46 protein-coding genes, 1 tRNA gene and 1 riboswitch (1 of these 48 only partly in view) are annotated in these 55974 nt (G+C 46.8%); of the genes, 4 read left to right on the top strand and 43 right to left on the bottom strand.

The window, feature by feature from the left end; all coding sequences use genetic code 11:
- Positions 1-282, bottom strand: partial view of a TerD family protein gene (locus ACE3MZ_RS23595; protein ID WP_411344511.1) — the beginning only. The gene continues 966 nt to the left of window position 1, outside the view; the window shows 282 of its 1248 coding nt (coding positions 1-282); the start codon lies at positions 280-282; the stop codon falls past the left edge of the window.
- Between the two features lie 257 nt (positions 283-539).
- The gene (locus ACE3MZ_RS23600; RefSeq protein ID WP_411344512.1) at positions 540-1373 is read right to left on the bottom strand and encodes a serine/threonine protein kinase; all 834 of its coding nucleotides are present in this window, start codon (positions 1371-1373) and stop codon (positions 540-542) included.
- 331 nt (positions 1374-1704) lie between these two features.
- Between ACE3MZ_RS23600 and ACE3MZ_RS23605 the strand changes: the two genes are divergently transcribed.
- Positions 1705-2679 (top strand): YndJ family transporter, encoded by a 975-nt coding sequence (locus ACE3MZ_RS23605; protein ID WP_411344513.1) that lies wholly within the window; start codon positions 1705-1707, stop codon positions 2677-2679.
- Between the two features lie 145 nt (positions 2680-2824).
- On the opposite strand, the gene ACE3MZ_RS23610 is transcribed toward ACE3MZ_RS23605, so the two are convergent.
- The 15 genes from ACE3MZ_RS23610 to ACE3MZ_RS23680 all read right to left on the bottom strand — a co-directional run bounded on the left by ACE3MZ_RS23610 (position 2825) and on the right by ACE3MZ_RS23680 (position 24864).
- Positions 2825-4324: an aldehyde dehydrogenase family protein gene (locus ACE3MZ_RS23610; protein ID WP_411344514.1), complete on the bottom strand. Its 1500-nt coding sequence runs from the start codon at positions 4322-4324 to the stop codon at positions 2825-2827.
- A 27-nt stretch (positions 4325-4351) separates the two neighbouring features.
- The gene (locus tag ACE3MZ_RS23615; protein ID WP_411344515.1) at positions 4352-5437 is read right to left on the bottom strand and encodes a 5-methyltetrahydropteroyltriglutamate--homocysteine S-methyltransferase; all 1086 of its coding nucleotides are present in this window, start codon (positions 5435-5437) and stop codon (positions 4352-4354) included.
- Positions 5438-5867: 430 nt separating this feature from the next.
- Positions 5868-7427 (bottom strand): SAM-dependent methyltransferase, encoded by a 1560-nt coding sequence (locus ACE3MZ_RS23620; RefSeq protein ID WP_411344516.1) that lies wholly within the window; start codon positions 7425-7427, stop codon positions 5868-5870.
- Positions 7428-7905: 478 nt separating this feature from the next.
- Positions 7906-8259 carry a DUF3291 domain-containing protein gene (locus ACE3MZ_RS23625; protein ID WP_411344517.1) on the bottom strand — a complete coding sequence of 118 codons (354 nt, stop codon included), beginning with the start codon at positions 8257-8259 and terminating at the stop codon, positions 7906-7908.
- A gap of 580 nt (positions 8260-8839) precedes the next feature.
- Positions 8840-9319: a 23S rRNA (pseudouridine(1915)-N(3))-methyltransferase RlmH gene (gene rlmH / locus ACE3MZ_RS23630; protein WP_411344518.1), complete on the bottom strand. Its 480-nt coding sequence runs from the start codon at positions 9317-9319 to the stop codon at positions 8840-8842.
- 1039 nt (positions 9320-10358) lie between these two features.
- Positions 10359-12524, bottom strand: coding sequence for an acyltransferase family protein (locus ACE3MZ_RS23635; RefSeq protein WP_411344519.1), 2166 nt, complete (start codon positions 12522-12524; stop codon positions 10359-10361).
- A gap of 519 nt (positions 12525-13043) precedes the next feature.
- Positions 13044-13211 (bottom strand): CxxH/CxxC protein, encoded by a 168-nt coding sequence (locus ACE3MZ_RS23640; protein WP_411346899.1) that lies wholly within the window; start codon positions 13209-13211, stop codon positions 13044-13046.
- Between the two features lie 185 nt (positions 13212-13396).
- On the bottom strand, positions 13397-14671 hold the full coding sequence (locus ACE3MZ_RS23645) for a S1C family serine protease (protein ID WP_411344520.1): 1275 nt from the start codon (positions 14669-14671) through the stop codon (positions 13397-13399).
- A gap of 66 nt (positions 14672-14737) precedes the next feature.
- On the bottom strand, positions 14738-15595 hold the full coding sequence (locus tag ACE3MZ_RS23650; protein ID WP_411344521.1) for an MBL fold metallo-hydrolase: 858 nt from the start codon (positions 15593-15595) through the stop codon (positions 14738-14740).
- Positions 15596-15600: 5 nt separating this feature from the next.
- Positions 15601-16347 (bottom strand): two-component system regulatory protein YycI, encoded by a 747-nt coding sequence (yycI, locus tag ACE3MZ_RS23655; protein ID WP_411344522.1) that lies wholly within the window; start codon positions 16345-16347, stop codon positions 15601-15603.
- Positions 16348-16574: 227 nt separating this feature from the next.
- Complete coding sequence (locus tag ACE3MZ_RS23660; protein WP_411344523.1) at positions 16575-17912, bottom strand: YycH family regulatory protein; 1338 nt, start codon at positions 17910-17912, stop codon at positions 16575-16577.
- Entirely contained in the window at positions 17909-19759 is a 1851-nt protein-coding gene (gene walK / locus ACE3MZ_RS23665) for a cell wall metabolism sensor histidine kinase WalK (protein WP_411344524.1), read from the bottom strand. The genes ACE3MZ_RS23660 and walK overlap by 4 nt, the downstream gene beginning before the upstream one ends.
- Before the next feature lies 1 nt (position 19760).
- Positions 19761-20495, bottom strand: a complete 735-nt coding sequence (yycF, locus tag ACE3MZ_RS23670; RefSeq protein WP_411344525.1) for a response regulator YycF — start codon at positions 20493-20495, stop codon at positions 19761-19763.
- An 805-nt stretch (positions 20496-21300) separates the two neighbouring features.
- Positions 21301-22875, bottom strand: a complete 1575-nt coding sequence (locus ACE3MZ_RS23675; protein WP_411344526.1) for a peptidoglycan DD-metalloendopeptidase family protein — start codon at positions 22873-22875, stop codon at positions 21301-21303.
- Positions 22876-23577: 702 nt separating this feature from the next.
- Positions 23578-24864 carry an adenylosuccinate synthase gene (locus tag ACE3MZ_RS23680; protein ID WP_411344527.1) on the bottom strand — a complete coding sequence of 429 codons (1287 nt, stop codon included), beginning with the start codon at positions 24862-24864 and terminating at the stop codon, positions 23578-23580.
- 596 nt (positions 24865-25460) lie between these two features.
- Here ACE3MZ_RS23680 and ACE3MZ_RS23685 point away from each other — a divergent pair.
- Positions 25461-26438 carry a phosphotransferase family protein gene (locus ACE3MZ_RS23685; protein WP_411344528.1) on the top strand — a complete coding sequence of 326 codons (978 nt, stop codon included), beginning with the start codon at positions 25461-25463 and terminating at the stop codon, positions 26436-26438.
- A gap of 145 nt (positions 26439-26583) precedes the next feature.
- Here ACE3MZ_RS23685 and dnaB read toward each other — a convergent pair whose 3' ends face one another.
- The 10 genes from dnaB to rpsF all read right to left on the bottom strand — a co-directional run bounded on the left by dnaB (position 26584) and on the right by rpsF (position 36721).
- On the bottom strand, positions 26584-27942 hold the full coding sequence (gene dnaB, locus ACE3MZ_RS23690; protein ID WP_411344529.1) for a replicative DNA helicase: 1359 nt from the start codon (positions 27940-27942) through the stop codon (positions 26584-26586).
- Between the two features lie 2 nt (positions 27943-27944).
- Positions 27945-28388 (bottom strand): 50S ribosomal protein L9, encoded by a 444-nt coding sequence (gene rplI, locus ACE3MZ_RS23695; RefSeq protein ID WP_411344530.1) that lies wholly within the window; start codon positions 28386-28388, stop codon positions 27945-27947.
- On the bottom strand, positions 28385-30394 hold the full coding sequence (locus tag ACE3MZ_RS23700) for a DHH family phosphoesterase (RefSeq protein ID WP_411346900.1): 2010 nt from the start codon (positions 30392-30394) through the stop codon (positions 28385-28387). The genes rplI and ACE3MZ_RS23700 overlap by 4 nt, the downstream gene beginning before the upstream one ends.
- Before the next feature lie 12 nt (positions 30395-30406).
- A complete protein-coding gene (locus ACE3MZ_RS23705) occupies positions 30407-31342 on the bottom strand; it encodes a DUF2232 domain-containing protein (RefSeq protein WP_411344531.1) in 936 nt (311 codons plus the stop codon).
- 102 nt (positions 31343-31444) lie between these two features.
- Positions 31445-31891 carry a CBS domain-containing protein gene (locus ACE3MZ_RS23710; RefSeq protein WP_411344532.1) on the bottom strand — a complete coding sequence of 149 codons (447 nt, stop codon included), beginning with the start codon at positions 31889-31891 and terminating at the stop codon, positions 31445-31447.
- A 146-nt stretch (positions 31892-32037) separates the two neighbouring features.
- Positions 32038-33072 carry an LCP family protein gene (locus ACE3MZ_RS23715; protein ID WP_411344533.1) on the bottom strand — a complete coding sequence of 345 codons (1035 nt, stop codon included), beginning with the start codon at positions 33070-33072 and terminating at the stop codon, positions 32038-32040.
- Positions 33073-33337: 265 nt separating this feature from the next.
- Positions 33338-34960, bottom strand: coding sequence for a copper amine oxidase N-terminal domain-containing protein (locus ACE3MZ_RS23720; protein ID WP_411346901.1), 1623 nt, complete (start codon positions 34958-34960; stop codon positions 33338-33340).
- Between the two features lie 644 nt (positions 34961-35604).
- Positions 35605-35880, bottom strand: a complete 276-nt coding sequence (gene rpsR, locus ACE3MZ_RS23725) for a 30S ribosomal protein S18 (RefSeq protein ID WP_188778322.1) — start codon at positions 35878-35880, stop codon at positions 35605-35607.
- A gap of 21 nt (positions 35881-35901) precedes the next feature.
- Positions 35902-36390 (bottom strand): single-stranded DNA-binding protein, encoded by a 489-nt coding sequence (gene ssb, locus ACE3MZ_RS23730; RefSeq protein WP_367064095.1) that lies wholly within the window; start codon positions 36388-36390, stop codon positions 35902-35904.
- Positions 36391-36433: 43 nt separating this feature from the next.
- Positions 36434-36721 carry a 30S ribosomal protein S6 gene (gene rpsF / locus ACE3MZ_RS23735; RefSeq protein ID WP_367064096.1) on the bottom strand — a complete coding sequence of 96 codons (288 nt, stop codon included), beginning with the start codon at positions 36719-36721 and terminating at the stop codon, positions 36434-36436.
- Positions 36722-37001: 280 nt separating this feature from the next.
- Positions 37002-37104: riboswitch (purine riboswitch) on the top strand.
- Between the two features lie 253 nt (positions 37105-37357).
- On the opposite strand from rpsF, the gene ACE3MZ_RS23740 reads away from it, so the two are divergent.
- Complete coding sequence (locus ACE3MZ_RS23740; protein WP_411344534.1) at positions 37358-38410, top strand: Rieske 2Fe-2S domain-containing protein; 1053 nt, start codon at positions 37358-37360, stop codon at positions 38408-38410.
- Positions 38411-38608: 198 nt separating this feature from the next.
- Here the strand turns inward: ACE3MZ_RS23740 and ACE3MZ_RS23745 are convergent.
- Positions 38609-38700 (bottom strand) — tRNA-Ser (locus ACE3MZ_RS23745).
- Between the two features lie 195 nt (positions 38701-38895).
- Here ACE3MZ_RS23745 and ACE3MZ_RS23750 point away from each other — a divergent pair.
- Positions 38896-39717, top strand: coding sequence for a purine-nucleoside phosphorylase (locus ACE3MZ_RS23750; protein WP_411344535.1), 822 nt, complete (start codon positions 38896-38898; stop codon positions 39715-39717).
- 534 nt (positions 39718-40251) lie between these two features.
- On the opposite strand, the gene ACE3MZ_RS23755 is transcribed toward ACE3MZ_RS23750, so the two are convergent.
- The 15 genes from ACE3MZ_RS23755 to rpmH form a co-directional block, all read right to left on the bottom strand.
- On the bottom strand, positions 40252-40479 hold the full coding sequence (locus ACE3MZ_RS23755; protein ID WP_411344536.1) for a DUF951 domain-containing protein: 228 nt from the start codon (positions 40477-40479) through the stop codon (positions 40252-40254).
- Positions 40480-40676: 197 nt separating this feature from the next.
- Positions 40677-41714 carry a mechanosensitive ion channel family protein gene (locus tag ACE3MZ_RS23760; protein ID WP_411344537.1) on the bottom strand — a complete coding sequence of 346 codons (1038 nt, stop codon included), beginning with the start codon at positions 41712-41714 and terminating at the stop codon, positions 40677-40679.
- A 40-nt stretch (positions 41715-41754) separates the two neighbouring features.
- A complete protein-coding gene (locus tag ACE3MZ_RS23765) occupies positions 41755-42003 on the bottom strand; it encodes a DUF3343 domain-containing protein (RefSeq protein ID WP_411344538.1) in 249 nt (82 codons plus the stop codon).
- Between the two features lie 247 nt (positions 42004-42250).
- Positions 42251-42757, bottom strand: a complete 507-nt coding sequence (locus ACE3MZ_RS23770; protein ID WP_411344539.1) for a DUF4446 family protein — start codon at positions 42755-42757, stop codon at positions 42251-42253.
- Between the two features lie 314 nt (positions 42758-43071).
- Positions 43072-44238 carry an aminotransferase class V-fold PLP-dependent enzyme gene (locus tag ACE3MZ_RS23775; protein WP_411346902.1) on the bottom strand — a complete coding sequence of 389 codons (1167 nt, stop codon included), beginning with the start codon at positions 44236-44238 and terminating at the stop codon, positions 43072-43074.
- A 104-nt stretch (positions 44239-44342) separates the two neighbouring features.
- Positions 44343-45191, bottom strand: a complete 849-nt coding sequence (locus ACE3MZ_RS23780) for a ParB/RepB/Spo0J family partition protein (RefSeq protein WP_411344540.1) — start codon at positions 45189-45191, stop codon at positions 44343-44345.
- A complete protein-coding gene (locus ACE3MZ_RS23785) occupies positions 45184-45945 on the bottom strand; it encodes a ParA family protein (protein WP_411344541.1) in 762 nt (253 codons plus the stop codon). The genes ACE3MZ_RS23780 and ACE3MZ_RS23785 overlap by 8 nt, the downstream gene beginning before the upstream one ends.
- Before the next feature lie 82 nt (positions 45946-46027).
- A complete protein-coding gene (gene noc, locus ACE3MZ_RS23790; protein WP_411344542.1) occupies positions 46028-46846 on the bottom strand; it encodes a nucleoid occlusion protein in 819 nt (272 codons plus the stop codon).
- An 872-nt stretch (positions 46847-47718) separates the two neighbouring features.
- Positions 47719-48441 (bottom strand): 16S rRNA (guanine(527)-N(7))-methyltransferase RsmG, encoded by a 723-nt coding sequence (gene rsmG, locus ACE3MZ_RS23795; protein WP_411344543.1) that lies wholly within the window; start codon positions 48439-48441, stop codon positions 47719-47721.
- A 2-nt stretch (positions 48442-48443) separates the two neighbouring features.
- Positions 48444-50330, bottom strand: coding sequence for a tRNA uridine-5-carboxymethylaminomethyl(34) synthesis enzyme MnmG (mnmG, locus tag ACE3MZ_RS23800; protein ID WP_411344544.1), 1887 nt, complete (start codon positions 50328-50330; stop codon positions 48444-48446).
- 360 nt (positions 50331-50690) lie between these two features.
- Positions 50691-52067 carry a tRNA uridine-5-carboxymethylaminomethyl(34) synthesis GTPase MnmE gene (gene mnmE, locus ACE3MZ_RS23805; RefSeq protein ID WP_411344545.1) on the bottom strand — a complete coding sequence of 459 codons (1377 nt, stop codon included), beginning with the start codon at positions 52065-52067 and terminating at the stop codon, positions 50691-50693.
- A gap of 250 nt (positions 52068-52317) precedes the next feature.
- On the bottom strand, positions 52318-53106 hold the full coding sequence (jag, locus tag ACE3MZ_RS23810; protein WP_411344546.1) for an RNA-binding cell elongation regulator Jag/EloR: 789 nt from the start codon (positions 53104-53106) through the stop codon (positions 52318-52320).
- Between the two features lie 73 nt (positions 53107-53179).
- Complete coding sequence (locus ACE3MZ_RS23815; protein WP_411344547.1) at positions 53180-54040, bottom strand: YidC/Oxa1 family membrane protein insertase; 861 nt, start codon at positions 54038-54040, stop codon at positions 53180-53182.
- A 76-nt stretch (positions 54041-54116) separates the two neighbouring features.
- Complete coding sequence (gene rnpA / locus ACE3MZ_RS23820; RefSeq protein WP_411344548.1) at positions 54117-54467, bottom strand: ribonuclease P protein component; 351 nt, start codon at positions 54465-54467, stop codon at positions 54117-54119.
- Between the two features lie 364 nt (positions 54468-54831).
- Positions 54832-54966 (bottom strand): 50S ribosomal protein L34, encoded by a 135-nt coding sequence (gene rpmH, locus ACE3MZ_RS23825; protein WP_017815451.1) that lies wholly within the window; start codon positions 54964-54966, stop codon positions 54832-54834.
- Between the last annotated feature and the right edge of the window lie 1008 nt (positions 54967-55974).

Consider the following 55974-nt stretch of genomic DNA (forward strand, 5'->3'; position numbering starts at 1 on the left):
TATTTTGATGATGCCTGATGGGACTTTATCCATGTCAAAATCGAGTGTATGAACTTTGGTATTGCCTACTTGCTTAGATGGTAACAGAGTGGCTACGCCTGTAGCGCTGGTCGGTTGATTGTAAAAGATGATGCCGCTATCTCCCTGTACCTTGTCGGCATCGGTGAGCAGGAAGGCGGTAAGTGAGATGTCGATAGTAGGCGAGATGTCGTGGCTGATGGTGATGTTGCCTTTTGCAGAACTCAAGGTTGTATTGGCACCCATTTGAAGAAATTGATTCATTTGAGGATCACTCCCGTTGGTTAGTGGGTTGGACTGAAGTCGATTGTTGCGTTCTCGGTATGTAACCTATGTGCTGATTCACTTATATTACCACAGGAAGGAAATAGTTAGGATATACATAAATATACAAGGGGAAGGTTGTTCTTGTAGTAATTGGGTTCTGCGTGATCTTCTTTAAAATACATTACAATCCATCTATTACTGTTGATTTCTCTGATCCAATCAAGAGTAACGGTTCTTCTGTGAACCTGATCGAATCAAGATGTAGCTGTCGTGATCGCTTTATTCCATGCATCAAAGTATTCGCCAATTGATAGATACCGATCCTCTTTCCTTACACTAACCGCTTTCAAAGCGATCTGGAATAGCTGTTCATTCGCTTGCCACGTATCCAAACGCCTCTCTGTTCCACCACCAAATAGCTGAAAGGCTGTGGCGCCCATCAGGAATACATTGGATCGCCCATCAATCTCTGCTCCCAGTTGAAATTCCTCAGGAGACATATAGCGACTGGATCCCCACATCCGTCCAACCGTGTTGATCACTGGGGATTGGGCATAAAATTCGATATCACAAATTCTCGTTTCTCCTGAAGCAAAGTCATACATAATACAACCATCGTAGAAATCGATAGCAATATATCCTTTTTTGTTAACATGTGTATGGAATAGCAAGATCTCATTGTATATATCGAATTTCTGTTCCAACGGCAATGCCAAAAATTCCTCAAAATGATCATATTGTCTACCCATGCACTCTCCATCAAACCACTCAAACACCGTCACATAGCCATCTCTGACCTCCTTATGTTCGATCATGTTAATCAGAGTCGGGTGACTCAGATCTTGATAAACTAACGCAGTGGATTGCAGTCGAGTAATCGCGATGTCTGTACTGATACTGCTCAACACAGTTGCTGCACCTGCTACTTTGATAAACAGCTTCCCGTGATCATTTACGACACCAAAACAGATATATCCTGAATCTTGCCGATCAAATACGGTAAACACCTTGCCATACTGAGATAAAAAGCGAAAATCAAATTCCTCTTTCAATTCAAATGTAATTCCATCGATCATTGTCGTTGTCATATTGTGCGACCTCCCTATCTCTTCTAGTCTCGCATTCTGAAAATGGATAAAATCAATGGTGATGACTTCACCAGAACGTCTCATCTTCACCTTTTCCTGAGAAGCTTACTTCATCCAATAAAATACGATACTAATGTTTATTTAAAATATGCCTACTCTATGTATTCATTTAATATCATTATATCTTCAAACATACTGTACGGCTCAATACAGCAGATAAATCAGCAAACAACTATGTTAGACTACTAAAAGAGCATTCTCAATCTAGTATACAGCTCAATAAACAGATATAAGCAGATATAACACTAAATATAGTTAGAAAGGAGCCGCCATGTCTCGTTTCCAATCACAACAGATGACATCTTTATTCGCACCTATAATCCCAGGCACCATCTTAATCATCCTCGTATTCTCTCTTGATTACTTTGCATTGGAACTCGTCGAAAAGTTTCTGCTATATGCGGCTTTTGTGATTGTTCCTCTAGTCATTTTAGTATTGAAATACGAAGAGAAGACTGCCATTCAACAAACGATTTATACTGCGATAAAGTGGTTTCAACTCCCCGCAGCGCTTCTCGCTCTAGCATCTGTCATGAGCAGTAACGTCTGGGGATTCGCAGATACAACGATACCGAGCTTGCTCTCTCTAGGCTGGCTATTGCTCACATGGCTACTTTGTATGTATGGCGTCTCTACTATAGCGATATATAAAGGTAAAATAGCAGAAATTGCGATTGGTGCAGGGCTGATCTACTTTTTCATCGGAGGATTTTGGTTCACTTTATACCAGTATCAATTCACTCTCTTCCAAGCAAATCCTGACACATATGCACTCAATTCCGTCCATTTTCACTTCTCCTCTGCAATCGTTCCGATTTTTATTGGGATGCTGGGGCGGATTATGGTGAAGAAGAGCTGGTATCCATGGGTCGTTGCCATCGATATTATCGGACCGATTCTGATCGCGATTGGGATGATGTTCTCTAAGCCTATTGAGTACATCGGTGTCACGTTGTTCGCTTGTAATATTGTGGTGTACACGACATATTTGCTTATGTATTTGAAACGAAATCGAAATACGTTGTACAAACAGGCACGTTTCTTTTTGATTCTTTCTTGTCTGGCATTCTACACTATTATCTTGATTTCGCTATTCTATCCGCTGCTAAAAAACAAGTTTGACCTCACAATTCTTGATTTCATCCCCATGTATGGAGCACTGCATGCATTTGGCTTTGTGTTGTGCGGATTGATTGGTTGGGTTCTCATGGTACGTTCTGTGAAGAACAATCGTACACTTCTATAAGCACTGACTCATCTAGCAGAAAAGCGCCCTGTCTGCCGATTCTCAAGAATCAGGAAACAAGGCGCTGTATTCAAGCCTACACTTATATCAATCAAAAGCAGTATTTCCTTACAAAAGCATTCCTTCCAAAGACCTTCTATACCGTTTACTCAGGAATATACGGAAGATCCAGCATCTTCGGCACATTGATCACATGCTGCTCCGTATACGTGCGAATGCCTTCTACACCATACTCACGACCAATCCCAGATTGCTTGAAGCCGCCAAACGGGAAGCGAACGTCCAGCCCTTGAACCGCAGCCGTATTGATCATCGTCGTTCCAGCCTCAAGCTGACGCGCAACGGATATCGCATCCTCTTCTTTGCCCCACACCGAGCTGGTCAATCCGTAGATACTTTCATTGTGGAGACGAATCACCTGCTCTACATCATCGAATTGCAGAATCGGAACCGTCGGACCGAATTGCTCCTCCACTACGATTGGATCATGCACATCACAATCCAGAACCAGCGTCGGTTGCAGATAGTACCCCTCGTCAAACCGCTTCTGATCCAAAATACGACCAAGCGGGATCACCTTCGCTCCGCGCTGCTTCGCATCTTCTACCAGACTCAGCACGTACTCTCTCTGCTTCAGATTATTGACCGGACCGACTGTTGTATCTGGATCAAACGGATCACCGATGCGAATCCAACGGTTCGCCGCCTCGATATATTTTTCTACAAACTGGTCGTAGATCGAACGGTGTACATACACTCGTTTGGCGATCATGCAGATCTGACCGGTCGTCAGGAAATTCGAAATCACAATCCGGCGCATCGCACGCTCGTCCTCAACGTCAAAGCTACCCAGGAAAATCGCTGCATCATTGCCACCCAGCTCAAGCGTCATATCTTTGATCGTGTCCGAAGCTGCTTTGATAATATGCTTGGCTGTCTCGGTTCCGCCTGTAAAAGCGATCTTCGCCACATGCGGATTCGTAGTCAATTCCACGCCCACATCCGCTGCTCCATGAACGACATTAATGACGCCCGCCGGAAACTCGCTTGCAATAATATCAGCCACCTTCGCTGCTGCCAGCGGCGCATATGGACTTGGTTTCAGTACAATTGTATTACCCGCCAGCAAGGCAGGAGCGATCTTGATCGTAGACAAAGCAATCGGATAATTCCACGGACTGATCGCTGCCACTACGCCGATCGGGTCATACGACAGAATCGTTTTGCCGTGATCATGCTCTTGCACCTGTTCTTGCAGAGCCGCTTCCGCTTCATTACAAACAAACTCCATCCACATCAACGAAACATAGATTTCGCCGTGCGCATCATATAGCGGCTTGCCGTGCTCTCTGGACAGCAAATGCACGATTTCATTCTCAGCTGCTCGGATCTTGTCAATCGCTTGGCGCATGCTCGTCACGCGCTCTTGAATATCGGTTTTTTTCCAAGTTTGAAAAGCTGCTGCTGCCGCTTCGATGGCCTGAGCGGCTTGTTCCTTCGTCGTAACAGGGAAATAGCCCACGATCTCGGTCGGATTCGCTGGATTCTCTTTGGCTAATTGGGAAACAGACGTTACGTTCTGTCCATTGATCAACGCTTCAACGGTAATGGCGTTTACAGCATCCTGATCTGCTTGTATTGTCATTGTATAACCCCTTACGTTTGAAATGGATTACGCCCACACTTCGTCTGCAATTTCCTTCACGTAACGCAGCTTCCGCCATTGTTGGTCTTCTGTTAAAATATTGCCCTCTTCCGTAGATGAGAATCCACATTGCGGGCTCAAGCAAAGCTGCTCCAGAGGCACATACGTAGCTGCTTCGGCAATTCGGGCTTTGATTTGTTCTTTATTTTCCAATTCGCCAGTTTTGGATGTGAGCAGACCGAGTACGATCTTCAGATCTTTGCGATTCACATGTTTTAACGAATCAAAGCTGCCGGAGCGCTCGTCGTCAAACTCCAAAAACAATCCGTCTACATCCAAGCCGCCGAAGATCACTTCAGACGCATAATCATAGCCGCCTGTCGAGAAATAATTCGATTTGTAGTTACCGCGGCAAATGTGCATTGTCACTACCAAATCCGCCGGTTTATGAGCCAACGATTCGTTAATCATACGCTGCATCGTTTTCAACTCTTCTGCGGGTTCCAACCCTTTGGCACGTATCTTATCATGACCTGCGTCCGAGAAGAGGTCTGCCCAAGCAGTATCGTCCAGTTGCAGGTAGCGACAGCCCGCGTCATAGAAGGTTTGAATCGCTTTTTGATACGCTGCGATGGTGTCTTGCAGGAACGCCTCGCGATCTGTATACACATTAGCACCATTTTCCAAGCGATATAGAAGCATATTCGGACTCGGAATCGTCTGCTTCGCTACAGCGTCACCTGCATGCTGTTTGACGAATTTGAAATCCTCTACGAACGGGTGCGTCGAGAAATCCACTTTGCCGACTACGCGAATGCCGCCTTTGCGTGTTTGCATATTATGAAATTGCGGTCCTTCAATTTGCTCATACAGCTCTACGCCGTCCAGACCGCCCAAGAAATCAAAATGCCACCAGCTTCTGCGTAACTCACCATCTGTCACGCCGATCACACCGTTTTCCTTCTGCTTTTCGATGATGCGGATAATCTCTTGATCTTCCACAGCTCTTAATTCTTCATGAGTGATGCTACCTGTTTTATATTGTTGACGCGCCTGACTCAAGTTGCCAGGACGTAAAAAGCTACCTACATGGTCGTGTCGAAAGGGAATCATATCACTTGCTCCTTCTGCCTTTTTCTTCTAATGAGTATAACATGAGCGAAGTGGAGTCCTGTCATACAAAAAAGGCATGTCTAGTCATATGCTGGGGCTATAGCCAGCAGGGTAGAAGTGGCGATCGTTCATACACGCCGAAAAAAGCATCGCTTTCCTTATATTGTATAGGGAAGCTGTACATCATTATTTTCGAAGCACAGTCCCTTTATATATAGTTACCAAAGCGATTCTCACCGATCGTTCTTCTTTTTCTTCAGATAGCTTTCTTCCTGTTCTTCAGATAGCTGGTTATGCTCTTTGGTCGATAGGATGCTACATCTCTTTCGTGTTTTCTTGTTAGATACGACTTAGCATAAAGTGCAATGTAACTTCCAAAGAAAATAACAAAAAGAAAAAGGCACCTGCGTGGGTGCCTTTTATTCCATGCTTATGAATTGCTCTCAAATTGGCTCATCAACGCCAATGCTTCTTCATGATCCGGCTCAACCTCTAATAATTTCCTTACATACATCCACGCATCATCTTCGATCTCCAATTCAAAACAGCACAGCGCCAGACAATAATACACCGTCGATATGATCTCGTCCTGATCTTCCTGTACCGAGATTTCCAAGAAACGTTTGGATTGTTCATACATCCCCATTTCAAACAAAATCAGTCCAACATCCAGCGCCAGATCGTAACGCTGCTCCATAATGTAGTACGACGACCACATCTTCTGAATCCCCATCCACAGATCCTCATATTCATCGTCCGCTGCGTCCGGCAACAGATGCGAGATTTGCTTCAAACTCTGGATGAAAAACTCCGCATCATATCCGCCCAATCGCCAAAAGCTCAACAACTCCTGCATCCCCATACTCTTGATATGGCGATCGACCCAGACCTTAATATTGAAAAAGTCATCTGGACCAAACCGTTCAATACAGCGACGGTACGACAATCTTGAATGCACATAGTCCATTGGTGCGTCCACATGGAAGATGCAGCCGACATTGATATTTTTATAATGATGCGGTGGAAATAATGCCAATGCACCCTTTTGCTCAAAGAAATATTGAATCGCATGATAATTCGCCGTCAACGAAAAGCTACCACCATGCAAGATCAACTCCGGCGGTTCCGCGAACCTCCATTGCTCCAGTAGATGATCTCCTTTGTCAGCCGAGATCAAGACAAATCCTGACTGCGATAAACGATTCAATCGCTCCAAACACGTCAATCCAGCAGCAGGGAACAAAATATGCGAGTCCTCCAGCTGCTCCCGGTAGAGCGCAATCACATCGCGATAAGGATATGTGGGTTGCTCGTATTCAGACGCGCGTCGATGCTCGTAACGTAGCTGTATGTTCTTCAACGAGCCTGACGGTTTTGCCGACTCCGAATGTTGCAGACCTTGCACATGCACATCGGTTTCATAAATGTTGCCACCGCCTACATACAGTAGCTCTTGCGGAATGCTGTCAAAGAAATAGTTTGCGATAATAACTAGCGGTTGCTGCAATTCCTTTTCACGAATCGTAGTGCCAGATACAACAAGATGCAGCTCCGTATCCTGAACCGCATCGTATTGCGCAAAGTCCAACAATCCTTCGGCAATAAAAGCTTGCAAAGCGGGATGTTGCTGCCATGCCAATACATTGTTCATTGCCAAGTCCGTCATCACATAGCGGAAGGAAGGCAATGCAATGCTTGCATATTCACGAAGCTGGCATAACTCGTGCAATACGTGATAAGCAAATCGCCCTGCTCCTGCTCCTAGCTCTACGATAATGATAGGCTCAGATTCTCCCTTGTTCGCTCGATCTTGAAGAAACCCAAATAATACTTCCGCATAGGTGGCAGCGATCATCGGGTTGCTCGTAATGTATTGAGGAACCTGATTGTTTTTCCAAGCCTTCGTTCCTTGTTCTTCATAATATTGACGCTGAATATCCCAGATCGGCGCCTCACTGAATCGGTAACGCTGTTCTATGTTGCTTGTCATGTAGAAGACCCTGCTTTCTAAAGTTCATTCGATTTCATGTTACACGTGTAGAGGAATCATTACTGTTCAAACAGTAATTGCTTATATATGATGCCACATAGCGAAGACTGGCGACCCAGCTACACGATCGTCATTTCTCTATCATCTTCTATTAGTATAAAGCACCTTATCTAATGATACGATGGATGAATGGAATATAGTGTACGCAAATGATATGACATACTATCGTCTAATTAGACGATAGTGGCATTATAAAGGAGTTATCGCTATATGATACATTCATTTCTAATATTGGGTCAGTCCACGAGGGGAGGTCGTGGATGCTTGCATGAAGTCGATCTTACGTATAATGAAAAATAAACATGCTGTGTAATGGACAGTGGCGTAGCCGGCAATCAAAAATGCGAGAATGAACACAAGTGCCCGAATCCTTTTACTTGCCATATGAATCCTCCTCCGTTGGCTGTAGGGAAACCATTCACCACTTGTGCTGGTCTAGTGTTCCGCTGTACTTTTGCTGTAAACGGATCTTGGCTTCCTCCCAGCTTGGAATCGTATCCCCATCCCAATGGACAGCATGAAATTCATCTCCTATTCGACGTGCGACCTTCATTGTCTTGGCATGATTGCCGTGATTGCGGTATTCCAGCATGCGATCCTTGTTCTCCCATACCGACATCGTCCAGCCCACTCTCCAACCGTCATGTGCGAGATCGGAATGTAGCAATCCGGCAGCCGTATTCAGTTGCTTGGTTGACCGAACCATATGGTAAATAAAAAGCGGCAGCACCCATATGCTCTTCACTCGCATCCGTGTCACTGAAATCAACAATACAATCGCCCCTTCCCCGAAGCCTTCATGTTCGGTTTGCAACGTAATCGGACGTGATCGGCATCCAGCAGTTAGCGAATGCCCGCTCCTCCTATGTAGCCTGTCGCTCCTGTAACTAACCTATACACGCATTCTCAAAAAGCCTCTTTCCTATCGGTAGGATGTGTACTCTAAGTATAGAGGATGGAACGCCGTCGTGTTTGCCTTTTCCGTCGGAGTCTTTGCCCAATTCAGCAGATTGCGTCGCTTCATAAAGAAATATCCGCGAAGCTCTATGCCCGCGGAAATGGAAGATACATTTGAATTTGTGTTTATCTTATATTAGTATTTGCGGTTCACTTCGACTGCCTATGGTTCTGAAGTAACCCTGTGATATATCTAGTTGAGGACACCCCAAAAATTGACTGTAGTCTGGATTCGCAGCTATATTGGGAATCGCTCCCATAGCCCACAAACTGGCTCGCCGAGCATGTCTTACATTCGCAATCTGTGTGTGAATCCTCAAGGTTCGCCTTCCTTAAGATGCGGTTCACAGTAAGCATAAACTAGCATACCGTCGGGCGTCTATTCGACTATGTGCTTACTTATGATACGGTTCCCCTCGATTAATCTTCACCGCCCGATACACCTGCTCCACCAGCACCAATCGCATCAACTGATGCGGCAACGTCATCCGACCAAAACAAAGCCGCTGCTGCGCTCGCTTCAATACCTCATCCCCGATTCCATGACTCCCACCGATCACAAACACCAAATGGCTACTCCCATACGTCCCCAGCCGATCAATCTCCGCCGCCATCTCCTCCGAACTCCACAGCTTCCCGTCCAGCGTCAATGCCACCACATGCGCATCCGGCTTGATCTGCGCCAGAATCCGCTCTCCTTCTTTGTCCTTCACAATCTTCACCTCAGCATCACTGAGCGTATCCGGTGCCTTCTCATCATTCACTTCCGTCATCTGAAACTTAATATACGGCGTCAACCGCTTACTATACTCCGCAATCCCCTGCACCAAATACTTCTCTTTCAACTTCCCTACGCCAATAATCTGAATATGCATACCCTACCCCTTTTCAAAGTCCAATCATTCTGCAACTCTCACGACCAACAATCACTACCCCACTATATCGCGATTCCCACAACCCTGTCTGCATTTTTCGTGTATGTAACTGAACTCAATCTCTCAACCATATACGCCACAACTCATATGTAACCCCAACAAACGTTCAACATATCCCAACCCAACACATGAGAATTCTTCAACGAACTGTACTTCAATCAGCTACCAACTTTCAAATCTTTATAATGCTCACTTCACTCCACATTTTCTTTAAGCAAATTTTTTTTGAATAAATCAATACATCTCTATACTTAACTATGTATAAACAACAAATAGATAATAAGAATAAAAACACAAATGACTAAGGTTCGGAGAACAAAAAAACTACAAATATAGAAAACCAACAATATTTGACCAACATTCCACTCTATACACTAATCTTCCTTATAATCTATATACCGCACAAACTATATACCTACTACACATAATTATCTTATAAAGATACTCATCTCAGTATGAAAAACTCCAATCAAATTCTCATCAACAAAAATCATCTAGGCACTATACACCAATATATTACTCAATATAAAATATCTGCCCACGTGCTCCACCACATGCCCCAATACGCTGGAACAGCGTACTCTCCCCACCCTCCTCCCCGTGGTTTGGTGAGTCTTCCACCGCCGTATAATCCCCATTCATTAATTATGGATGCAACACGCACGGAACGGAGGAAAGGAAATAAGGGAAAAGCGCGACTTTGGAGGGGCGGGAATCTACAATTTATTCCTAGTCCGTAGATTCCCGCGGCTCCACCGGAGTGCGTTCCCTTATTCCTTTCCGCAGTGCTGTCCGCACCCCCACCGAACTCTCTCAAGGAGCCTCACCAAACCACCCCCCACAAAATTGAAAACTCCCTCCACACCAACCATCCGGTCAGCACAAAGGGAGCACTTGCCACGCTATATCGCATTCACTACTATTATCGTCATTCCAACTTCAATATTTAATACATTATTGGAATATTGTGTAAAATAAATTATTTCCCTTTCACTGCCTGTGCCACAATCGTCGCAAATACTTTTGCACCCGCTGGATTCACATGCACACCATCCGTAGCAAAGAAGCTGTTCTGCCCCTTACTAGCCGAGTACCAGTCAACAACCGTAATACGCGGATCTTCCGCCGCTACCGCGTTGATCGTATCATTCACGATACTTTCCCATGACCGCGGTACACGCGTATTCACCATCACGATCTTCTTCGCACTTCCCAGCTCGCTCAGCAGATCTTCCAGCTGCTCACGGGTAAAGGAACCGTTCGTACCGAGTTCCAAAATCACGGTGGAACCGAGGTGACCGCCGCTACGCAGTTGCTGTACCACTCCCGGGGCTTCGGTCATCTGACGACCGACGCGACCGTCGATGGTGATGCCGGGCATCGTTTGGGTCATATAGTGCGCCACGTCCAGCATGACAGAGTCGCCGATGGCGGTGACGTTGTTGCCGGAGGTGATTTTATCCAGCGTTTTCTTGGTTGCAGCGGCTGGTAGAGACGTGTTGGAAGAATCTTGTTTCTCGCTGTCGCCACTGCTGCTGTCTGTAGAGTCGCTGGATGAACCGTTTGATTGGGAATCCTGATCATTGGTTCTGCCGGATGACGGTTTGTCGGTTCCGGTGGACGATGAATCTGTATTGTGATCCGCAGAAGAATCACTATTTTCTGTAGAATCTGCATTAGCGTCTGTGCTTGCATCGGTAGATGCAGGATCGGTTGCATCCTTGTCCTTGTTATCCGACGACGTGCCGCTTTGGTCGGACTCGCTGGATGGTTTGTCGTCCGATTTGCTATTGTCATTTTCCGTACTGCCACTTGCTGCATCCGTATCTTTGTCCTTGGACGAGTGGGATACGTTCGTTGGTGTCGTCTGGCTTGATCCAGTAATGAAGACGCTCTGCGGTTGCTGTGCTTCTGCGGTTTCTTCTGCCGTCGTAGTCGACGATAACAGATGGCCGAGTACAGCAGCAGATAGGATGAAGATACCTGCCGCAGAGCCACCGATGATCCAGCCGCGCGAATTGCGCCAGTTGGAACTGCCGATACGTCCGAAGGAATAACGGAATCCTTTACGGCGAATCGGTTCTTCCACATACCGATAGGACAGCTCAGCAAGCGCGATGCTAACAGCGACTTGGATAATTGCTTTGATCACCGATGGTTCGCCAGTGTCGACTTGTGGTGTACTGAGAGTGATCACCGGAAAGTGCCACAGATACAGTCCATATGAACGCTGTCCGAGCCAGCGCAATGGTTTGCAGCCGACGAGTACGGCAAGGCGACTTGCCGGATGTGCCAGTACGGCGATTAGAATAGCGGTGATGATAGAGATGAGTACAAGTCCGCCTCGATACAGGAACGGCTCGTATTCATTTGTATGCCAGATCGACCACAGCAGGACAATCAGAGCAGCCAAGCCGACGGCATCCAGCAATCCTTGTGCAGGTGCAGATACATTCGCTTTGAGCTTGATGCTTGGCCACACGACTGCTAGCGATGCGCCGATCAGCAGTGCGAAGATGCGCGTATCTGTACCGTAATATACACGGCTTGGATCGGTTCCGGGTACATACAGCACTGCCATTAGCAGCGCCGAGATGAACGCCAGACTCATGATCCAGCCAGACAGATTGGCACGCTTCGGCAGAAATTTCAGTCCCAGCATTAGCACAAACGGCCATAGCAGATAGAACTGCTCCTCCACCGCCAGCGACCAGAGGTGACCGAGCGGCGAAGCCGGACCGAAGCTTTCGAAATACGATACTTTATGAAAAATAAACCACCAGTTGCTCACATACAACAGAGCTGCCGGAATATCTCCGTGCAAGGACGCCAATCTGGCATGATCCCCGATCAGACACCACAGTCCAACGACCAGGATCATGACGTACATGGCGGGCAGCAGACGCCGCGCCCGTCGTTTCCAAAAATCGACCAGATCAATGCGGCGATTGCGCTCCCACTGACTGACGAGAATGTCCGTGATCAGATAACCGGACAGTACAAAAAAGATCCCTACACCGAGCAACCCGCCCGGTGCCCAGTCCGTATTCAGGTGATACAAAATAACCGCCAACACCGCGAATGCGCGCAGACCATCCAGTCCAGGCATATAGCGGTGTTGCTGGAGCGGCTTAGACGACATCATATGTCCACCGCCCTCTATGTATGTTAAAGCCTTCTTGCAAGGCATCTATTTGTTCCAACCGTCGATTCGCATTCTGCATGTCTGTACGTAACGTCCGTATCTTGATGTCGTTCATATTCAATTATCCTTTCCAGAGGTCATTATTCATCCCGTGCTGCTTGTTTCCTTGCTCGCAGGAACCGACATGACCCATTATATCCAAGTATGCTGCTGTAATCGTCTCAAACCAGTTAAAATTAATTTACAGCAAAGTCGTAAATTGTCCGCACATTCCAAATAAGCGCAAAACTGGATGTATCTGGCGCTAGACACAGGAAAACAAGGACCCTATCCAACCGGTCCCTGCTCCTTCTGTTCATGATCTGTACGCGCTACTGTAAGAATGTCTGGCTAGTTATCATAGTATATCGCATTCATATTCATCGGCTATTGTATACCTACTCAAACAGGCAGTAGCCGGTATCCTTTTATAGCTCCGTGGTCAGGCAGATTCATGAGCAATCCGGACCGGCAGGGTAGTCAGACAACGAGAAATTCGCCGTGCTGCTCACAATAGATACATTTCGCAGGTGGATCCCAATCGGAAAATTCCGTTTCCTTCAGATCCACTACATCCGGTGCATCTTCGTATTCATCTACAAAATCTTCAAGCGCTTTTTCCACATGTTCTTTGCATACTACATACATTAGCATTCCAACTGTCCCTCTTTCCGTGCACGTTACAATTCCGTTACCGTCACTTCAACATTTGATATATACGTTCATCGTTTCCTCTATTACCGTGCTGTTCACCATTACACGGTTTGTGTATGATTCAATCGCCGGAGCAAAGATTTCATTCGACGATGTTCTGTTCATGATTGAGTATTTCTTTAATCGCGATCCGGAGTTTCCTGAAGCTTGGCTGTCACGGAATCCTTTTTCCCATCGCGGTAATACGTTATTTTGATATCGTCACCGATTTTCTTTTGATTGTATAAATATTTACGCAGATCGAGGGTGGATGTAATCTTCTGCTTGTCCAGCTGTACGATCACATCGTCCACTTTGAGACCGGCTTCCTGAGCGGGGCCGCTCACTTCCATCGCGATTGCGCCTTGAGTGACGTCGTCCGGCAGCTTAGGCTTCGGCGTGTCATTTTCCTCTTCTTCATCATACGAGCGGTAGGCATACTGACTATCCAGATCCATGCTGTACACGCCGAGGTATGGACGATTGATCTTGCCGTCAGCCATTAGCTGCTTGGCGTAGTCCATCACTTCGTTGATCGGAATCGCAAAACCCAGTCCTTCTACACCCGTATCGGAGATCTTCATCGTATTGATGCCGATCAATTCGCCGCGCAGATTCACAAGTGCGCCGCCGCTATTGCCTTCATTGATCGCTGCATCCGTCTGAATCACGTTCTGCTCCCAGTCGTAATTCCCATCCTGATTCAGCGATACTGGGATTAGCCGATTATCGTAGCTCACAATCCCTGATGTCATCGTACCATTAAACCCTAGTGGATTGCCAATCGCCATCACCGTTTCGCCCAATTGCAGCTGATCCGAGTCGCCAATCGCGGCGATCGTGTCGATATCCTTGCTATCGACGGACAGAACAGCGATGTCACTAATAAAGTCCGCCCCGACGACATTTGCCTTCAACATCGTGCCGTCAGTCAATACGGCATCGACTTCATCTGCACCGGAGATAACATGATTGTTGGTGACGATGTATGCCTTGCCGCCATCTTTGCGGAAAATGACACCCGAACCGAGCGCGGACTCATCCAGCGCGGTCATATCCTGCTCTTCCAGACCTTCCTGATAGTTCACAATGCTGACGACCGCAGGACGTACTTTGTCAGCAACCTGAATGAGCTGCTCGTATGGACTGCCTGCCGTCTGCTGCACGGGTATGGCTGTACTTGCTGTCGCCGCACCGGAATAGTTGCTGTGATACCACAACAAGCCACCCATAACCGCAAGTACGGTAACTGCGCTTGTGACTGCACTGACTAGTACCACCTTCAGCATGGACGCTTGTGTACGTTTCCGTCCCGCCGGTGAGCGAAGCGATGGGTATGATTTACGCGAAGAGGAGACGCCGCGTTTGGAGCTACGGACTTTGGTTGAATAGAAATCATCATCAAATAACGCCATGCTCATCGCTCCTCTATTGTGCCTGATCTACTGTTGCAGCGTTCCTGCTGTCGCTTCCGGCTTCCGTCATGGTCTGGATGGGATTACCTGCACTGAATCTTCCGCCTGGCGAATGTCGCTCAGCGCATCCCACGGAGTCGGACGGTTATAATACGTTTCGCATAATTGAAATTCATGGTCTTTGTAAAAGCAGCCCCGGCTTTCCATCGCATCGCGTACGGTCAGCTTGGCAAGCTCCATCATATTGTGATCCAGACTAAGATGCGCGAGGTACGTACGCTTCATTTTCTGGCATAGCAGTTCACTTAATGCCGTTCCGGCTGCATCGTTGGATAAATGACCAACATCGCTGAGAATGCGGCGCTTCGTATTCCACGGGTAACGTCCCATACGCAGCATCTCGATATCGTGATTCGCTTCCAGCACTAGCACATCCGAGTTGGATATACTTTGCATCACCTTGTCGCTCACATAACCGAGATCGGTTGCGAGACTGAGCTTCTGCTCACCATCTTTGAACACATATCCGACTGGCTCTGCCGCATCATGCGAGATGCCGAACGATTCGATTCGTAGCGAGCCAAAGCTTAGAAAATCACCAGTCTGCATCACTTGCTTTTGCTCCGGGGTGATTTTGCCAACTGCCTTCTCAATCGCCATCCATGTTTTCTCATTGGCGTAGATGGGCAGTCCATATTTGCGCGCTACGGCGCCGAGTCCGCGTACATGATCGGAATGCTCATGCGTGACCAGAATGCCTTGCAGCTGGTCACCGCTGAATTCGCGCTCCTTCATCAGCTCGTCGATCCGCTTGGCACTCAGACCCGCATCGATCAGCAGGGCTGCATCTTTATTTCGAACGATGGTCGCATTGCCTGTCGAACCACTCGATAATACTGTAAATTGTATGCCTGTGCCTATCATATATCCTACTCCTCATTTTGTGACGACGGGGTAACGATCACTTCCCCGCTGATTCCCTGTACATAATAGAATGCGCCACTTTCCAGCGCAATCCGCCATACCGGCAGGGCGACCATACTATTATCACCGGTGCTCTGTCCGTAATAGCCCAGAGTAATATCCTTAACAACTGCCCCTTCCGGCAGATCATGTTCAATAACAGTTCCCAATGCGGTTGATGCCGACAGAATCTCCTGTCTCGGCTCATCCGCTTCATCCTGCTGCAACGTGAGTTGTGGAGCAAGGTAAGAATGAATCTTCTGATTACTATAATACAGCTCCAGATTCATATTAAACAGGGGTAAATCATTATTTATGAGCGGATGCATAGCAAAAACGCCTTCTTCTGCAATAAGCGCATCATACTGATATGTGGAAAATTGAGGGATTTCCGTCGATAGCTGCTCTTTTAATTCCTCTTCATTAAAAATCAATTGGCTATCCGCCGCCCGTTTGAGTGGAATCGGCTCACTGTTCATCGGTGTCGTATCGCGATACGGAATCGGACCTAGAATCGGCGTATCGCGCGGAATCTGCGCATTCACTTGAATATGCTTATCCTCCAACGCACGCTGAGCGTTCTCGCTGAGTGAGGCAATATCCAGATTGGACTGTGCCTGATCGCGAATATCCATCCAGAGCTGGTATCCCAATATGATGTTCAGCAGTAAAAAGGCACCGATCAGTACTGTTTTGGCACGTCCCCAGTCCATCTGTTCCTCCTGTCTGCCCGCCTGCACGTAGTATAGTGTGTAAGCGGGCAATTTCTCGCAGATTATAATACAACTTCATCTAGCATTGTATGTGAGACAACAATTGTACCTATACGTGTACATATGCAATCCATTGTATATTTTTGAATTTCTACTATCTATTGAATGAACGAATACGGAATGAACAAAACTAACAAGTAACTGCAATCCCATAATCATAATCACATTCACTTGCTATTCAGCAATTGGGTACTGCCATCTTGCAATTTCACCATCCATACCGGTGTTAATACGACCACGCCATTGCCCAGTGTCGGACGATATGCCGGCGATAGATCGACGACCTGCTTTCCTACTGGAATCTGGCTTTTTAGCAATTTCTCTAGCGCTTGTCCGCCAGGCAAAGTTTGCATAGATGCAGCGGTGGATTGCCCCGCAGTAGAATCGGTTTTAGTCGATAACGCTGTATCGCTACCGGATGAAGGGGTGGTCAAATACAGCATCGAGCGCTCATACGAGGATACCGTATTATGCTCCACTACCAGGCGCATATAACCAAATTTCACCTTATCCGTCTCCATGACCGGATACGAACGATAATACTGGCGGAAAATAAATCCTGCTTTGCTATCGCTACCGTTATTGATATTCAGCATATACGTACCCGGCCAACCGCCATGCTGATTGACAAAATCAACCGCAGACAGCACATTGTCCGAATTGTTGTTGCTGCCAGTAGTAGGTGCAGTCGGATCGGTATAGGTCATCCATTTTTGCAATGTATCTACTTGTAAACTGCGCTTGCTATCGGTATAGATTTCGATGCCGTTCTGTTCATTAATGTTGCGAATCGCACCCGGATCGAAAAACAGATTGCGCTGCATCTGCTCCGTTGTCAGACTGTCCAGCTTTAGCGTCACTGCCGGAATGCTCAGACTGCTCTGCGGGATGTAATAGCCACCAGTCGTATACTCATAGCCCATACTATTCTCGCCAAGCAGCACATTACGCGTAATCTGCTCGCTTTTCAGATCGAGATCGTTGGCTTCATACACTACATCACCACTCGCACTAAAAAAGAATGCCTTGGTCTGACGATCTTCCGATGAGTTATAGATCCAGATCCGGTTCACCGAATCGCCTTCAAACAGCGAATCTGGATTCAGCTTCATGCTGCGTTCCAGCAAACTGACCGGAATGCCACTGCCAAAGGTCAACTCGATCCCATCATCGCTACGCACCGTGTTCCAATCGATGCTCTGTACAGACAGACGGCGGAACTGCCCAAAGCTATTTTCACGTAGTCCATTATAAATCGTAGTATACGCATCTGACGACGGATAGAAGATCGTATGCCGGTCGCCAGTCATATGAATGATCATTTTATCAGGAAATAGCATATTTTCGATGCTGGAGTGTGGACCGATATCTTCCGCCTGCACATAGCCGGATTCGGAATTAACGACCGAATCCGCACCCGGCATTCGGTAAATGAGGAAGTAACTCTGCACCAGACTGATGATAATCAGAATAGCTAGCAAGGCGGACTTGATATTCTCCCTCATTCTTCCACTTCTCCTTCCTCATGCAGTGGTAGCAATACCGTTACTGTTGTGCCTTGTCCCAGCTCGGAATCAAGGGCAATGGAGCCGTTATGTGCACGCACTATTTCCTGGGCAATAGACAGACCAAGCCCGGTTCCACCCATATTGCGTGAACGCGCCTTATCTACCCGGTAAAAGCGTTCAAAGATCCGCGCCAGATCCTGCTGCGGAATCCCGATCCCAGTATCCTGAATAAAGATTGCTAACATGTCATCCTTGGTGCTGTACGCACCGAGCGTCACACTGCCGCCATCCATCGTATATTTGAGCGCATTGGACACGAGATTGTCCAGCACCTGATCGATCTGATCGCGGTCAATCCACACGCTGCCCACATTCGGCTGAATATCGATATCACAGCCGATCTGCTTTTGCTTCATTTGGACAAAGAAGCGGTCAGACGTATCTTCCAGCAGCTCCAATACACTTGTACGCTTTTTGCGCAAGGTCGCTTCGCTGGAATCAAGACGCGATAGATGCAGCAAATCGCTGACCAGTCGAATCATACGCTGGGTTTCATTTTGAATGACACCGATAAAACGCTCTGCCAGTGCGCGTTCATCCAGCGCACCGTCTTCCAACGCTTCGGTGTAGCTCTTAATCGTAGTCAGCGGTGTGCGCAGTTCATGCGAGACGTTGGCAACAAACTCGCGCCGCGCGCCTTCCAGCTTCTCCTGCTCGGTCACATCCTGCAAGACGGCGATCACACCAGCAACGCTATCTTTGCGACGATGCACGGTGCTAAATGTAACGCGTACGATGGAACTGCTGCTCTCGTCCGGCTCGCTCAGCGTCAGCATCATCTGACGCAGCGTACCTGCCTGCAATTTGCCACGCTCGGTTTCGGATAGAGGGAGCAGGTCAATGAATGCTTTGCCCGTCATATCCTGTTCGCTGGCAGATAACATCGCAGCAGCAACCCGGTTCACGAGAATGACACAGCCATGCTCGTCGGTAGCGATCACGCCGTCACTCATATTTTTCAAAATAGACGCCAGACGTTCTTTTTCCTCTTCATTCTGTGATAGCGCATCACGCAAACGTCCAGTCATATAATTGAACGCTTCGCTCAATTGACCGATCTCATCATTGCTGTACACGGTCATATGATGGTCAAATTCGCCTTCTGCCACCTGCTTCGCACGCCTCGTCATCTCCTTAATCGGCTGCGTAATCGTATGCGCTAGAATGACACCTAGAATCGCCGTCATCACCAGCGCGATCAAGATGCCGTACAGGAAAATGCCGTTGATCCGCTTCATCGTATCGTACAAATCCGCCATTGACGCGACGATATACACCGCCCCGACCGTACGATTGTCGCTAATGATTGGCTCGGCGACCACTCGCTTGCGCTCGCCCGTATCGTCGATAATGTATTCTTCATTGTTGTTAATGCCTTGGAGCGCGCGGCTAACGACAGTCTGTGTGTTGCGACGAGCTTCTACGCCAGACGTATTGTCCAGCGATGACGTGAGAATACGTCCACTCGCATCCAGCACCTGAATCTCCTGAATCTCGGTGCCGCTCATATTGTACAAATTGTCGACGATCTGCTTGAGATCATCGACCGAATTGGAAAAGGTATCGCCACTGCCAGACCATTTGTTCTCGATCAATACGGACAGCAGTTGTGCCCGCTGCTGCAAATCCTGTGTAAAATTGCTTGTCAGCGAGTTCTTCATCGCACTGACAAAATACACCCCGATCAATTGCATCGAGATTAGGATCAGCAGTACATAGATAATAATCAGCCGCGCCTGAATCGTGCGGCTGAAGCCCGGCAGCAGCCGCAGTCTGCGCTTCACGTTACATGCCTCCCGCTTTGGGACTGCGCATCATATAGCCAAGTCCGCGCCGCGTCAAAATATACTCCGGCTTGCTCGGATCGTCCTCGATCTTCTCACGCAGGCGTCGAATCGTCACATCGACCGTACGCACATCCCCAAAATATTCAAATCCCCATACTGCCTGTAGCAGATGCTCGCGGGTCATCACGCGACCTGCATTTTTTGCCATATAATACACTAGCTCATATTCACGATGGGTCAGGTCGAGCGGTTCCCCGTCCTTGTACACCATATACATATCCGTATCGATAAACAGGCCGAACAGACTCAGCCCATTTTTGTTCTCTTCTTCTTCCGGTACGCTGACCGCTGTGGCGGCAGGCGCTTTTTTCTGCTGACGCCGCATATGGGCTTTGACCCGGGCGAGCAGCTCACGCGTGCTGAACGGCTTGGTCACGTAATCGTCCGCGCCCAGCTCTAGACCAAGCACTTTGTCGATCTCGGCGTCCTTGGCAGTCAACATGATAATCGGCATATCCAGCCGCGTACGCACTTCGCGGCACACATCCATTCCGTCCTTGCCGGGTAGCATCAGATCGAGTAGGATCAGATCCGGCTCTTCTGCAAAGGCTTGCTCCACTCCACTGATGCCGTCAAAGGCGCATATGACTTCGTAGCCTTCTTTTTCGAGATTGAATTTTAGAATATCTGCAATCGGTTGTTCATCGTCAACGACCAGAATTTTTCCCTGCATGGCTGGATTCACCTCATAATGACTTTGATTTATTTAGTTTAACATATTCGTGGGGGAGGTTCTTGTGTTGTGCGGGATTTAACTTCGTTCTTTGGACTTAAAAGATGATGTGGTGGTGGACAGCACTCCGCTCTGGGAAAGGATGGGGAACGTCCTCAGGTGGAGCCGCGGGAATCTTTTGGATGAGGAGTAAATGAAGATTCCCGCCCCTCGGAAGTAGTAAGATATTTTGCATTCGCAAAAATCACTTTTGACTGAACATCGTGTTTGAAAATCGCAAACACGATAAGTCGTACTTATCCCCATTCCTTTCCCTCCGCTCAGTGGTATTTATATCATTTGGATGAAGGGCTTTTAGATCACTTTCTTGAAACCGCATCTCAAAACTATAATTTCTTTTATAAAATAAGCTGTAGCTCATGTGTTCATCTCTATTGTTTATTGTATTACTTCTCCTAAGACATATGAGCGAATCGAAGATCGACTTCTATCCTTGCGAACAACGTGAACTCTAACACGAAATTTGATCACATGATTCGCAGGTAGTTGACCTTATGCCTTCGATTCTTTGTCGCTATGCTCCGCATTCTTTTTACGTCCTACCTGTCACCTGTCACCTGTCACCTGTCACCTGTCACCTGTCACCTGTCACCTGTCACAGTGGATTGTACTTGGAGATGAGGGAATGGAGTCAATAGGATTTTTTTGTAAATACCATGCAAAAAGCAGCGTTACCAATGTGTATGGCAACGCTGCTTGGGTAAGGAAGCAGCACTATTTTGCGGTAAGCAATGTAGGTCTGCTATTAACGCAGGTAGGATAGTGGGTTTTGCAGGGCGCCGCCGCTGTGGATTTCGAAGTGGAGATGGGTGCCTGTAGATCGGCCGGTGTTGCCCATGACGCCGATGTGTTGGCCTTGTTCCACGACGGTTCCGGTGCTGACGTCGATTTGGCTTAGGTGACCGTACAAGGTTTCGTAGCCGTTACGGTGGTCGATGACGATGACGTTGCCGTATCCGGTCATTGTGCCTGCGTAGGTGACGACGCCGTCATCGGCGGACATCACGGACGAGCTGCCAACGAGGTCGATACCTTTGTGGACACGTCCCCAGCGTTGACCGTATGGACTCGTTACCGTTGCACCGCTAACAGGCCAGATAAAGTTACCGCTACCTTCGCCGACAACGACTTTGGTGCCTTTGACGATGATTTTGGGTGAAGATTCTTTGACGACTTCCTGACTTACCCATTCTTCGCGCAGCACCTGACCGTTGGCTTTGCTGACGCGGTAGTTGATGCGTTTCAGACCTTTGCTACCGGAGGAAATGACTTTGGATTCGCCAGCGCGCATATTGTCGCTTTTGCGAATTTCGACAGCTGGTTCGGTAACGACCTGCTCCGAATAATCCTCTACCGTTGTGACGGTGATCGGTGGCTGCGGTACAGTAAGTGTCAGTTCATCGCCGATTTGCAGCGATGTTTCCTTCACGTCCGGGTTGTTGCTGAAAATCTCTTTTTGCGTAATATCATACGAAGACGCGATTGAGCTAATCGTATCGCCTTCCTGTACAGTATAGGTAAGCGGCGCTTCTACGCCAGTCAGCATCACTTTGGCGAGTTCCTTGCTGCTCAGAAGCTTTTGCGGATTCGCTTTGATTTCGTTCGATGTGACTTTCTCGTTGATTTTGACAGATTCCAGCTTGTTGACCTTTTTGCTGTACGCATAGCTTTTGGTGAGTTTTTGTACAGAGCTTTTGCTCAGGTTCGTAGCAGCAGCTTCGGCTTTTTGTGTATAGGTTTTCTCAACGAGCTTGAGTGCAGCATCAATCGCTGCCTGATCTTTGACGACGCCCACATGCTTATCGCCTACGACGACTTCCACGCCTTTGGCATAAGCGGTTAGCATACTGTTCAATTGCTTGAGTGTGCCAGTGGAATCCACCTGTGCTTTGTACGCCTTTTGCTCCGTGGTGGTGATGCCGTTCGTGTTCAGTACCATGGTCGCATCCGGGTATTTTTTCTGATACGCGGCACGCTTTTCGTTAAACAACGTATCCAGATCGGCTTTATTCAAAATACTGCCAATCTCCTGCCCTTTAACCGATACGACATAATACGGAATGGTATTCGCAGTGACGTAATGCGTACCCGCCAAAACAAGTCCACCGGCAACAACAACGCCACCGATTGCCACCAATAAACGGCGGCGCATCTTGTTTTTCCCCTGACGGATCGAATCTACGGTCAATGTATACCAATGTTGTGACTGAGTGTCTTGCTCCCCGACGGATGGCTGATCTGGATGATGCTGTTCAGCCTGGGACGCTTGCTGCGATGCAGCTTGCTGTTCCGCTTCCCGTTTACCTTTCAAACCTTTCATGACCGTCTCCTTTTACTGTTCATTGCTGAATGTCATTATTCGTTATTCGCAGATATTGATGTATACATGATGCGTACGTAATCTATCGCTTGATTGCCCACCGAATAAGCACCCATGTTGTGACGGATGCTTTTACGGAAGGCAAGAAGCTGCAAGGTCAAATGCTATCTAAGTTATTAAAAATTGTCATATAAAAGTATCAAAAAATTAACCTTTGTAACTCCCCGTTTACTTTACCATAATCTCCACAAAACTTTCAACTTTACAATTCATATAACAGCACGATCTCAGACACCATAAGGCAAGTCAAAATGAAGGGAATGAGGGAAGATGCTGTTTTCAAAGAAATGCTGATATGATAACGACTATGCGTTCTTTGCAGCAATATAATGAATACCGATGATGATCCAGCCTTATGTACAGTCAATCTGACTGAACAGTAACAGGAAAATACTGTAACAGATTAAGAACTTCACCTTTTTGATTGTATCTTTGCAGTGTATATTACGCTGTGTTCCAATGCATATGATATCCGCTTGATTTCGCTCTATTCCGCTTCGTGTAGTTGATGGTGATAGGCGTCTAGGTGATAAGCGCGCATAGAATGTTAATGTGCGCGCTAACAAATGCCTCTGTATCGAACAAACAAAAAACCGGACTGCACAGAATGCAGCCCGGTGGATTGGCTATACAATGTAGATATTAGGAATAGATCGGAGCCACTTGATTCGTTTGCTCGCGATTGCGACCAACGGAGAAGATCGCGATTGGGATACCGGTCAGCTCGGATACACGATTCACATAGTTACGTGTCGTTTCCGGTAATTCTTCCAGCGTTTTCACGCCAGTAATATCTTCGCTCCAGCCCGGCATTTCTTCATATACCGCTTCACATTCCGCCAGATTTTTCAGGCTGGCTGGATAGTGAGTGATGAATTCGCCACGGTATTTGTAACCGGTGCAGATCTTCACTGTGTCCAGACCGGTCAGTACGTCCAGCGAGTTCAGGGACAGACCAGTAATGCCGCTCACGCGACGAGCGTGACGAACAACAACGGTATCGAACCAGCCTACACGACGAGGACGACCAGTAACCGTACCGTATTCATGACCTTTTTCACGAATTTCGTGACCGATTTCGTCATGCAGCTCAGTTGGGAATGGGCCATCGCCAACACGAGTAGTGTACGCTTTGGCAACGCCAATAACCTGCTGAATACGTGCTGGACCGACGCCAGAACCGATGCAGACACCGCCTGCGGACGGGTTAGACGAGGTTACGAACGGATACGTACCTTGGTCAATATCCAGCATGACGCCTTGCGCGCCTTCGAACAGCACTTTTTTGCCTTCGTCGATCGCGTCGTTCAGTACAACAGATGTGTCTTTTACATACTGACGCAGCTTCTCGGCATACCCGAGATAATCGGACAGGATTTGCTCCACATCGACCGGTTGACCACCGTACACTTGCGTGATCACCTGATTTTTCTCATTGACGAGATGGCGCAGCTTTTGCTCGAATTCTTCTGCATCCATCAGATCGGCGATACGGATACCGACACGGGATGCTTTGTCCATGTAACAAGGGCCGATCCCTTTACCAGTTGTACCGATTTTGTTCGGGCCTTTGCGTTCTTCTTCCAACAGATCCAGCACCATATGATATGGCAAAATGACATGCGCGCGATCACTGATGGTCAGGTTTTTGGTAGAAAAGCCGTTTTCGTGCACATAGTTAATTTCGTCGATCAGCGCAGCCGGGTTAATAACCATACCGTTACCGATGACACATGCTTTGTCTTCATAGAAAATGCCGGATGGCACCATCGTTAATTTATATTTTTTCTCATTGATTAAAATCGTATGTCCCGCGTTGTTACCACCTTGATAACGGGCTACAACATCCGCGCTCTCCGAAAGATAGTCGGTAATTTTACCTTTGCCTTCGTCTCCCCATTGTGTTCCCACAACGACTACAGTTGACATGATTCATTCCTCCGTAGGTGTATGTACACCGTATATTTGCGCTGTCTGTTCCGTATGATCGCCAGATGTGTACATCTTGTTGGAAAAGATGACGTTGGGAACGTATTCCCTATCCAGCGTGGTAACAGCACAGCATAAAACCTCCTTGCGAGGAACGGCCGGGCAAATGCAGGCATACAAACCGTTTCGCGGGCGGAAGTTCATCCCCGTGCGGTAAGGGGGTGAAGCAGTTCCTGAACTGACAGGATACTTACATCCAATAACACTATTGCGCTTTACCGCAGCATTTACAGTGTAACAGGACACTTTTTCAAAGTCAAATGAAACGCGAACAATGACAGGACACAAAATTACCATCGTTCGGGATTTATGTAATCATTTCGCCAAACGCTGCCTTTACCCATGATAAAACCGTATTTTTCGCAAAATATAGTGTCGTATCTATAAAAGTAACCTTTGCGATCTTGATCGTTTGTATCTATCTCAGCCTATTAACTATAACTGTTCCTGTTCTGATGGGAGTACATTCACTATATAATGAAGATCGTGATACTCTACATATTTCATTTCGATACATATTCAGGAGGATGACTTGCATGAAAGAGAACTGGGAACACAGTAGCACCTTCACGCCACCTTCGCCTTCTACACTGCACGACATGATCCATACCGCTTTTCCCAGCAAAACCATCGCTAGCTTGCAACGAACCAGTACCGGGTTGAGCAATGGCAGCTACAAGTTCACATTGGAGCAGGATGATTCGCCTTACATGTTGCGCGTCTGCTCTGGCAGTTCGGATGTTGCCTATAAAGAGGTCGCTATAACGCAGCTTGTTGCTGCTACAGTGCCGATTGCGCAGTATGTGCATTCCGAGATCATCCCGACTGCTGAAGGCGCATCCTGGTCGATTCTGGAATGGAAGGACGGCATATTGCTCGCTGATATTTTGAAAACAGGTGATACCAGACGCATCGCAGCGGCTGCGACAGCGGTCGGTAACGTGCTTGCACATATTCACAACTATACCTTTGCACAAGCCGGATTCTTCGGACCTACTCTTACTATTGTCGAGCCACTCTCCCCTGGTATGGACGAATGGTGCGCTTTTATCAATGATAGTCTGGAACATCACGGAAGCGGACGCTGGTTACATGAACAAGAGATTCAGGCAGTTCGGCGATTTCTGCAATCCAGCCGAATGTGTATCCACGAATTTCACGAGATGCCGCTACTCGTTCATTCCGATTTTAACGGTTTGAATATTCTGATTCAGGAATCATCTGATAGCACCACCGTCCCCGCCGTATTGGATTGGGAATTTGCTTTTGCTGGAACGCGGTATGCGGATATTGGAAATATGCTGCGGTATGAATCGGCAGGATCACTGTATGAGCAGCATGTTCTGGAAGGGTATCGCGCCGCTGGTGGTGAATTGCATCCACAATGGCGACTTCTGTCGCGAATGGAAGATTTGCTTGCACTGTGCGATATGCTCAACAGCTCTACCAGTGAAATGCCCAATCGCATTGCCGATCTGCGCCGACTGATTGTGCAAACGGTCACTGCCGATTAACAATCCATAACAAAAAGAGCCGCTTCTCCTTCCGGTAAGTTCCCCGGTGGAAAGCGGCTCTTCCTTATTAAAGGATACAGCGATCCCGAACAACAGATGATTATACATCCTATTTCCTATTCGGCACTAGCATCCTAATCTTCATCTATCCTGCGAACATATCCGATTGAACACGCTCGTAATTGACGAATTTATTGAAGTTTTTCAAAAAAACCAGTTCGACCGTACCGACTGGACCGTTACGCTGCTTGGCGATAATGATCTCGATGATGTTCTTTTTCTCAGTTTCCTGATTGTAGTAGTCGTCGCGATACAAGAACGATACGATATCGGCATCCTGCTCAATCGAGCCGGATTCCCGCAAGTCAGACATCATCGGACGCTTGTCCTGACGCTGCTCGACACCACGGCTGAGCTGAGACAGTGCGATAACCGGCACATGCAGCTCACGCGCAATCTGCTTCAACGTACGTGAGATCTCGGATACTTCCTGCTGACGGTTCTCGCCCGCTTTGCCGCGACCAGAGATTAGCTGCAAGTAGTCGATCACGATCATGCCTAGCCCTTTTTCCTTTTGTAGACGACGGCATTTGGCACGAATCTCGGATACCATAATCCCCGGCGTATCATCGATATAGATTTCCGATTCTGACAATGATGCGATACCCATCGTCAGCTTCATCCAGTCTTCTTCTTTGAAATCGCCGGTACGCATGACGCTCGCGTCCAGATTCGCTTCGGCACAGATCATACGCTGTACAAGCTGCGCTGCCGACATCTCCAGACTGAAAATAGCAACCGTTTCCTTGGCACGCACTGCGACGTTTTGCGCGATATTCAGGGCAAACGCCGTTTTACCAACCGACGGACGCGCCGCCACGATGATCAGGTCACTACGCTGGAACCCGGCGGTCATTTTATCTAGATCGATAAAACCTGTCGGAATCCCGGTCGTATTGCCGCTGTTCTCGCTCAGTGTCTCTACTTTCTCGAACACTTCCATCAGCACATCACGAATCGCGATAAAGCCGCTACCTGTACGGCGGTTGGAGATTTCCAGAATTTTGCGCTCCGCATCGCCCAGCATACTGCCGACATCTTCCCCGCCAGTGTATCCTTCGCTAACAATCTGCGTTGCGGTACGGATCAGACGACGCAGCATCGATTTTTCTTCAATAATCTGCGCATAATAATCTACGTTGGCTGCGGTCGGCACCGCATTGGCAAGCTTCGCCAAATAGCTGACGCCGCCGATATCTTCCAGCTGCGAACGATCCTGCAACAAGGAAGTTAAGGTGATCAAGTCAATCGGCTGGTTTTCTTCCCCCAGATTTACCATCGCATCGTAGATCAATTGGTGAGATTTATCGTAAAAATCCTCCGTGTCTACGCGCTCCATCACACTAATCAGCGCTTCTGCTTGCAATAACACAGCACCCAGAACAGCCTGCTCAGCTTCCAGATTCTGCGGTGGAACCCGATCGTAAAACATTTCGCCGCCCATGATTACTCCTCAGTAACTTGGACTTTGAGCGTCGCTTTTACTTCTGGATGCAGCTTCACCGTTACCTGAGTGACGCCCAGTGTACGGATTGGCTCATCCAGTTCAAGTTTGCGCTTGTCGATCTTATGTCCTTGTTTGGACAGTGCTTCAGCGATTTGTTTGCTCGTAATCGCGCCGAACAGACGACCGCCCTCACCAGATTTAGCTTTCAGCTGAACCGTAAGCTCTTCCAGCGTTTTGCCCAGTGCTTGAGCAGCTTCTTTTTCTTCCTGTTTTTGACGCTCAACAGCAGCGGTCTGGTTTTCCAGAATTTTCACGTTACCGCCAGTTGCCGGTTTTGCATGACCGTTTTTGATCAGGAAGTTTTGTGCGTAGCCGTCAGATACCTCTTTGATATCCCCTTTTTTACCAGTTCCTTTAACATCTTTTAGCAAAATGACTTTCATTCAAATAACCCCTCTTCCTCATTCATTTGATCTAGTACTTGCAGGAGCCGTGTTTCCGCTTCGGCAGCAGTACCTTCGAGCTGGACAGCCGCATTGGTCAGATGACCGCCGCCGCCCAAGCGTTCCATAACTACCTGTACATTCATCTTGCCCAGTGAACGGGCGCTAATACCGATCAGACCATCTACACGCTCGCTAATCACAAATGAAGCGTGGACATTGCTCATATTCAGCAGCGAATCCGCGACCTGTGCAATTAGCAGCTGCGGCACCTTTTCGCCCGGAGACGTAACCGCCAGTGCGATATGATCGTGGATAATACGCGTTTGCTTGATAATCTCAGCTTTGGCGATATATTCGGACAGATCTTCCTTCATCATCTGCTGCACCATCACCGTGTCCGCTCCGTTTCGGCGCAAGAAGCCTGCGGCCTCAAACGTACGCGAACCGGTATGCAACGCAAAATGCTTCGTATCGACCGTAATGCCCGCCAATAGCGATGTCGCTTCCAGCGTAGTGAATTGTACTTTGTCATGAATATATTGCAGCAGCTCCGTCACCAATTCACAGGTGGACGACGCATACGGCTCTAAGTATACCAGCACCGCATCGTTGATAAACTCCTCGCCGCGGCGATGATGATCCACCACCACAACGCGGCGCGCACGTTCCACCAGCTTCGGCTCAATCGTCATCGACGCTTTATGCGTATCGACCACGATCATCAGCGTCTGCTCAGTCATAATATTGAGCGCTTCTTCCGGCGTAATAAAATGCACCGATAATCGCTCATCATTGGAGATGCGCTCCATCATGCGTTCAATCGACGGATTGACGCCATCCAGTACGATGTACGCTTCAACCTCGTACATATCGGCAGCCTTGAGCACCCCGATACAAGCACCGATCACGTCCATATCTGGAATTTTGTGACCCATAACTAGCACTTGATCACTATCGACCATCAGATCACGCAGCGCATGGGCGATTACCCTTGCACGTACACGCGTCCGTTTCTCAATCGCATTGGATTTACCGCCATAGAATGACAGACGCTGATCCGCCTTCACTGCCGCCTGATCGCCACCGCGTCCAAGCGCCATATCCAGACTGGACTGTGCCAGTTCGCCGAGTTCGCTAATCGTTTCTGTACCGAAGCCGACACCAATACTAAGTGTCAGCGGCACTTTCAGATCGGCGGTCATTTCACGAATTTCATCCAAAATAACAAACCGGCTCTGTTCCAGTTCACGCAGCGATTTCTGATTCAGCAGCAGCAGATAGCGCTCTGATGACAGACGACGCACATAGATCTGGTAATGCTTCGCCCAATCGGTAATCCGCGTTGCTACGCGTGCAATCAGACTTGTACGCTGCTGATCGTCCATTCCTTGAGAAGCCTCGTCAAAATTATCGAGCAGCACGACGCCAACTGCCAGACGCTCCTCCTCATGACGATCACGCAGATTCGCAAATTCCGTAATATCCTGCACATAGATCAGCCGCTCGTCCGGCAGTACGATACATTCCAGCGTACGTATATCATGCTGCAATTCAAAGCGAACTTCCTTGATCGCCGCTTTGTCGCGTGTCGCTTCCTTACGGCTGTCTCTCGCCTTTTTATATTGCTCCTGAAAATCTTGAAAGCATTCATCGAGCGGTGTGCCGACCAACGTCTTACGACCGAACAAACCAGCAATGTATCGATTATGCCATTCAATCGAAAATTTATTATCATACAGCACCAGACCGAACGGAAGCGTACTAACCGCTTCTTCCTCTACACGCCTGATTCGAAAAGACAAGCCAGCAATATACTCATCCAGTTCCCGCCTGAACGCAAGCTCCGAGCGCACCAGCACCGCTGCGAACAAGATAACTGCACACAGCGCTACCAATCCGACGATCCAGTTGAACCAGGACAGAAGCACAACCAGACCTAGCATGAGCAGTGATGCCCACACCGACCGGTAACCGTGCCAGCGGTTTAGCAAAAAATTAGGCATCATTCATCACCCTTACCGTTTCGTTCTCGTAATATACTCGCGGAGCGGGAAAGCCAGATCGATAATCCCGATAATCCGCAGCGGCGGAATCAGTACGACGACGATCGCCAGAATAAACGGCAGGAACGATCCCCACTTCCGCTGACTGGCCCAGAAATACACAAATCCGATCGTCTGGATCGTAAAGGCAAGATGAACCAGTGGCATAAAGTTCAGCACAATTGCCGCCAGCACACCCGTCATATTCGAACGTGCAATAAACTCCAGAAATACGGCGATCAGATAATACCAGATCAGCGATCTTGGCAATCTCCAATCGCGTGCCGGTTTCAGACGCGGCACAGAATAATTCATACTTTCGAGCAGTGGACGCGATACCGCATGTGTAATGATCGCCATCGTAAACGAAGCGATAATGAGCGCACTGGGAATCAACGTGAGCGTGTAATTGCTCAGCCCGATAATATACTCCGGCGTCAGCACATCGCTCAGGTTCGGATTCACATCCGCCATCGCTTGTAGCGGCGCAACGGAAATCTGAATCACATCCCGCACGTACTCTCCTAGACTAAAATGGAACACTGCGGTTGCAATTAATAGCAGCACAAGCAGTTCCACCAATGCGGTCAGACCGCCAGCAAAAATAACTTTCAGTGCAGGCTGATACTTTTTGTACATCCTGCCCATCACAATTCCCGGAATCATGAAGAATATTCCTAGAATCGGCAGGAATAACCCTGCCTGTCCAGCAATGATCAACGCGATCAACCATACAGGAATCAAGTGCATGATGAATTGGCGCAAGGTCAAAGTTGAATACAGCACGACGACAGGCACAATTAGAAATAGCATACCGATGACTCTTACAGATGTTATTAGGGATAGTAGCAGAAGCAGGTAAGCAACGCTCCATGCTACGGATGTCCAGCGCAGTTTCAAACGATTCACCTCTTACGCACAAATTGTCGGCATCGCTAAAAAAGATTTACTCATCATTATAGCATAGACGCCGAGGATCACGCACGGATTTGTATAGCGACCACAGCCGATTTAGATGCCAGACATACGGTTGCGCTCCGGCGCGTATTCACCGCCGCGAACGAATTGTTCGCAGTATTCAATAATCTGACTACGGCGTACGATGCCGATAAATCGGTTCATATCATCGACAACCGGCACAAAGTTCTGCACTTTAGCCAGATTGATCAGGTCTTCCATATTGGCATCGATCGATACCGGCTTGTCATCCCGTTTAAGCGGAATTTCGGACAGCAAAAATTTAGAAGCGTTCTCAAAAGTCACCTTGCCACCGGAATTTCGCATAAACCAGAGCAAGTCCCCTTCCGTGATCGTACCTACATATTTCCCGTCCTTGTCGAGCATCGGGATGGACGTATAACGATGATATTCCATCCGTTCGAGCGTCTGGCGCAGCGTCGAATTAAGGGTGACGCAAACGACCTCCTGCTTCGGCAGCAGAAAAAACGCAATATTCATGAAAAAACCTTCCTCCTCGTCGTATTACGACCTGCTGCACCGATGGCAGCATAGTATGATTCATGGATTGGTGTCATACAGGTGTTGACGATGCTTCTCTTCTATTTTAAGCGATAACCAGCCTACAATAAAGCCAGTCTATCCAATTAACGTAATTCGGACTGTTGAATGGTCGTTTCGGTATCTCCATCAGCCGCATTGCCGGAAGGTGGCTGCTCTACCGCATCAGGGCCGTCCTTGCTCATCCAGTCATCAATCAATTGCTTCGCTTCTTCTACTTCGCTCTCATCCGGCACTTCATAGTAGACGCCATCAATGTACTCACCTTCACCAGCGATCGTGAATGCTTTCACTTCCGGCTCGCCAGTATGCAACAATTGACTCGCTAGACCAGTTAACTGATCCGGGCGCATATCCGTTTTAAAATTATCGCCCATAATGCTGAGCAGCTCCGGCACTTTATCGATCTGTTTCAACTGAAATGCCTGACTGGCAATCTGTTGCAGGAAGATCTGCTGGCGCTTCGTCCGGCGAAAATCGCTATCTTCACGGTACCGCACATAATACAGCGCCTCCTGACCGGAATAGATCGGCTTGTTCGCTTTGATCGTGAATTGCTCATGATTCGGATCACGGTTCACAATATCTTCTTCAATCGGCAACTGCACACCGCCTAGTGCATCGACCGCATTAACCAATCCTTGAAAATTAACCGATGCGTAAAAATTAAGCTTCTCATCTAGAAAATGCTCTACCGTATTCATCGTCATTTCGATGCCACCAAATGCGTACGCATGATTGATTTTGTCCATCCGGTCGCGCCCGACGATCTCGGTGTATGTATCGCGTGGAATGGAAATAAGCAGCACTTTGTTCTCAAGCGGACGTACGACCGCATACATAAGGGTATCCGAGCGCGCCGTCTCATTCTCCCGCTGATCGCTACCGACCAGCAACATGGAAAATGGCTCAGTCATTACGACCTCCGGCTCCGTTGCTTGCTGTTCGCCGCCTGTTTGACGTACAGGCTGATACGTCTGCTGGAGTTGGGTTTCAATTTTATCCGCAACAAACCAGTCAAACATTGCCAATGAAATTGGCTTCCACCATATAAAGAGACTTGCCGTCAGGACGACCACGGCAGCCGCAATGCCAGACCAAATCTTTTGCTTCTTTGTCATTGTCCCATTCCTCATTTCAAGCAGACATATATTCTTCATTCATTAAACGCTGGATACAGCTTATGACACAGTCACATTATTTTACACTGTTTCTTGTCGTTTAACCAATAAAAACAAAGACTCCCGGTCATAAATAACCGGGAGTCTTTGGATGCTGCTTGCTTATCAATAAGGAGAACATGCAGTCATCGTGGTGTAGGCAAGATACCTTTTACACAGGGAGTGTACAAGAATCTTCTATTATATAGTTACTTTTTTATGATGCTTATTTCGCTTTAGTCAGCGTGATTGCACCAGTGGACTCGTTCCATTTTACGTCCCAGCCCAACAGTTCTGTGATCGAACGCAGTGGAACCAGTGTTCTACCATCGTTGTTCACCATAGCAGTTGCTTCCAGTTTTTGCGTTTTGCCGTTTACATCAACGGTGTTTTTACCAACCCAGAATTTCATTGTATCTTTACCAGCCATAACAGTTACTTGACCAGCAGCTTTGTTCCAAGCTACTTTCGCACCGATTCCTTCAGCCAGGTAGCGCAGTGGAATGTAAGTGGTGTTGTTGCTTACTACTGGTTCTGTATCCATCATTGTTGTTTTGTTGTTGATTTTCAGCTCTTTGCTGTTCAGCTTCATCCACACAGTCGTCATTGCTGCATTGGAAGCAGCTGGCGTTTTGGCAGGCGTAGCAGCAGCTTTAAATTTAGCAGGGTATTGTTTTACAATTGCGCCACCCAGTGCTTCACCGATACCGAACATTGTTTTGAAGCCTTCGCGGTCAGCTTTGTATGCTGCTGCATATTGTTTGTTCGCATATTGATTGATAACGTTTTGGACTTGAGTTTCATGAGTAACCAGTGCTTTTTCAGCAGCGGCAGCAGGCAGATTGTTCGCTGTTGCTGTACCCAGGAATGTTGCAAAGTCCTTCGTAAACATTGTAATGCGATCTTTTACTGCTTGCAGTGCTGCTTTATCGCCTTTTTTCAGTGCTGTTACATAATCACTTTGTGCTTTAATGTGGTTCGTTACCCAGATCGTTTCGAACTGTTTACCACCTTCAGCACCGTAGATCGATGTGATCGCTTTTTTGAATGCAGCTGTGTTTGCTGCTTCTGCAGTTACCAGCGCAGCGGAGTCTTTTTCGCCGTTATACTGTTTTTGCATTTGCAGTGCGGACAATGCAAAGTGCTCAGCAGCCAGACGGTTCAGAGCGGAACGCAGATCAGCCGCCGGTGTATCTACAGTACCGTAGTTGAATTTCGAAGGGTACTGGGACACAATCGCGCCGGAGAGCGCTTTACTTACTGTAAACATTGTTTCGAAACCTTGACGATATTCTTTGTATGCACCTGTGTAATCACCAGCTACATATTTCTCGAATACGTCTTGTACTTGATCTTCATGCAGTCTCAGAGCGTCTGCAGCAGCTTTTTGTGGCAGTTTGCCAGCTGTTGCTGTTGCGAGGAATTTGGAGAACTCGTCAACAAAGCCTTGTACTTGTGCTTCGGCTTTTTTGATTGCCGCTTTGTTATTCATTTTCGTTGCTTTCACCAGGTTGTCGGTGTATTTGTTATGTGCACGGAAGATACGTTCGAATTCCGCAGCACCTGCTTTACCATAGATAGCTTCGATGGCAGGTTGCATATCCAGTGCATTTTGATCCAGCGCGTCATACGCTTGTTTTGCATCCGGTGCGCCTTCGTAAGCTTTTGTCATTGCAACAACAGCAAGTGCAAAGTGCTCGGACAGCAGATAATCCAATCCAGCACGCAGATCAGCAGCTTTCGTGCTGACTGTCGGTGTTGCTGTAGTTGTGGTTGCAGCAAAAGCTCCAGTTGTAGGTAAAAGCAGGGAAAGACTTAATACAGGTACAAGCAGTTTTTGAATTTTCATCATTCAGGCTCCCTTTGTAAGTCAATTTTGTTTTTGTCTGTTTGTCTTGCCGTCCATGATTGGATAAACGGGCGAAGTTTCATTTTGGATCACATATCATTTGAAAAAAAGTGGAGTCGGCTATTATATCGGCTTCACCCAACCTGTATTTGTTCCCGAAAACCCCTGATATGATCTGCTTTCCCCACTGAGCCACTTTTTTGTTATACAGATGCAAAGGAAGCTCCGGAACTTCCGTCAATCACATTATGTATAATTTCAATCTTGCTCATAAGTAAGTAAGTGATTTTATCAGTACGGATATGATATAACCACAATTGAAGCGCTTAAACCTTTATCTCTATTTATTTATATTTAATAGTCTTCCTTCGTTGTTTGAAGAATTGATAACGTATCCATACACACTATTTGCATACAAGTATTCTCAATAATGAAGAATACTTTGTTTAAACTATATTTCCTAGTAACCCGATCTTTTCACCTTGTAATAAATACCCCCTTTCTCACGTTCAGATCATCATGAATATTCAAGATGAGTATACGAATACAGAATGCAAGCAAAATAAAAAGCGTACAGCCTTCTCTCCTACAATAGGAAAGATGCTGTACGCTTGGAACCTTTCTGCCGAAGCAGAAAAGCAATACTATTCAGTAGTGTATGGCAGCAGTGCGATTTGACGGGAACGTTTAATCGCAGTAGTCAGCATACGTTGGTATTTTGCACTTGTACCAGTCACACGACGCGGCAAGATTTTACCACGCTCACTGATAAATTTACGAAGCAGGTCCGTATCTTTATAGTCGATGTGAGTGATTTTGTTTACAGTGAAATAACACACTTTACGGCGTTTGTTGCGACCGCGGCGTCCACCTGGACGTCTGCCTTCGCCATCTCCGCTTTCACGTCTATTAAAGCTCATCTGATTCATTCCTTTCTTACTTTAAAATGGTAAATCATCATCGGAAATATCTATCGGTTTACCGTCATCGGAAAATGGATCTTGATTGTCACGAGAGTAGCTGTTTCCATTGCTGCTGCGGTTACTATTGTTACCGCCGCCGTAAGGTGCTTCCTCACGATTGCCTCCACTATTGCTGTTTCCGCCATCACGGTTGGACTCCAGGAAACGAACATTATCAGCGATAACTTCAGTCACGTATACACGCTTACCTTCGTTATTCTCATAATTTCTTACCTGAATGCGTCCTTCAACCGCTGTTAAGCGGCCTTTCCGCAAGTAGTTGGCGCAGGTTTCTGCCAGTTGTCTCCAGGTTACGACCGGAATAAAGTCCGCTTCGCGCTCTCCACCCTGGCTCGTAAAAGGACGATCCACTGCCAGCGTAAACTGCGTCACAGCCACACCCGCAGGTGTGTAGCGAAGTTCCGGGTCTTTGGTCAACCGTCCGATCAAAATGACACGGTTCAACAATCCAATCCCCTCCTCAAACGAGTTTACAATTCATTATTCAAACTTACTTTGTAACGTCTACAGTGATCAGATAACGGATTACGTCATCAGAAATTTTCATGATACGCTCAAGCTCAGCAACAACAGCTGGAGTAGCTGCGAAGTTTACAAGAACATAAATACCATCACGAATTTTCTTGATCTCATACGCAAGACGGCGTTTGCCTTGGATATCATGGCTAGTGATCTCACCGTCAGCTGTAATGATGCCTTTGAAACGTTCAGTCAACGCTTCAACTGCTTCTTGTTCCATTTCTGGACGCAGAATGTACATTACTTCATAATTGCGCATAGTTTTCACCTCCTCTTGGACTAAGGCCCCTGATCCATGCCAGGAGCAAGGAACGAGCACAAACTCGAACCCTATTATTGTATCATATATAGTAGCTATATACAATATTTTATTTATGTATTCCCAACAGCTTATAACTGTTTCATTTTTAATCGATTATATATTATATATTATTACATTGATAAATGTAAATATTTCTTTTTTAAAAATAAACAGTATTAAATATCACATTGACAAAGCTTTAATTTCGAAATATTATCAATATATCTTCTAAAATGTAATTTAATTTAACATATCCTTTTGTATAAGCTCATTAATTGGTTTGAGCGTCTCGACCAGACAACCGTAAATTGTCCCAGGCTACAAGAGGGTGTATCTGCAAAAGTAAACGCATGATGGCGCTTGCTGTTCCTAATATTCGGTACAGTAGTTGCTGCCATCTGCCGCCTTGTTCTCTATGTCGTCAGATCGCTGATGAGATAGGCAGCAAGTGTGTTTACTTTCGCCGAGCGCCCCTTGTCGTCTGGGATTTTTGGCGTTTCTATGATTTCCAATTGCCGGTCTTCCTTATATCCATATTCGCTGACTCTGTATTTCAATTGTATGTGTTCCCAAAATTTTAATGAGGTGATTATTATGAGTACACGCGCCAAATCCCCTGCTGAAGCTGCCCAAAATCAACTGCCCCGTGATTGTACGTTTACACCGGACGACTGGTACGTGCTGTCCCAATACTGGTATCCAATTGCAATCGCTGATGAGATTCAGGACAAACCGGTAGGCGTGAAGCTGCTGGACGTGAAGCTCGTCTGCTATCGTAGTGGCGATGAGGTAGTTGTAGCGCGTGATCTATGCTTTCACCGCGGCGCCCCGCTCAGTCTAGGCTGGGTCGAAGACGGTGAGATTGTATGCCCGTATCACGGGTTCCGCTACAACTGCGAAGGTGCCTGCACTTCTGTACCAGCACACCCTGATAGCAAAATCTCACCCAAACTGAAGTTGATTATGTATCCGGCTATTGAGAAGTATGGTCTGATCTGGACGTGTCTTGCTAATAATGAACCGCAAATTCCAGACTTCGCTGGCTGGGATGATCCTGATTATGTAAATGTATTGCCGCCAAGCTTTGATATTGCCGGATCATCTGGTCGCCAGATGGAAGGATTCCTTGATGTATCCCACTTTGCCTATGTGCATACCAAAACATTTGGTGATCGTAACAACACCGAAGTTCCACAATACAAAGTAAAACGCGAAGGCAATGAACTGATTGCCGATTACTGGAGCACGGTTAGCAATTATGGCAAAGGGCAAGAAAATCCAGCACCGGAAGGCTTTATGTGGCTACGCGCATTCCGTGTATTCCCGCCATTCGCTGCTTCGCTAACGGTACATTTTCCAGACGACGGCAAACTGATGATTCTGAACTGCGCATCTCCGGTATCGGCACGTTACACCCGGCTGTTCTGCCCGATCTCACGCAATTTTGATAAAAGTGTTCCGGCAGAGGATACGATCCGCTTCAATCTACAAGTGTTTCAGGAGGATCGTGAAATGGTCGAAGCCCAAACGCCGGAAGATCTACCGCTTGATCTGACTGCTGAAGCCCATATCCCAGCAGACCGTACCTCCATCGCTTACCGTCAGCTACTAACTGAGTTGGGATTGGGACGTCATTACACATCCTGACCTGCACGATACAGCTTGAGCACGATTGCTGAAGGCAAAATGTTCTATCCTATGCAGGCATTCACGCATATCACTTGTACAGGCAAATGCGCATCATTTCGGCGTATTTGCCTACCTTAAATAACATAAAAAAGCTCCGCCGCAGAGGTCTGCAACAGAGCTTAGTCACGAATCATATATGTAGCAATCAATATGGGATGGCGGAGAGAGAGGGATTCGAACCCTCGCACGCCCTAAGACGCCTAACTGATTTCGAGTCAGTCCCCTTATAACCACTTGGGTACCTCTCCGTATAACATGCACCGCTGTGAAAGCGATCCATTTACAACAAAATTGATTATACTTGATTCTTTTTCGGTTGGCAATAGAGCAACATTATATTTTTTGAATGAATCTGGAAGGAATTATCCGTTTACACGTATCAGGCTGTCCTTTACACTTGTGGCTGTACGGATTTTATTTCTTTCGCAGGGGGAATACATGTTATGCATCAGACGCAACACATTCAGGAAGCTAGAGATTACATTGTAAAACAAACCGGTGCACAGACACCGACAGTCGGTATGATTCTCGGTTCAGGGTTGGGCGGTTTGGCAGATGAGATTGAACATCCAACGATTATTCCATACGAAGACATTCCGCATTTTGCTACTTCTGGGGCTGTTGGTCATGCGAATGAGTTGGTAATCGGTACACTCATGGGCAAGACGGTAGTTGCGATGAAGGGACGTCTTCATTATTATGAAGGCTTTACGCTGGATGAAGTGACCTTCCCGGTACGCATTATGAAGGCGCTTGGTGTCCAGCAGTTAATCGTCACCAATGCCTGCGGTGCGGTAAATACAAGCTTTGCACCGGGGGAGTTGATGCTGATCACGGATCATATCAATCTCGTCGGCAATAATCCGCTCATTGGACCGAATAATGCACAATTGGGCACTCGTTTCCCTGATCTGTCGCAAACGTATCATCCAGAGCTGCGCAATATCGCGCTACAGGTCGCACAGCAGCAGCAGGTATCGTTACAGCAAGGCGTCTACGCATGGTGGACCGGTCCTGCTTATGAAACGCCGGCGGAAATTCGTATGATTCGTACGCTTGGTGCAGATGCAGTCGGTATGTCCACCGTGCCAGAAGCGATTGTTGCTGTTCATGGCGGCATTCAAGTGCTCGGTATCTCTTGCCTAACGAATATGGCATGCGGTATTCTGGATCAACCGCTTAGTCATGATGAAGTCATCGAGGTCGCGGCAAAAGTAAGAACTACATTCGTCGGTCTGATCAAAGGCGTGCTGGAACAGCTTTAAGCTAAACCATCACTTTGGGCATCTCTTGAGTATTTACCGAACAGAATATCGATGAGAATATGTTGCAGCACTGCATAGTTGCTACAGGCAATACGTAGTTAAACGCTGGTCTTCAATTAGACTGATCAGAATAGTGATCAAAGCAATATACAAATAATAAACTTAAATGCGTCATTGCTGATAGAGTATATCCCCTTTTGGCAATGACGTTTTGCATGAAGTTCTTGCTATGATGGGGTGTGAAGCAGAAGATGCCTATATCACGTGTTATAAAGTAGTATGCTGAACATTTGTTAACTGAGTAGCTGCTATAAGAGGAAAATATATAACAATACGGATGCAAATGGCATACGCTGAATAGTAGGAGCGCGCATGATGTATCGTTGGACACATATAGATGCTTCCATCCTTGGTATTCATCGTTATCCCCAGTTATCTACATAGCAAAAAAGGTTATCCACAGTGGATAACCTTTTTCTATTCTTTATTATCCTGTATAACCACGTCATCTGTTGATAACTTTGTAGATAAACGTTATTCCCCTGAAGGCATTGCTTGCTCTGGATCAGCGACAGATCGCAGCACTTTTTTCATATTTTTCTCAAATTTTGCTCGTGGCACTAGCACACTATGCTTGCAACCTACACATTTGATACGAATATCCATGCCCATGCGGATAATCTCCATCTCATTGCTACCGCAAGGATGCGGCTTTTTCATCTGTACAATATCCCCCAGCTGAAACTGCTTGCGTTCTACCATAACCTCCACCCTTTCTCTCTTCTCAACTTGCTATCGTCCGCAATTGTTTATCCACACCCATTTTACCAGATTTTCTATCATTTGCGGGCTGTGGATACAAATATGTCGGTTGCTGCTGCATCCTGACTTGTATCATAACAAACCGGGCTACTTGTGAGAGTAGCCCGGTCATTTTCGTTCGTTTTTTCTTTTACCAATTAATCGTTGGATTCATTCGGATCGCGCTTATCGGTTACTTCTGTTTTCAGCACGCCTGTTTGCGGTGCTGGCGCTTGATTCGCTGCTTCCTGCTCAGCAAGTTTTGCTTCTTCTGCTGTTTTGCGTTCTTCTTCCAGACGTTGTTCTTCTAGATCCGCATCCAATTGTTGTTTTACCGCCGTATGAATAGCACGTTCGATATTAGCGCGAGAGTTCGGCTGACATTTAGCGATAATCCGCAGCGAATATTCGCCTGTCGTCAGCGTCTGGATACCGAGCACCTCCGGTACATCCAGCACTTCGTCACGATCGGTTTTCATCGTTTGCGTAGCACGCAGTACCAGCTCCTGTGCATCAGCGAGCGAGCGATCCATACTCATCGGAATATCGACGACTGCCAGTGCATTCGATAATGAGAAGTTGGTTACGCTAATAATAGAACCATTTGGAATAATATTGACTTCACCATTCCAGCTGACCAGACGAGTCGTACGTAGACCGACCATTTGTACCGTACCTTTGTATGTACCGGTCTGAATAACGTCGCCTACTGCAAATTGATCTTCAAAAATAATGAAAAAGCCAGTGATAATATCTTTGATAATACTTTGAGCACCAAAGCTGATTGCCAGACCAGCAACCCCGGCTCCTGCTAATAACGGTGCCAGATTAAATCCAAATTCATTCAAAATCAGCATGATCATAATAAAGTTAAACACGCTGGAGATTACATTTTTACTCAATTCACCGATTGTGACTAGCCGCCGTGGATTGGTCGCAATTCTGCTCTTATCGCGCCCGGATAAGGAGCGTTCGATCACCTTGTTGATCAACTTGATAGCAATTCTGGTGAGGACGAAAATAAGCACGATGCGAATGGCAGAAAATGCAAATTGAGTCCACATCCCTGTATCGGTAAACCAGTTCCAGAATTTGTCCGTAAAGCTGCTAATCTCTTGCGCTGCTGTATCGGCAGCATTGCCACTGCTCAGCCAATGTGTTGCAAATAGCTGTAGTGTTGTTTGAACCAGATTCATAGATTGTCCTCCTTGTGCATAGTATCGGTATCATTGGCTGTTATGCAATCATTTCGTAACCGTCTTCCACCGCACGAAAAATACCGCGAATCTCCACCTGCTCTTGTTTTACAATATGCTGTACGGTTTCCAGCTCTTGTTCGGGAAATTGTAGCGATAGTGCGCAGCCCGCTGTAATCTGCTTCGGTGTTGGAAACATATCATTTTCAATCTCTGCATATTCCAACAGCATTTCCGCGCGTAGTGCCTGTTGAGTGGAATCAAACGCCATGACCAGATTGTGTTCCATCTTTTCTTTTACCCCTTCCGGTACAAACTGTCACGTTCATAAACAGGATTTTGTATTCCAGCTTCATTGTCCAAAACGTATTATATGATAAACAGAATATATCTATTGTACGCAAATTGTCCGTGCAGATTCAATCTTCGCTTCTACAAAAAACCGCCGTATCCCGGAGCAGAAAGTTTCTGTCATCCGATATACGACGGTTTTGGATTACATTCATTCTTCTCTGACACGTTATAATCGCGTGGAATTACCCTTTTACCGATGTACGTGCCAGACTAATAGCTTCCAACTCTTCTGGAGACAGATTGTACGTCGATTGACCATTCGTGATCGGCTTGGCGTACACATAGGAGCTATCGCGGTTGTGCAAACCGGTCAGTACCAGCCCGTCCATATTGTCGTTCAATAGCGCCACCGAGAAGCTCAGATCACTACCATGCTCTGAAAAGGCGTTATAGCGTTTGATGCCTGTATACGCCTGTACAGTACGCAGCTTGTCCTCGATCTGTTGAAAACGGGTACTCTTTTGCTTTTCGCCGTCTTCGATTGCGTCCATTTGTAGCTTCAGATCCAGCAGCAGTGATTCTAGATCCTCAACACCACTTCCCGACATCATCATCTCGTAGCGTTTGCGCATTTTACGCAGTTTGGCACCCTGTACCATTACAATAATTAGCAGCAGGAGTACGAGTATCGCGATTACTCCCAGTATCAAAAATAATTGCTCTGTAACCAGACTGTTCAATTCCGCCATTGTTGTCCGCTCTCCTCTTATTTCATTACCGTGCTGGTCGGAGATGCTTATATTTTATCCGCATCGCCCGTTCAGTCTGTCATCCAACCAACTGCATTCTGTGTGGCACATGATTTCTCTGTATAAATGGTGCCGTATCTGTTATATATTCAATCATCCATGTATATGCTACAATCTGCCTTTTAGATCTGGCAGGCAGCAGCCACTTCGTGATCCATAAGCCCTTTAGCATTATACTTGCATTGATGCGCATATTCCATCTCAATTTTGTAACATTCGAGTGGGAACTGGCGAGACCAACCCGTATTTCCATCCTATTTTGCAATATGACGAATCGCTTCCAGCAAGCGCTCTACATGCTCCGATGTCGATCCGTATCCTACACTTGCACGCACCGCACCCGTATCCATCGTACCTACAGCACGATGCGCCAGTGGAGTACAATGCATACCCGCACGCACCGCAATGTTAAACTCACGATCCAATGTAAACGCAACCTGTGCCGCATCCTGCTGCTGCATCGTAAACGAAACGATTCCCGTACGCGGTTGACCAGCTGCTGGACCTAATAACCGTACCCCTTTTATCTGCTGCAAACCGTCCAACAATTGCATCGTCAGTTGTTGCTCCTGCTCTGCAATACGCTGTACTGTCTGCTCTAGTACATGCTGTACGCCTGCCGACAGACCAGCAATACCGGGCGTATTCGGCGTACCTGCTTCATATCGATCCGGTCGCACAGAAGGCTGGTCTGGCTCCTCCGATTGACTGCCCGTTCCGCCGTAGATCCAAGGTGCCAGCTCCAAGGCAGACGAGATATACAGCCCGCCTGTACCCTGCGGTCCAAGTAATCCTTTATGACCGGGAAAAGCTGCCAGATCAATCTCCCACTGCTGTAAGGCAACCGGAATATGACCAGCGCTTTGCGCCAGATCAAGCAGAATAGCAGCTCCATGACGATGCGCAAGCTGCGATAACTGTTCTACAGGCAAAATACTACCCAGCAGATTGGAGCTATGATTGCACACAAGCAGGCGTGTCTTTGACGTAAAGGCACGCTCCACTTCTGCTAGATCCAAACGCCCTTGCTCGTCTACCGGAATATAGCTCACCTGCACACCAGCAGTGCGTTTCAAATGCTCCAACGGTCGCCAGACCGAATTATGCTCAGTCATCGTAGAAATGACATGATCTCCCGGCTGCACATAGCCAAAGATCGCCATATTAAGTGCCAGCGTCGTATTGCTGGTAAAAGCAATATCGACCGGATTACGCACATCCAGCAGCGTAGACAGCTGCCGACGACACTGAAATAATACTCGACTGGCACGCACTGCCATGGCATGACTGCCTCTGCCCGGATTGGCTGAATCATGCTCCAGTGTATGCTGTACCGCCTCATATACAGCTGGCGGCTTGGGCCACGAAGTAGCAGCATGATCCAAATAAATGACAGCATGATCTTTTTGCTTCTGCTGCATATCGCTGATCACCGTTTTCCCTCCGTCGTTGAACTGTGGCATAGACGATCCACGTATCATGTATCAGATATCACGATCAATTGAGATCAAAATTCAAAAACGTATTACAACTTGTTTAATAGTTCTAATAACCGCTCCAATTCCTGACGGTTGTGGAAACTCAGTTCAATTTTGCCTTTATCCTTGTTGCCGTTGCGAATTCTGACAGCGGTTTGCAGACGATCACGCAAGGAATGCTCAACATCAACGAGATAAGGATCGCTTTTCTTATCTTTGTCTTTATCGTTACTTTTGCGCTTCGTTTCCAAGTTTTGTACCGCTTCTTCCAGCTGGCGTACACTCCAATTGCTTTGAATCGCTTTATGAGCGAGTGCCAGAATCAGATCTTCCTTTTTCACACCTACAAGCGCGCGTGCATGTCCCATCGACAATGTTCCACGTGAAACATATTCTTTTACCTCATCCGGCAATGTTAGTAAACGCAAGAAGTTGGCAATATGGGGACGAGACTTGCCTACACGCGCAGCTAGTTCTTCCTGAGTCAGCTTGAATTCGTCCATTAGCGATTGATATGCTGTAGCGATTTCCATCGCATTCAGGTTTTCGCGCTGCAAATTCTCAACCAACGCAATCTCCATCACCTGCTGATCGCTAAATGTCCGCACTACCGCAGGAATGTCCTTTTTACCAGCAAGCTGAGACGCGCGGAAACGACGTTCTCCAGCGATAATTTCGTAGCCTTTTAAGACTTTGCGTACAATGATCGGTTGAATAACACCATGCTGGGCAATAGAATCCGCTAGCTCCTGCAAGCCTTCATCGTCAAATGCTTTGCGTGGCTGAAAAGGGTTCGGGCGCAGCTCTTTTAATGGAATCTCAATCACTTTATCATCCTCACTCACAGACAGGGAAGGAATCAGCGCATCCAGTCCCTTGCCGAGACGTTTACTCATATGACACCACTTCCTTTGCCAGCTCTAAATATACTTCAGCGCCTTTGGAACGCGGATCGTACGTAATGATTGCCTTCCCGTGAGAAGGCGCTTCGCCTAGCCGAACATTGCGTGGAATAATCGTCCGGTACACTTTATCCTGAAAATATTTTTTTACTTCTTCGATAACCTGCAAGCCTAGATTCGTACGGGCATCCAGCATCGTCAGCAGTACGCCTTCGATTTGTAGATCGGTATTCAGATGCTTTTGCACGAGACGTACTGTATTGAGCAGCTGGCTTAATCCTTCCAGCGCATAGTATTCACACTGGATGGGAATGATCACCGAATCGGCAGCAGTCAGCGAATTAATTGTCAAAATGCCAAGCGAAGGCGGACAATCAATCAATATGTAGTCATATCCCTGCTTGACCTGCCCAATCGCATTTTTCAACCGCAATTCACGCGAAATGGCAGGTACAAGCTCCACTTCCGCTCCCGCCAGCTGAATCGTTGCTGGAATAATATGCAGATTCTCAATAGCGGTCGACTGAATCGCTTCCTTTGGAGCCACATCGTTAATAATCACATCATAAATGCAATTTTCCACATCCGCTTTGTTGATACCGACACCGCTGGTTGTATTGCCCTGCGGATCGATGTCAATCAACAGTACCTTTTTGCCCAGAGTGGCAAGGCAAGCACCCAAATTAACGGATGTTGTCGTTTTTCCTACTCCGCCCTTTTGATTCGCTATGGCAATAATTTTGGACAACTACTTCACCCCAGTATTATGAAATTCGCTGATGACAAACGGTGGATAAAGACAGAAAAAGCGGCTCAATGCCGCCTGTCTGTCAGCGTTTTGGTATTTTGATCACGATCTCATAATGATCGTCGTGATCCTGCTCAGATGTATTGATCGCCAGACCGGAGCCGGACACCATATCAATTGATTGACGAATCGTGTTCAGTGCCAGCCGTACATCCTTGCTGTAGGAAACGCGTTTAGATTTGGATTTTACCTGATTTTTCTCTTTATAAAAAGCAACCCGGGCTTCCGTCTGCTTCACATTCAGTTCTTTCTCGATGATTTCTTTCATAATACGCAGCTGTAGCTCAACTCCTTCGAGCGATAACAGCGCTCTTGCATGACGTTCGGTCAGTTGACGATTCATGAGTGCCTGCCGAATTTCCTCTGGCAATTGCAGCAAACGAATCTTGTTGGCAATCGTAGACTGGCTTTTCCCCAATCGCTGCGCCAGACTTTCCTGCGTAAGCGAATGCAGATCAAGCAGCTTCTGGTAGGCAATCGCTTCCTCGATGGACGTAAGCCCTTCCCGCTGCAAATTCTCGATCAGCGCAATCGATGCCGCCTGTGAATCGTTAAACTCGCGTATGATCGCTGGGATCGTCGCCATCCCCAGTTTGCTAACAGCTCTCCAGCGTCGTTCCCCCGCGATAATCTCATATTTTCCATTCCGCAGCCGTACAACAATCGGCTGAATGATGCCATGTGTCTTGATGGTCTGGCATAGCTCGTCAATCTTGGCATCGTCAAAAATCGTACGGGGCTGATATGGACTGGTTGTAATATTGACAACCGGTATCTGCTTGACTTCATCTCCATTTACACGCTCGGACAAGCCAAACAATTTGGAAATTTGTTCTTTCATTCCGTATGAGACCACCTAATCTTATGATAGCAATACCTATCCCAATAGATAGGCATACTTAAAATACGGGCATCTGGCATGGACCGGTAAATCACCAGCACCCGGAATATATGGCATGTTTCGTTTCCTCATTTTATCACTTTTCGATTGATAATCCTACGATTACTCTATAAATTTATGTGAAAAATTGTGAGGAGTTTGGTTTTGAAAATGATGTTTGATTTGAGGAGTGGAGTTGTATAGATTTTCGTTTTTGTAGAGAGGTGTTGTAGTGAAATATGTTCCACGTGAAACAATGAAAAAAGCCGCGCATCTACTATAGAAATACGCGGCTTCCTATTACAATTTTTCCATTTCACCTTATTGCAATACAAATACATCCTGCGATGAACTTGCGTATTTACAGAGTGTATTCATGATGTTTACACGATTTGTTCTCAATCTCATTTCACTTTTACATATTCCATATACCGATTTCATCATTTTTTAACGGTGCCTTGTTCTCTATCTTGGGAAAATGTACTGATGTCAGTCTGAGAGCCAACATGCGAATGTTGTACAGTCGCTGCATGAGCAACATGAACGGATGATACTATAAAAGCACCTACCATCATAACAACCAGTATTTGGAATCCTTTTCTTTTCAACATTAATCGCCTCCATCATTGAGATATCAGATTTTTACCATCATACAACAAATAACTAATGTCTCCGCAATTGATGTTCTCTTTAGTGTAAGTATGTTTATCATATACTAATATTTGTAAAATAAAAACAAAATCCTCTTTTGTCTATCATCTGCATACCGGTTCATAAGGTATACACAAACTAGATAGTAAAAGAGGATTCTTACTCACTCATTCTATAATGTCTTAAATCAGCGGTTCTTTCATCGGTGTACCCGGCTTGCGTGGATATCTGACCGGCGTTGCGCCTTCTTTCTCAATTACAACAATATGGCGATCCGATTGCTCAATCGGCAATTGGAATTCATGTACCTGCTTGATCTTGCCTTTTAGCAGACCGAGACTGCGGCGCGCTTCCTTGATCTCTTCTGTTAGATCGCTTCCTTTCATCGCAGCAAACGTACCTCCTGTTTTTACAAATGGCAGACAGAATTCATTCAGCACGGCGAGACGAGCAACTGCTCGGGCAGTTACCAGATCGTGCGCATCCCGGTAGCCTTCCTTGCGACCAACTTCCTCAGCGCGACCATGAATCAGCTCCACCTGCTTCAATGCCAGCCGATCCGCTACACTTTGCAAAAATGTAATCCGCTTGTTCAGCGAATCCACGATGCGCAGCTGGATATGGGGAAATACGATTTTGAGTGGAATTCCGGGGAAACCAGCACCTGAGCCGATATCCGCCAGCGATTGCACGTTGTGCATATCTACATAAAACGCCAGCGTTAGCGAATCGTAGAAATGCTTTGTATACACCTGATCCCGCTCTGTAATACCCGTCAGGTTCATCTTTTCATTCCACGTGATCAGTTCTTCGTAATAAGCTTCAAATTGCTGTAGCTGCTGTTCATTGATCTCAATGCCTTTCGCTGCCAGCATGTCTGTAAATTGCTGCTGTATCTGATCCATACTTACCCCCGTGCTGCCGTTACGCGATTATAGTGCTCCAAGTAAACGAGCAGGATGGAGATATCTGCCGGTGTTACGCCGGAAATACGCGAAGCCTGTCCAATCGACAGCGGGCGAATTTTGGACAGCTTTTGCTGTGCTTCAATTGCCAGACCTTTCACTTCTTCGTATACGATATCTTCAGGCAGTTTTTTCTGCTCCATTTTTTTCAGACGTTGTACATGCGTCAGCTGTTTCTCGATGTAGCCCGCATATTTGGTCTGGATTTCCACTTGTTCTTTCATATCCTCGCTCAATGCTTCTGGCGAAGGTGAGATACCTTCGATATGCGCATAGGTTACTTCTGGACGACGCAGTACAGTCAACAAATCCGTTCCGTTTTGTAGTGGAGCCGATTCCAGTGATGCCAGCATTTCGTTCACATCGACTGGTTTGACTTTTACTTTGCTCAAGCGCAGAACCTCTTGCTCTACTTTGGCTTTTTTATCCAGGAATTTATGATAACGCTCATTCGGAATCAGACCGATATCATGACCGATTTCAGTCAAACGCAGATCGGCATTGTCATGACGCAGCAACAAACGATATTCCGCGCGCGATGTCAGCAGACGATATGGCTCGTTCGTACCTTTTGTTACCAGATCATCGATCAGCACACCGATATAGCCTTGCGAGCGATCCAGCACGACGCCTTCTTTGCCCTGTGCTTTGCGCGCAGCATTAATACCCGCCATTACACCTTGTCCAGCAGCTTCTTCATAACCGGACGTACCGTTGATCTGACCAGCAGTGAACAGACCGGGAACACGCTTCGTTTCCAAAGTCGGCCACAGCTGGGTTGGCACCATCGCATCGTATTCGATCGCATACCCGTTGCGCATCATCGTTACATTTTCCATACCAGGGATCGAACGCAAGACACTCAGCTGCACATCTTCCGGCAGACTGGTGGATAGACCTTGTACATAATACTCGGACGTGTTTTTACCTTCTGGCTCTAGGAAAATCTGGTGCTTTGGCTTGTCGTTAAAACGAACGATTTTATCCTCAATCGACGGACAATAACGCGGTCCTGTACCTTCGATAATACCGGAGAACATCGGCGCGCGATGCAGATTGTCGTTAATAATCTGATGCGTTTCTGCTGACGTATAGGTCAACCAGCAAGGCAATTGCTCATTGTCCGACGATTCTGTTTCATAAGAGAAGAATTTCGGTTTCTCGTCGCCTGGTTGAATTTCAGTTTTGCTAAAATCAATCGTATCGCGATGTACACGCGGCGGTGTACCTGTTTTGAAGCGTACCAGTTCAAAACCAAGCTCCCGCAAATGCTCTGACAGCTTCAGCGAAGGTTGCTGATTGTTGGGACCACTTTCGTATGCCAGCTCACCCATAATGATTTTACCACGTAAATACGTGCCTGTTGTCAGCACGATGGATTTCCCTTTGTACGTAGTGCCGGTTTGCGTAATGACGCCAGTACATACGCCATCTTCCACGATCAGACGATCAACCATACCTTGACGTAACGTCAAATTTGGTTCATTTTCCATCGTTTCTTTCATCGCGTGCTGGTACAGGAATTTGTCTGCCTGCGCGCGCAATGCGTGTACCGCAGGTCCTTTACCTGTATTCAGCATACGCATCTGAATAAACGTTTTATCGATATTGCGACCCATTTCGCCGCCTAGTGCATCAATTTCACGTACAACATGACCTTTTGCCGGTCCGCCGATTGACGGATTACATGGCATAAATGCGATCATGTCCAGATTGATCGTTACCATCAGTGTGCTACAGCCCATACGCGCCGCAGCCAGTGCCGCTTCGCTACCTGCATGACCGGCACCGATGACGATCACATCGTATTCTCCACCCACATAGCTCATGGGTATTCCTCCTCTATTGCCCAGACCGCCATCTAGCAGCCGCAACATATAAATGTATATCGGTATGATTCCGAATTGATCCTTACGTCAGCCATCTTGTGTATTGCCTTATCGATATCAAAAGTCGTCCAAAGGCATACCAGAGCAGCCCCTCTACCTGATGTAAAAGGGCTACCCGAATAGTATAGCGCAAAATCCACACTTTCATATAAGTTTTCCGTAAGAAATCTAATAAAACACGAAAATTTTAAGCAATTTTCATTACATAGCTTCTATGTTTGTTGTGAATATGCCATATATACAAGTCCATGAGCACATTCATACGTACAGCCGTACACTGATTCTAACGGCAGTGTATTGTTATTTGCCTAGACAAAATTGCGAGAATATCTGATCGATCAACGAATCCGGTGCAGAGTCGCCGATAATCTCACCTAGCTGCTCCCAAGCCAGACGCACATCAATCTGGATCATATCAATCGGTATAAATTGGTCTGCCGCTTCATACGCATCCTGAAGCGATCGCTTCGCTTGTTTAAGCAAGCCGATATGACGCACATTACTCACATACGTGACATCCTGCGCTTCCAGCTTACCACCGAAGAACAACGCCGAGATCGCTTCTTCCAGCCGATCTACACCCTGCTCATCCCGAACCGACATTTCCACAATCTGCTGCTCGTCAAAATGCTGCAACAGCACATTCATATCCAACTGACGCGGCAGATCGATTTTGTTCAAAATCACGATCACCTGACGTCCGCTAATCTGCTGCATCAGCTCAATCTCGTCTTCGTGTAATGCTTCGCTGTTATTCAACACAAATAGCAGCAGATCCGCTTCATTCACCGCACCACGCGAACGCTCAACCCCGATCTTCTCGACCACATCCATCGTTTCGCGAATACCCGCTGTATCAAGCAATTTCAACGGAATATTGTTAATCGTGACGAACTCCTCGATCACATCGCGCGTCGTACCTGGAATATCCGTTACAATCGCCCGATTGTCATGCGCCAGCGCATTCAGCAGTGATGATTTACCAACATTGGGACGTCCTACAATCGCTGTTGTAATGCCTTCGCGTAGAATTTTGCCTTCATTGGCTGTACGAAGTAACTTGTCGATCTCCGTCATAACCAATGACGATTTTTCTTTAATAAATTCCGACGTTAACGACTCCACATCATGCTCAGGATAATCGATATTGACCTCGATATGTGCCAGCGTCTCGATCAGCGTCTGCTGCAATGGCTTGATCTGACGAGATAGCTTACCTTCAACCTGCTTGAGTGCCACCGAGAAGGCACGATCCGATTTGGAACGAATCAGATCAATTACGCCTTCTGCCTGCGACAAATCAATCCGTCCGTTCAAAAAGGCACGCTTCGTAAATTCACCCGGCTCAGCGATCCGAATCCGCTGCTGCAACAGGATGTCCATGACCCGCCGCACCGCTACTACACCGCCGTGCGAGCTGATTTCAATCACATCTTCCATCGTAAATGAACGTGGTGCTCGCATAATCGTAACTAGCACTTCTTCCACCTTATCGCCGGTTTGCGGATCGATAATAAATCCATAATGAACCGTGTGACTTTCCGCTTCATCCAGCGCTACTTTCCCTTTGAACATACGACTTACTTCCTCTACCGCTTCCGGTCCACTGACCCGAATGACGGAAATACTCGCTTCACCGACCGCCGTAGCAATCGCTGCAATCGTATCGCTAATCATCGTACTGCTTCACCTCTCCTTGATCTATTCAGTTCATTCTCTATAGGAACCTGTATCTATGAAGGACTAAAGAAAAAGCAATGATCCTCTGCCCTCAGGCAAAAAATCATTGCATCCCATCCTGACTCCGAAATGGCAGTCAGCGACTATGATCTCTATTCAGCCTGATCGCTCAGACCATTTATTTTGACTCAAAATGTACATCAGCATCGTTTGCCTGTCATTCGGCAAAGGGAGTGGACTTACCGCCTTAACGCAGCGTAATGACCACACGACGATTCGGTTCATCGCCTTTACTCGCTGTTTTCACCTTGTTATGGTTTTGCAAACGAGCATGGATCACTTTGCGTTCCTGCGACGACATCGGCTCCAGCACGACTTCTTTGCCGGAACGAATCACCTTGCCAGCAAGACGATCTGCCAGCTCCTCCAGCGTTTTGCGCCGACGATCGCGGAAATTTTCGGCATCTAGCATAATGCGGATGTATTTATCCGAATAGCGGTTGGCTACGATGTTCACCAGATACTGAAGGGCATCCAGCGTCTGTCCGCGCCGTCCGATCAACAGACCAAGATCGCTACCGGAAATGCTCATCACATAACCGTCGCGTCCGCGCTTCACATCCACATTCAGCTCCAGACCGATACTGTCGCCAACCTCACGGATAAACTGCACTGCTTCATCGCAGGCTTCCGAATTCGCTGCCGCCCGGGAAACGGACGACTGTGGCTCATCCCATACTTTTCCGTCATCACCGATAGGCAGTACGCCAGCAGGAGCTGGATCTGACTTACGTTCATTATTTGGCAACTCGGGTGCCGGACGTGGGGCACTGCTCGGAGTTCGTACCGGCTTGGACTGCGGTTCCAATACGGTCAGCTCCACTTTGGCAGGCTTAACGCCGATCAGACCGAGAAATCCTTTGGATGGTGCTTGCAGCACCTTCACCTGAACATGTTCTTTGGTCGTATGCAATTGGGCAAGCCCTTCTGCAATAGCATCATCAACTGTTTTTCCAGACGCAATGACTGTAGTCATCTATATGTTCGGCCCTCCTCAATCGTAGTAGGGATATTCAGGAACATTCCGGATTTCGGTAAAGGTAATGATATTAACGACGTTTCTTTTTGGATTTCTTTTTGTTACGGTTTTTGTTGCTTGATTTGGACGTGTTACCACTTGTATCAACAGCGACACCCAGATCGGTAACGATCGGCTGGTTGTTGCGATACAGGAAGTAGTTTTGCACGATGGTATAGATATTGCTGTATACCCAGTACAATGGCAGTGCAGACGGGAAGCTCCATGACATGATGGCAATGATCACCGGGTAGATGTACATCATCATCTGCATTGGACCTTGCATCGACGCCGGGTTCATGCGCATCATCATCCATGTTTGCAGGAATGTAGTAGCAGCAGCGATAATCGGCAGGATATGCCATTTATCCGGCTCACCCAGTTGGAGCCACAAGAACGTATGCTCACGAAGAGCACTATTATAAATAATCGCGTTGTACAAGGCGATGAAAATCGGCATCTGAATCAGCAGCGGGAAACATCCGGCAGCCGGATTGATTTGATTTTCTTGGAACAGTTTCATCGTTTCCGCTTGTTGCTTTTGCGGATCATCTTTGTGCTGTTCGCGCAATTTTTGTAGCTGCGGCTGAATCGCCTGCATTGCTTTCGAACTTCTCACCTGTTTGAGTGTCAACGGCAAAATCAGTGTACGTACAATCAGCACCAGGACGAGGACAGCTAGACCATATTCACCATTAAACCAATCGGCAAATGTGTCCAGGGCGTAGGCAAACCAGTATACTACATAGCGGTTCCACCATCCGTGGTTCAGTAAATCTGCTGTTGTATGGGTTTGTACTGTACTTGGCGTACAACCAGCCAACAGGGCTACCACTGCAAATGCAGCGATAAGGAGAAACCATTTTCCTCCACGAGTCTTCAATTGCGACACTTCAAAACCCCTCTCTTAACCATTGCATTTCCTTGCAAATCATATCATATTTGACAGCACAAATAAACCGAAAGCGTTACCGTCCTGGGCGTTTTAGCAGCGAAGATTTGCGAAGTACATGCAAAATACTTTTTTCCAGATCTTTATAAGGAAGCGACAATGCTCTTTTACGCACAATAAATACCATATCAATGTGCGGTACAATCTCATGCGCATGATGACGCACAATCTCCTTAACGACACGACGCATCCGGTTACGGACGACAGCATTACCGACTTTTTTGCTAACCGAAATGCCAACCCGAAACTCTGCAATATCCTTTTTTTGAAACCAGTACACAACAAACTGGTGATTGGCAAAAGACCGTCCGTGACGGTAAACGCGACTGAAATCAGCGCGATTGCGTAAACGCAGCTTTTTTTGCACCGTACATTCTCCTTAACTCCAGCGTCCAATGACCACAACGTATATTTCATCATACAGGCTCTTTGGATCGAAGCCTGCCCGTTACTTCATTGGGATGTATCTATTATCAATCTGTATACCTGAACAGCCAATCCATTGCTGTATCCGGTTGCACATTCAGCGCTCAGCTGGTTGGAATAGGGCAACCTTTTACGTTTGCGTCCCATTCGGCAACGTTGGCAATGAATCAACCGATAATCTGTTTATCCATTCGTCCTCCGTCGGCGACAACATTCTAGCAGCGATCTTGCCGCCGACGTACCCTATAGGGCAACGAACCATATACTAAGAAAAAAAGACCACCGTAGTGGTCTTCGTGTCCATATTAGGCGCTGATGACTTTTCTGCCTTTAAGGCGACGAGCCGCCAGCACTTTACGGCCGTTTTTCGTACTCATTCTTTTACGGAATCCGTGTACTTTGCTACGTTTTCTTACGTTTGGTTTGAATGTCGGTCTCATATTGTGCACCTCCTTGCAGGTAATTATATCCCATATTGATTCTATGTCTGCTCACATAAAAATACCATTTTATATTTAATCATGGAAATGACCATGCCGTCAATGGATTTTCCGTAATTGGTAGAAATTATTTTTGGGATTCACTATAGATGAGAGTAGATAGAAATTTTACTTCTATAAATGTATTTAAAAATGATACGTGTATTGAAAGTATATAGAAATCTATCTGTTTGGCAACAATCGCTTCCAAAAGAGATAGAGGCACGAACTCCGGTAGAGTTATGAGACTCTACGGATTAGCAATATCATGTAGATTCTCATGACTCCCAAGCAGTCAGATATGTTGTTTCCCGAAAATCACTTTTTGTTAAATCTCATGTTTGAAGATCGTGTTCGAATATCGCAAACACTAGAAGTCGTTCATATGCTTTATTCCCTTTCCTCGTCTACGCGCTGATTGCATCATAATCAATCCTCAAAATCAATTTCGAAATCTCAGAGTATGAAATCAGCTATCTGATCTCTCCAATCCTATCCATCCAAATTACCCGCTCAAAAAGTAGAAAAGCAATTTATCCACAAACCATTTCCAAGCCGAACTTATACACAGTTATCCACCACCACTATGTTACCCTGTGAATAGTGAAAATTATTTTTCCACAACCCACCGTCAGGTTCCGAACAAACTATAAACAATATCTTGTGGTGTGCATAACTTTTATACACAACAGATTGAATTTGTGGATAAATTATCGGTTTTCGTTGAAATACAGGGCTCTTTTTGCTATTATGATATTGTTTTCGTTGTGAATAGAGAATGTGAATAGAAAAATTATCAACAGCCTGTGGATAAAGTTGTGAACAATTTCATGTTATCCATTTTTTAACTTATCCACCGTCTGGGTATTCTGGGGATAATTCGACACCATTTATCATAGCAATTTTCATCATTTCCGATATCTACGCATGGCTTCAGCCACATTGGAAGTTTAAAAGGAGTGACAGTCT

This window comes from Paenibacillus sp. WLX1005 (assembly GCF_046603685.1).
Taxonomy (GTDB): Bacteria; Bacillota; Bacilli; order Paenibacillales; family Paenibacillaceae; genus Saccharibacillus.

Coding starts and splice junctions, on each gene's coding strand:
- ACE3MZ_RS23715 (WP_411344533.1), bottom strand. CDS start 33,072: ATGACAAAGAAGCAAAAGATTTGGTCTGGCATTGCGGCTGCCGTGGTC.
- ACE3MZ_RS23720 (WP_411346901.1), bottom strand. CDS start 34,960: ATGAAAATTCAAAAACTGCTTGTACCTGTATTAAGTCTTTCCCTGCTT.
- ACE3MZ_RS23765 (WP_411344538.1), bottom strand. CDS start 42,003: ATGGAACACAATCTGGTCATGGCGTTTGATTCCACTCAACAGGCACTA.
- ACE3MZ_RS23760 (WP_411344537.1), bottom strand. CDS start 41,714: ATGAATCTGGTTCAAACAACACTACAGCTATTTGCAACACATTGGCTG.
- ACE3MZ_RS23680 (WP_411344527.1), bottom strand. CDS start 24,864: ATGTCAACTGTAGTCGTTGTGGGAACACAATGGGGAGACGAAGGCAAA.
- ACE3MZ_RS23775 (WP_411346902.1), bottom strand. CDS start 44,238: ATGCAGCAGAAGCAAAAAGATCATGCTGTCATTTATTTGGATCATGCT.
- ACE3MZ_RS23675 (WP_411344526.1), bottom strand. CDS start 22,875: ATGAAAGGTTTGAAAGGTAAACGGGAAGCGGAACAGCAAGCTGCATCG.
- rsmG (WP_411344543.1), bottom strand. CDS start 48,441: ATGGATCAGATACAGCAGCAATTTACAGACATGCTGGCAGCGAAAGGC.
- mnmE (WP_411344545.1), bottom strand. CDS start 52,067: ATGATTAGCGATACGATTGCAGCGATTGCTACGGCGGTCGGTGAAGCG.
- ACE3MZ_RS23615 (WP_411344515.1), bottom strand. CDS start 5,437: ATGATTCCCTTTCGACACGACCATGTAGGTAGCTTTTTACGTCCTGGC.
- mnmG (WP_411344544.1), bottom strand. CDS start 50,330: ATGAGCTATGTGGGTGGAGAATACGATGTGATCGTCATCGGTGCCGGT.
- ACE3MZ_RS23635 (WP_411344519.1), bottom strand. CDS start 12,524: ATGATGTCGTCTAAGCCGCTCCAGCAACACCGCTATATGCCTGGACTG.
- ACE3MZ_RS23605 (WP_411344513.1), top strand. CDS start 1,705: ATGTCTCGTTTCCAATCACAACAGATGACATCTTTATTCGCACCTATA.
- rlmH (WP_411344518.1), bottom strand. CDS start 9,319: ATGCATATTCAGATTATTGGCGTAGGGAAGTTGAAAGAGAAGTATTTG.
- ACE3MZ_RS23770 (WP_411344539.1), bottom strand. CDS start 42,757: ATGGCGGAATTGAACAGTCTGGTTACAGAGCAATTATTTTTGATACTG.
- yycI (WP_411344522.1), bottom strand. CDS start 16,347: ATGGACTGGGGACGTGCCAAAACAGTACTGATCGGTGCCTTTTTACTG.
- ACE3MZ_RS23600 (WP_411344512.1), bottom strand. CDS start 1,373: ATGACAACGACAATGATCGATGGAATTACATTTGAATTGAAAGAGGAA.
- rpsR (WP_188778322.1), bottom strand. CDS start 35,880: ATGAGCTTTAATAGACGTGAAAGCGGAGATGGCGAAGGCAGACGTCCA.
- noc (WP_411344542.1), bottom strand. CDS start 46,846: ATGAAAGAACAAATTTCCAAATTGTTTGGCTTGTCCGAGCGTGTAAAT.
- ACE3MZ_RS23650 (WP_411344521.1), bottom strand. CDS start 15,595: ATGATAGGCACAGGCATACAATTTACAGTATTATCGAGTGGTTCGACA.
- ACE3MZ_RS23780 (WP_411344540.1), bottom strand. CDS start 45,191: ATGAGTAAACGTCTCGGCAAGGGACTGGATGCGCTGATTCCTTCCCTG.
- rpmH (WP_017815451.1), bottom strand. CDS start 54,966: ATGAGACCGACATTCAAACCAAACGTAAGAAAACGTAGCAAAGTACAC.
- ACE3MZ_RS23740 (WP_411344534.1), top strand. CDS start 37,358: ATGAGTACACGCGCCAAATCCCCTGCTGAAGCTGCCCAAAATCAACTG.
- ACE3MZ_RS23620 (WP_411344516.1), bottom strand. CDS start 7,427: ATGACAAGCAACATAGAACAGCGTTACCGATTCAGTGAGGCGCCGATC.
- ACE3MZ_RS23640 (WP_411346899.1), bottom strand. CDS start 13,211: ATGTATGTAGTATGCAAAGAACATGTGGAAAAAGCGCTTGAAGATTTT.
- ACE3MZ_RS23610 (WP_411344514.1), bottom strand. CDS start 4,324: ATGACAATACAAGCAGATCAGGATGCTGTAAACGCCATTACCGTTGAA.
- ACE3MZ_RS23660 (WP_411344523.1), bottom strand. CDS start 17,912: ATGAGGGAGAATATCAAGTCCGCCTTGCTAGCTATTCTGATTATCATC.
- rpsF (WP_367064096.1), bottom strand. CDS start 36,721: ATGCGCAATTATGAAGTAATGTACATTCTGCGTCCAGAAATGGAACAA.
- dnaB (WP_411344529.1), bottom strand. CDS start 27,942: ATGGGCGGCGAAATGTTTTACGATCGGGTTCCACCGCAGAATCTGGAA.
- ACE3MZ_RS23710 (WP_411344532.1), bottom strand. CDS start 31,891: ATGAATATTGCGTTTTTTCTGCTGCCGAAGCAGGAGGTCGTTTGCGTC.
- ACE3MZ_RS23750 (WP_411344535.1), top strand. CDS start 38,896: ATGCATCAGACGCAACACATTCAGGAAGCTAGAGATTACATTGTAAAA.
- ACE3MZ_RS23685 (WP_411344528.1), top strand. CDS start 25,461: ATGAAAGAGAACTGGGAACACAGTAGCACCTTCACGCCACCTTCGCCT.
- ACE3MZ_RS23755 (WP_411344536.1), bottom strand. CDS start 40,479: ATGGTAGAACGCAAGCAGTTTCAGCTGGGGGATATTGTACAGATGAAA.
- ACE3MZ_RS23645 (WP_411344520.1), bottom strand. CDS start 14,671: ATGGCGTTATTTGATGATGATTTCTATTCAACCAAAGTCCGTAGCTCC.
- jag (WP_411344546.1), bottom strand. CDS start 53,106: ATGACTACAGTCATTGCGTCTGGAAAAACAGTTGATGATGCTATTGCA.
- rplI (WP_411344530.1), bottom strand. CDS start 28,388: ATGAAAGTCATTTTGCTAAAAGATGTTAAAGGAACTGGTAAAAAAGGG.
- yycF (WP_411344525.1), bottom strand. CDS start 20,495: ATGCAGGGAAAAATTCTGGTCGTTGACGATGAACAACCGATTGCAGAT.
- ACE3MZ_RS23700 (WP_411346900.1), bottom strand. CDS start 30,394: ATGCCTAATTTTTTGCTAAACCGCTGGCACGGTTACCGGTCGGTGTGG.